This window comes from Pseudoalteromonas sp. NBT06-2, from assembly GCF_002276045.1.
GTDB lineage: Bacteria > Pseudomonadota > Gammaproteobacteria > Enterobacterales > Alteromonadaceae > Pseudoalteromonas.
Map to the genome: position 1 here is coordinate 1 of NZ_NQMR01000080.1, position 42266 is coordinate 42266.

At 34.3% G+C, this 42266-nt stretch carries 35 protein-coding genes; 10 read left to right on the top strand and 25 right to left on the bottom strand.

The genetic code is table 11. The features are described from left to right. The first annotated feature begins 172 nt into the window (after positions 1-172). Together CJF42_RS15525 and CJF42_RS15530 are read left to right on the top strand one after the other, a co-directional pair. Positions 173-721, top strand: a complete 549-nt coding sequence (locus tag CJF42_RS15525; RefSeq protein WP_095367592.1) for a GspH/FimT family pseudopilin — start codon at positions 173-175, stop codon at positions 719-721. 63 nt (positions 722-784) lie between these two features. Continuing rightward, positions 785-1315: a GspH/FimT family pseudopilin gene (locus CJF42_RS15530; RefSeq protein WP_095367593.1), complete on the top strand. Its 531-nt coding sequence runs from the start codon at positions 785-787 to the stop codon at positions 1313-1315. A 12-nt stretch (positions 1316-1327) separates the two neighbouring features. On the opposite strand, the gene CJF42_RS15535 is transcribed toward CJF42_RS15530, so the two are convergent. The 15 genes from CJF42_RS15535 to murJ form a co-directional block, all read right to left on the bottom strand. Next, the gene (locus CJF42_RS15535; RefSeq protein WP_170940631.1) at positions 1328-1735 is read right to left on the bottom strand and encodes a type IV pilin protein; all 408 of its coding nucleotides are present in this window, start codon (positions 1733-1735) and stop codon (positions 1328-1330) included. Position 1736: 1 nt separating this feature from the next. Further along, positions 1737-4811 (bottom strand): pilus assembly protein, encoded by a 3075-nt coding sequence (locus CJF42_RS15540; protein ID WP_252097630.1) that lies wholly within the window; start codon positions 4809-4811, stop codon positions 1737-1739. A gap of 45 nt (positions 4812-4856) precedes the next feature. Continuing rightward, positions 4857-5348, bottom strand: a complete 492-nt coding sequence (locus tag CJF42_RS15545) for a pilus assembly PilX family protein (protein WP_095367565.1) — start codon at positions 5346-5348, stop codon at positions 4857-4859. Further along, positions 5336-6328 carry a PilW family protein gene (locus CJF42_RS15550; protein ID WP_095367566.1) on the bottom strand — a complete coding sequence of 331 codons (993 nt, stop codon included), beginning with the start codon at positions 6326-6328 and terminating at the stop codon, positions 5336-5338. Before CJF42_RS15550 ends, CJF42_RS15545 begins: the two co-directional genes overlap by 13 nt. Further along, positions 6325-6870, bottom strand: coding sequence for a type IV pilus modification protein PilV (gene pilV, locus CJF42_RS15555; protein WP_095367567.1), 546 nt, complete (start codon positions 6868-6870; stop codon positions 6325-6327). Before pilV (CJF42_RS15555) ends, CJF42_RS15550 begins: the two co-directional genes overlap by 4 nt. Positions 6871-7164: 294 nt before the next feature. After that, positions 7165-10320, bottom strand: coding sequence for a PilC/PilY family type IV pilus protein (locus CJF42_RS15560; RefSeq protein WP_252097631.1), 3156 nt, complete (start codon positions 10318-10320; stop codon positions 7165-7167). Positions 10321-10418: 98 nt separating this feature from the next. Further along, positions 10419-10910, bottom strand: coding sequence for a pilus assembly PilX family protein (locus tag CJF42_RS15565; protein ID WP_095367568.1), 492 nt, complete (start codon positions 10908-10910; stop codon positions 10419-10421). Then, positions 10898-11875: a PilW family protein gene (locus tag CJF42_RS15570; protein ID WP_095367569.1), complete on the bottom strand. Its 978-nt coding sequence runs from the start codon at positions 11873-11875 to the stop codon at positions 10898-10900. Before CJF42_RS15570 ends, CJF42_RS15565 begins: the two co-directional genes overlap by 13 nt. Before the next feature lie 2 nt (positions 11876-11877). After that, entirely contained in the window at positions 11878-12423 is a 546-nt protein-coding gene (gene pilV, locus CJF42_RS15575; RefSeq protein ID WP_095367570.1) for a type IV pilus modification protein PilV, read from the bottom strand. 210 nt (positions 12424-12633) lie between these two features. Beyond that, positions 12634-13563: a 4-hydroxy-3-methylbut-2-enyl diphosphate reductase gene (ispH, locus tag CJF42_RS15580; RefSeq protein WP_095367571.1), complete on the bottom strand. Its 930-nt coding sequence runs from the start codon at positions 13561-13563 to the stop codon at positions 12634-12636. Further along, complete coding sequence (fkpB, locus tag CJF42_RS15585; protein WP_502694794.1) at positions 13560-14015, bottom strand: FKBP-type peptidyl-prolyl cis-trans isomerase; 456 nt, start codon at positions 14013-14015, stop codon at positions 13560-13562. The genes ispH and fkpB overlap by 4 nt, the downstream gene beginning before the upstream one ends. Further along, the gene (gene lspA, locus CJF42_RS15590; RefSeq protein ID WP_095367573.1) at positions 14015-14530 is read right to left on the bottom strand and encodes a signal peptidase II; all 516 of its coding nucleotides are present in this window, start codon (positions 14528-14530) and stop codon (positions 14015-14017) included. Before lspA ends, fkpB begins: the two co-directional genes overlap by 1 nt. A 78-nt stretch (positions 14531-14608) precedes the next feature. Further along, positions 14609-17434, bottom strand: a complete 2826-nt coding sequence (ileS, locus tag CJF42_RS15595; RefSeq protein WP_095367574.1) for an isoleucine--tRNA ligase — start codon at positions 17432-17434, stop codon at positions 14609-14611. Positions 17435-17453: 19 nt separating this feature from the next. Beyond that, on the bottom strand, positions 17454-18386 hold the full coding sequence (ribF, locus tag CJF42_RS15600) for a bifunctional riboflavin kinase/FAD synthetase (protein WP_095367575.1): 933 nt from the start codon (positions 18384-18386) through the stop codon (positions 17454-17456). A gap of 48 nt (positions 18387-18434) precedes the next feature. Next, positions 18435-19973: a murein biosynthesis integral membrane protein MurJ gene (murJ, locus tag CJF42_RS15605; RefSeq protein WP_252097632.1), complete on the bottom strand. Its 1539-nt coding sequence runs from the start codon at positions 19971-19973 to the stop codon at positions 18435-18437. Between the two features lie 319 nt (positions 19974-20292). Here murJ and rpsT point away from each other — a divergent pair, with 319 nt between their 5' ends. Beyond that, positions 20293-20553: a 30S ribosomal protein S20 gene (rpsT, locus tag CJF42_RS15610; protein WP_042148619.1), complete on the top strand. Its 261-nt coding sequence runs from the start codon at positions 20293-20295 to the stop codon at positions 20551-20553. 846 nt (positions 20554-21399) lie between these two features. Here the strand turns inward: rpsT and CJF42_RS15620 are convergent. Further along, entirely contained in the window at positions 21400-21783 is a 384-nt protein-coding gene (locus CJF42_RS15620) for a response regulator (RefSeq protein WP_095367578.1), read from the bottom strand. Between the two features lie 96 nt (positions 21784-21879). Here CJF42_RS15620 and CJF42_RS15625 point away from each other — a divergent pair, with 96 nt between their 5' ends. Both CJF42_RS15625 and CJF42_RS15630 read left to right on the top strand, forming a co-directional pair. Then, positions 21880-22353 carry a hypothetical protein gene (locus CJF42_RS15625; RefSeq protein ID WP_095367579.1) on the top strand — a complete coding sequence of 158 codons (474 nt, stop codon included), beginning with the start codon at positions 21880-21882 and terminating at the stop codon, positions 22351-22353. A 78-nt stretch (positions 22354-22431) separates the two neighbouring features. Further along, the gene (locus CJF42_RS15630) at positions 22432-22665 is read left to right on the top strand and encodes a hypothetical protein (RefSeq protein ID WP_095367580.1); all 234 of its coding nucleotides are present in this window, start codon (positions 22432-22434) and stop codon (positions 22663-22665) included. Between the two features lie 31 nt (positions 22666-22696). Here the strand turns inward: CJF42_RS15630 and CJF42_RS27565 are convergent, their stop codons facing one another. Beyond that, entirely contained in the window at positions 22697-22840 is a 144-nt protein-coding gene (locus tag CJF42_RS27565) for a hypothetical protein (protein WP_170940632.1), read from the bottom strand. A gap of 1014 nt (positions 22841-23854) precedes the next feature. Here CJF42_RS27565 and CJF42_RS29330 point away from each other — a divergent pair. From CJF42_RS29330 to CJF42_RS15645, 3 genes are all read left to right on the top strand, one after another. After that, the gene (locus CJF42_RS29330) at positions 23855-24100 is read left to right on the top strand and encodes a transposase (protein WP_353651684.1); all 246 of its coding nucleotides are present in this window, start codon (positions 23855-23857) and stop codon (positions 24098-24100) included. Positions 24101-24117: 17 nt separating this feature from the next. Next, the gene (locus CJF42_RS15640; RefSeq protein WP_095367582.1) at positions 24118-24303 is read left to right on the top strand and encodes a porin family protein; all 186 of its coding nucleotides are present in this window, start codon (positions 24118-24120) and stop codon (positions 24301-24303) included. A 158-nt stretch (positions 24304-24461) separates the two neighbouring features. Further along, positions 24462-24956 (top strand): hypothetical protein, encoded by a 495-nt coding sequence (locus tag CJF42_RS15645; protein ID WP_252097633.1) that lies wholly within the window; start codon positions 24462-24464, stop codon positions 24954-24956. Positions 24957-25024: 68 nt separating this feature from the next. On the opposite strand, the gene tyrR is transcribed toward CJF42_RS15645, so the two are convergent. After that, positions 25025-26581, bottom strand: a complete 1557-nt coding sequence (gene tyrR, locus CJF42_RS15650) for a transcriptional regulator TyrR (protein WP_095367583.1) — start codon at positions 26579-26581, stop codon at positions 25025-25027. A 139-nt stretch (positions 26582-26720) separates the two neighbouring features. Continuing rightward, complete coding sequence (locus CJF42_RS15655) at positions 26721-28508, bottom strand: ABCB family ABC transporter ATP-binding protein/permease (protein ID WP_095367584.1); 1788 nt, start codon at positions 28506-28508, stop codon at positions 26721-26723. Between the two features lie 305 nt (positions 28509-28813). On the opposite strand from CJF42_RS15655, the gene CJF42_RS15660 reads away from it, so the two are divergent. Continuing rightward, complete coding sequence (locus CJF42_RS15660) at positions 28814-30238, top strand: peptide MFS transporter (protein WP_095367585.1); 1425 nt, start codon at positions 28814-28816, stop codon at positions 30236-30238. Between the two features lie 186 nt (positions 30239-30424). Next, complete coding sequence (locus CJF42_RS15665; RefSeq protein WP_095367586.1) at positions 30425-32377, top strand: bifunctional diguanylate cyclase/phosphodiesterase; 1953 nt, start codon at positions 30425-30427, stop codon at positions 32375-32377. Here the strand turns inward: CJF42_RS15665 and CJF42_RS15670 are convergent. The 6 genes from CJF42_RS15670 to CJF42_RS29100 all read right to left on the bottom strand — a co-directional run. Beyond that, positions 32369-33037 carry a transglutaminase-like cysteine peptidase gene (locus tag CJF42_RS15670; RefSeq protein WP_095367587.1) on the bottom strand — a complete coding sequence of 223 codons (669 nt, stop codon included), beginning with the start codon at positions 33035-33037 and terminating at the stop codon, positions 32369-32371. The two genes, CJF42_RS15665 and CJF42_RS15670, sit on opposite strands and share 9 nt — an antisense overlap. Before the next feature lie 3 nt (positions 33038-33040). Beyond that, complete coding sequence (locus CJF42_RS15675; RefSeq protein WP_095367588.1) at positions 33041-33661, bottom strand: OmpA family protein; 621 nt, start codon at positions 33659-33661, stop codon at positions 33041-33043. Next, the gene (locus CJF42_RS15680; protein ID WP_095367589.1) at positions 33661-34980 is read right to left on the bottom strand and encodes a TolC family outer membrane protein; all 1320 of its coding nucleotides are present in this window, start codon (positions 34978-34980) and stop codon (positions 33661-33663) included. Before CJF42_RS15680 ends, CJF42_RS15675 begins: the two co-directional genes overlap by 1 nt. A gap of 64 nt (positions 34981-35044) precedes the next feature. Beyond that, the gene (locus tag CJF42_RS15685) at positions 35045-36433 is read right to left on the bottom strand and encodes an HlyD family type I secretion periplasmic adaptor subunit (protein ID WP_095367590.1); all 1389 of its coding nucleotides are present in this window, start codon (positions 36431-36433) and stop codon (positions 35045-35047) included. Further along, entirely contained in the window at positions 36433-38586 is a 2154-nt protein-coding gene (locus CJF42_RS15690) for a type I secretion system permease/ATPase (protein WP_095367591.1), read from the bottom strand. Before CJF42_RS15690 ends, CJF42_RS15685 begins: the two co-directional genes overlap by 1 nt. Before the next feature lie 97 nt (positions 38587-38683). After that, a partial coding sequence (locus tag CJF42_RS29100; RefSeq protein ID WP_141235572.1) for a type I secretion C-terminal target domain-containing protein occupies positions 38684-42266 on the bottom strand: 3583 nt, incomplete at its 5' end.

Here is a 42266-nt window from a genome sequence, read left to right on the forward strand (position 1 = left end):
TTATCATGCTATAGCCATAAAACTCATACAACATGATTTATAATTCCAGGTTGTTAATCACTCAATATAACAACGTCATATTCAAATTCATTTTTTAATAACAATCAAATATATAGAATCAAAGCATAAACCGTTATACTCACTTTATAGAAGTAAGATTTAAGGTTTTCCAATGCAGCACAAAAAGTCAGGCTTTACACTCTTAGAATTAATGGTAACGATAGCAATAGTAGGAATATTAGCCGCCATCGCTTTACCTAGCATGTCTAGTTTACTAGAAGATGATCGAGCTGAGGGCTTCACCTTTGAGCTAAAACGAAATTTCATGTACGCAAGAGCACAAGCGACTGTAAATGATGAGTCGGTTGTAGTTTGCCCCCTTGTTTCTGTAACATCCCAATCTACCTGTACCAATACATGGAATAGCTTAAACATTGCAGTATTTGTTGATATTAACTCTAACCTCATCTTTGATCCTGCTAATGATATAATGCTTAGGAGTATGGATATCATCACAGCGAACAATAAAAATGATTTATTTGTTCATAGTGAATCAAGTGCCGCTGTAAGTTTCGATGGTCAAGGTAGGATCCCCAACAGCCAATTAGGCAATTTAACCTTTTGTCCTAACGGTGATAATGATCAAAGTATCACTTTAAACTTAAGCGCATCTGGTAGAGTAAGAAATACTGGACATGATAGCAGTATTACTTGCTCCTAATTACTTTACAAAATCAAATACTCTTCTATATTATAATAAAAGGAACAAACTAAGGCTTCAAGGATGAATGTCGTTAATCAACTATATTCTAACCATTTAAAAAATGGATTTTCACTTCTCGAGCTAATGACTACGTGCAGTATTGTCGGAATTTTATTAACTATCAGTAGCCCATCATATATTAAATTACTTGCAGAAAATGAAAGAGATAATACCCTTTCTTCGCTAAAAAAAAGTCTCATGTTTACTCGTATTTTTGCCATCCAGAAAAATGAAAATATTACCTTATGTCCGTTAGAAGCCGGAAAATGTGTAAAACAATGGAATAAGGAGGTTTCAATTTTTGTTGATTCGAATTCAAATCAACAATTAGATAAAAAAGATTATTTATTAAAGGTGATTGATAAAATAAATGTGAATCATATTTTAACTTATCCAAGAAATGCTGTTACTTATAGAGCTGATGCTAGTCTTGATGGCTTTCAATCAGGCAGTTTTATTTACTGCCTTCCTGAAAGTTTAGATGTAAAAGGTAAACGCATCACAGTGAGTCAAGCTGGTCGTATTAGAATACGTAATACTAATAACTGTTAAATTACTTAGTCTTTAACGACCCCAGCATTTCTTAGAATCAGCTGAACCTGTAGATGTTTTAACTGACAGTTCATTGATAACCAGAGTTGTACAATCTGGATCACTAAGTGCGATACCACTTGCAGGTGTTGCTGTGATTGTAAACTCTCTAGAATCTGCCACAGCAACAATTGATAATGTATATAATCCTGTTTCTGTGGCTGAGTTTAGACCCAAATTTGCTAAAACAGCCGTATAATCGTAATTATCGACAAAAAACTGCTCCTGCCTATTCGCAGCATCAACTAAAGCGGTCATCGCTTCGGCTCTAGCTGATTTTTTAACATGCTCAGTATAATTTGGATATGAAATAGCTGCTAAAATTCCTATAATAGCAACTGTGATCATAACTTCAATTAATGTAAACCCATTTTTTTTCATTCTAATTTCCTGATGATTGTTCCTGACGATAAATATACGATCTTATTGTCTGTAACCCTAATGTATTTGCCTGTATTAAATCAATTGTGCCATCATTATCTACATCTGTGGGAACTAAATTTTCTAAAATTGATTTTGCTTTTACGACACCAGTACCATCTTCACCCTTGCCGACACCAATTAATAAAAACTGGCTTTCATCAGCGTCATTTTTATCAAAGAATAATTGGGGTGTATCGGGCACATTATCTCCCATGTCAAACTTTAAACTATTATAAATTTTTGTACCATAATGTAAATGAAAGGCATAAAGCGAACCACTACCACCACTTAATGAACATTGATTATCACTTGAATCATCGGCGGCTGTAAAGGTTGAATAATAAGCAACCCCACCTACTACACTTGCTTTGGATAATGATTTTTCACCTGTGTTTAAACTATATTTCCAGCCTTTAAACGCTGAATAACTAAGCTCTACATCTCTAAATGTATCTTCATCACTTAATGTATTTCCAAAAGGATCACTATTAATACTTAATAACTCCCCGATTTTTATTGAAGTTGGTACTTTTTCATCAATAAATGATTTTGTAATGGTGTTTTCATCCCTTATCATAAATAGATAATCGTTAATTACCTTATAACTTGGGTGAACACGATTGCCACTACCAATTAAAATAGCTTCATAAGGTGTTTCTTTTCGCACCAAATATTTTTCAGTTTCTCCGTTTTCTTCTATCGTTGTTTCACTTACTTTACTAAAATAGGTTCTTGCAACTTCCGGTTTGTAAAAAAACTTTCTATTTTCAGATACTGTAGTAGATCCTAACTCAGCTATTTTGAACACAGTCCAGGGTGTATCGGTGCTTAATGGATCAGTACCAGGCAAATCTACTCGCCATAAGTCCCCCCCAGTATCCCCAGCATACAATCTATCAATATAACCATCATAATCTGAATCTATTGCTGCAATATCACTTGGTATGCTATTTGTTCCAGGAAAATGTGTACTTCCGCCTGATATTAAACTCCAAACTAGTGCTTTTGATTCTGCGTCTATAATGTATATACCTGCGCCTACTGAATCTGCGCTTTTGCCATCGTTATCTTTATTAATATCATATCCTGCACCAAAAATAAGCAACGGTTTGTTTGTATAACCATCAACATTCACAAATCCTATATAAGGTTTTGACCATGTTTGACCCATTTTTTCAAAACCACTTTCTGTATTCTTTAATGTCCATAATAATTTGGGGCTATCAGGAGCTGTAATATCAAGTGCATAATAAGAATAACCTCCTCGCCTCATACCAAAGAATGCCCAAACTTTATCACCTGTTTCAACAATGCCATTATCATTTACATCATAAAAATAAACTGCGGCAGGAGCATCCATACCATAAACTTTAGTATTTACTTTATTTTGTCTTAAATCATCCAAATTTGGATATAATTCATAAGGAATAAAGGCCCAACTCTCAGTAATTGTATCGCCAGAATCTTTAAACATGTGAATAAAACCAGCATTTGTGCCAACTAAAACACGAACTGAACCATCACCATAATCTAAAGTAATTGGTTTAGAATGTAAGGGATCCCCCATAATATCAATTCGTTTATCAGTGGTTGAGCCATCGCTATCTTCATCGTCTACATCATTTCCGACAGTCCAACTAAATAAATTTGCAAGTTCAGTTTCATTTATCCCCATATATGAAGCAAGATCTGCTGCAGAACCTGCAAAACTTTGTGCATTATCTTTTGTGAATAAAGGTAAAGGGCTACCCGTCCCAACATCTGTATATACATTTCGTGAAGATATTCCTGATAATGCTAAATTAGCACCACCTTGCTGTACATCATTGCCATCATCCCCAGCTGTACTTGGTAGCCAATATGTTCTCGCAGTTTTTTTAATATCACCATTATCTGCAATTGCAGGTTGAGGCGTACTTCTTGAATCTACAATTTCTTTACCCTCCACTTTTAATTTTTTTAAATTACCTTTCCACCGAGCTCCTTTATCTGGATAAAACATAGCGTAATATACTGAATCTCGACTTTGTGTTCTATCAAAGTTATTACTCGCAACTGAAGGAGCTGAAAACGTACCATTCACTTCCCTTATTTTATTGATTGTTTTTTCTAAAGCATCAACGAGCTCTGAAGCAGTATTAGCATGCAAATTGACTCCCCCACCTAAGTCCGCAGTTTCTTCTAATAATGCTTTACCCGCACTACTCATTCCAGTACCAAAACCAATCGTAAATGTTCGTCCTATATCAATGTCATGAGAAGTAGCTGAATACAAGTCTGTGGTATACATATATTTAGCCATCGCATGTAAATAATTATCGTACCCTTGATAAGTTTTTATGCGATAGGGTACTTCTCCAGCTGAAAAAAGATTTTTAATATTTGTATTTCTCCCAATATCATTTGTTGGATCACCATCACTCATTAAAATAATATTAATTGAATTATCACAGCGCAATACCGTTTTACCATCAACAACCTCAGGCACAAAAGCTGATGTATAAGTAGTTCCATCATCGATATTTTTATCCCTATCACTCATAATACCTCCGTAAGTCATACTCTTACCTGATAAATATCGATACGACTCCCACAAAGTTTCTGAAAGAGGGGTTGAACCACTAGCTCTTAAATTTACAATATCAATTAATAGTTCAGCTTGAGAGGTACCCAGACCTGATAATACGTAACCTCCTTGACTGCTTCTAAAACGCATTAGTCCAAACTCTATATCTGGATTAGATGTTACTAACCCTGATATTGCAGATTTTGCCACACCTATTCGACTGTCAGAGCAAGGTATGTAATCTCCATAATATGGACCACTTGAGTATGTTCCGCAGGAGTTACCATCAGCAACAGACCATGCCATACTGCCTGAAGTATCAAAAATAATTAAAACTCTGTGTTTTTCAGTCCCCTCAATATCATTATTTACATATAATTCGATATCTTCAGCCTTGATATTAAAGCCAGAGAAAAAAAATAAATTAATTACTAAAATGACATTTTTTATTATTTTAAATGTACTCACGGTAAATTCCTCAATAATACGACTTAATAAATTAATAATTTTTATTTATTGGGACTGCCCAACAATTCCTAGTTCCTGAGCGATACCACTAATCAAAGTAACGGAGTGCTTATCGTCTTTGCCATATGCCAAACTTGACTCAACTCTTAATGTATTACATTTTATGCCATTGGTTACTGCTATTCTTGGTGGGCAATTTAATAACACAGGCCCGTTATTATTATTAAATAATGTGACTGTAGATTTAGAACCTGCAACTGTTACATCAATACCTGTCGTATTATCTGCCGGAAATTGACCCGTAAGGAATAAAAATCGACTATTGGCACTAGCTATCATTTCTTGATTTATTGCACGTTCAGAATCACCTCTAACCCAATACTCTGCAACTTCATTCTCTTGTGCAGCACTTGTCATTTTAATATCGATACTTGAAGAACTCATAAGAGTAACAGCGATACTCGTCACTGCAATTATCATTAAAAGTGATGTAATTAGCACCACCCCTTTTTGTTTTATGCTTTTTACAATCGCCATCCCTGATCTCCTCCATTTAATAAATGAATTGTTGATACAAATAAGGCCCTTCTATACTTATCATTGAAGCTGAGCTTCCTTTGATTTGCTTCAGTATCACCACCTAATACATATGTTTTAGTACTTGCTGTTGCGTTAGCACTTTCTTCAAATGCTCGAATTAATAAAAATATTTGCACCGTTAAAATATTGACAGTGGTTTGCTGCCAGTCAGTATCAGACATTTGCACAGCAGTTTTATAAGTATCAACTCTATTATCGCCATCAACATCTAAACCATATAAAAACCTTAGATTCTCTACACCTTCCATTATTGACTCGGTAGTAAATCCATTAGCAGTGAGCCTTTTTCTCATCAATACGGGAACAATAATTGATTTACTTCCTAAGGAGTATGTTTGTTCAGAGATGTAATAAGCATGATGAGAATAACCCCATAAACTCGCATTAGGTGAAAGGGGCGCTATATTTGCACTTGTACCAGCTGATAAACTTCCCTGATTGTATTTCGACATAAAATAATATTGATTTGATAAACTATTTGCTATTGAAATACGCTGTCCATCTAAGTGTTTTATTTGAATGACATCACTATTCGTTATAGCACTTGAAATACAATTAATAGCAGAACTTGTAGTAGTAGTAACGCCATATATATAGATGAAATTTGTGATTGGGTCATTTGGAAAACTGCCGTTATTAGTACCTTTAAAACAATCCCCACTTGGCGCAGCAGGAACAGTTACATTAGCGACATCTAAAGTAGAGCCATAATACGTCCCCCAAAATCCTGTTAGCTCTATATCTTTTCTTAGAATGTCCATCGCTAAGCGACCTGACTCTTGTAGCTCCCCTATTTCAAGCGTATCTCCTGTTGTCTCTTTCATACTTATATAGATAAACATTACACCGCTTAAAACAAACGCACCAACAACAAGTGCAATCATCATTTCTATTAATGTGAAACCAAATTGTTTCATGTTATTGTCCGAATAAAAATAAAACTATTCACAACAACTAACCTTCTATTTTCTATGGATGAACCACACTGTACTGCGGTGTTTTCGGTATTTTGCGTTATATTCTGACGCCCCCCCCAGCTGATCACGACTTGAACAGCAACCCCATTTGAGCTCAACACAGGATTAATACAAACAGTGGCATCAGTCATTACACCCGTTAAATCCTTGGCTTTAATGGCTTTTTTCCATTGAATAATGTCGTATGCAGCGATCTGTGCAGATGTACAAAATATATCAACACAAGATTGCACCGTTGAAATTTCATCATCGCTTGTGAAATCCACATCATATAATGTAATCAAAGCAGCTGTATCATTCACTCTGATGCGCTGAATAATATCTTGTGCTAAAGAAAGAGCGGCTGTTCTTTGCAGTGAATCATAACTTGCTTGCTTTGCTTTAGCTTGCAAAGCCACTGCGCCTAATAAGCCAATAGAAAGTACAAAGAATGCAATTAAGGTTTCTAATAATGTAAAGCCTTGATGTCTTTTTTTATTCATTAAAATGCCTTATTGAATATTTATAAAGCTTAATATCATAAAATTTTAAATCGTAAATAAACAAAAATGAGCGCGCACTAACCAACCTTCATGCTTATCCACAACTTTATTTATAAAGTATAAGCACAAATATTAACAAAAATACAATATAACATTCGGTTAAATAACAAACGATTTTAATGTAGGGATTTTAATTCTTATATGATATAAAAAACATAAATTATATATCTTTATGTTCTGAAAACAGGATTTTACTTTGACCACTACATTTTTATAATGATCAAAGCATATTATTTAATTTGAAGAGATTGCTTCTTCTCTGTAAATATAAGTCCGTATCGTTTTAAGTCCTAGTTTATTAGTCGTAAATAAATTAATATTACCGTCATTATCGGTATCAACTGGCACTATGTTCTCTAATACAGATTTCGCTTCAATCACACCAGAGCTTGAATCAGCTTTACCAACTCCAATTAATAAAAACTGGCTTTTATCGTCACTATCTTTATCAAAGAAAAGTTGAGGTGTATCAGGAATACCTTCACCATAATCTAGCTTTAAATTAGCATAAACTTTTGTTCCATAATTTAAATGAAACGCATAAACGCTACCACTGCCTTCACCTATCTCACATTGACCTACTGTTGTTTCAGCTTTTGGTGTAAAAGTAGAAAAATAAGCAACACCGCCCACAACATTTGCAGTGGCTAAAGATTTTTCAGTCACTGATAAATTATATTTCCAGCCTTTGAAACCAGAGTGAAGTGCTTCCTGATTTCTAAATGCATCAACATCATTCAGCACACTACCAAAAGGGTCTGAATCAATGGAATTCAAATCACTTGCTGTAATAGTTGTTGGTGCAGTGTCGAAGTATTGTGTTATCGTATTTTCGTCTCTTATCATATATAACTGATTTGTTGTTGAAACAGATGTGACAGGGCTAACACGATTGCCACTTCCGATAAGCACGGCTTCAAAAGGAGTAACCTTACGATTATAAATAATGCTTGTTCCTGACTCATCTATTACTGTTGTTTTTTTTACTTTACTAAAATATGTTCGTGCAACTACAGGTTTGTAAAAAAACTTACGATCATTCGCCCCCGTAGCTGCACCTAATTCTGCGAGTTTAAAGCCTTTCCAAGGTTCTGTACTACTATTTGGTTCTGTTCCTTTTAAGTCAAAACGCCAAACATCGCCCCCGGTATCTGCTGCATATAACCTATCAATATAACCATCATAATCGGAATCTAATACTGATATCTCTCCTGGAATACTATGATTCCCGGGGCTTGCACTCCATACTAAAGATTTATCCTCTGCTTTAATAATATATACACTTTTTCCATATGTATCATTCGATCTAATTTTATTATCTTTATTAGTATCAAATCCACCGCCAAAAATGAGAACTGGGTCTTCATCAAATCCAGTGGCATTTACAAAGCCGATATAAGGTTTTGACCATGTCTGCCCTAAGTGGCTGAAGTTTTCATCTCCGCTACTCAACTTCCACATTAACCTTGGTGAGTCAGGGTTTGTAATATCAATGGCATAATAAGACTTGCCGCCCCTTCGCATACTGAAAAATGCCCAAACAGTGTCTGTATCATCTACAATACCATTGCCATCTTTATCATCAAAATATACTGCTGCAGTGTTATCCATACCATATAATTTTTCATCCGCATCCGGTTCATTTATCCTTAAATTTTGTAGATTATCAAAAAGTTCATATGGAATAAAAGCCCAACTTTCAGATACCGTATCATTAAGATCTTTAAACATATGAATAAAACCCGCATTTGTACCAATTAAAATGCGCACATCCTCGTTACCATAATCCAAAACGATAGGTTTTGAATGTATAGGATCGCCCATGATATCTTTTCTTAATGTGGTTTCAGGATTGTTATCTTCATCATCTATATCTTTACCTTTAGACCATAGAATTAAATCTTTAATGCTTTGCTTAGTAACTGAATTAGATGACCCTATAGGTACTTTCATATAATTTGCTAAGGCAGACAAACTCCCTCCAGCTCCTCTTTTGGCATTTGCAAAATTAAATTTAGCCATTTGATGGCCTGTAGCAATATTACCTACATCGGTATAAATAAGACGGCTCGTTTCAGTAGACAGCATCAAATTAACACCACCTTGTTTTACTATATTACCATCCGCATTAGCTGTATCAGGTAACCAAAATGTTCTAGCTTGATTATCTATATTCCCTGTCACAGGATCTATTGCAGCTAGCGCTGTTGGCGTAGTTGAATCGACCAACGTTTCATTTATTAATTTAAGTTTTTTTAAATTTCCTTGCCACCTTGCTCCTGTAGCAGGATAAAACATCGCATAATAAATAGAGTTGTTACTTTGTGTTCTATCAGAACTGTTACTGGCAACAGATGGCGCTGTGAATGAAGTATTAGATTCATTAATTTTATCAATTGAAACTTTTAATGCCTCTGCTAACTCAAAGGAAGTTTCAGCTTCAAAGAATACACCGCCTCCTTTTTTCGCTGTTTCATTTAATATTAATTTTCCTGTAGGTGTGAGGCCTTTACCAAAGCCTATCGTATAGGTAGTTGCAGTATCTTGAACAGTGTTTGTTGTCTCATATAAATCTATATTTAGCGGATCATTTTGCGTTGTATTTGATTTCATATATTTAGCAAGAGCTGGTAGGTAGCTACCCTCATATATTTTTGCTTTATAGATCCCTTCATCATCACCCACTACAATAGGGTATAAATCAATAATATTTTGATTTCGCTCATCATCAGCTGTAGGATCGCCATCTGTTATAATAATAATATTTACCGAGTTATCACATCTGAGTACTGCTTGACCATCCACAATTTCAATTTTAAAGGGTGAGATGTAATTACTTCCAGACTCGGCACTTTTATCTCTGTCTGATGCTGATGAAGCTTGATCTACAGCGCCGCCAGCTAAGTATCTATAAGATTCATATAAAGTTTCTGCTAATGGTGTTGCTCCTCCAGCTATAATTGCTTGAACTTGTGTATTTATTGTCGCTGCAGAAGTTCCTATTTTTGATAAAATATAGCCACCTTCACCACCTCTAAAGCGTATTAAACCAAATTCGATATTATCTTGGTTTTCAGTTAATACTCTATCAACAGCTTCTTTTGCAACACTTAATCGACTTTTTTCACATGTCACTGCATGGATTGTTTCATTTCCATTATAAATATCTTTTGCAAAACATGTTGATTCACCTACAGGTGGAGAAGTGCTACATTCAATAAATGAATTTATATTATCTGATAATGATTTGTAACAAGCTCTGCCATCACTCAATCTAAAAAGCATACTACCAGATGTATCAAACATGAATAAAACTTTCGGTTTTTCACCTGTTTCTACATTATGATTTACATAAAGCTCGATATCTTCACTTTGTGTATAAAATGACATACATAAACTAACTATAAAGACAAAACAGCTAGCCAAATTAATTTGTTTAGATTGCACCTTAATCCCTATCGAAATGAATTGATTTATTATTATATTAATCACAGTGATTTTCCTACTAAACCTAATTGCTGAGCTATGCCACTTTGTAGCACTATGTTATGTTTATTACCTTTACCATATTGTAATTGTGTCTGTACTCTTAATGTATTACATTTCACTCCTATTGTAACTGCTATTCTTGGCGGGCAGCCAAGTAACATAGGCCCTTTATTCATATCATAAAGTTTAACTACTGAATGAAGGCTTGACTCTGAAATATTAATTTCACCTCCTGCTGCAATAAATTGTCCTTTCATAAATAAAAATCTGCTCAGTTCTTTTTTATCTATCTCCTGATTAATCGACCTTTCGGAATCACCTTTTAATAAATTTACTGCTATATCCGATTCCTGTGCTGCAGTTGCTACTTTCAAATCAATTGTACTATTTGACATCAGAGATACAGCAATTCCTGTCACAGCAATAATCATAATTAATGCTGTAATTAAAACGACTCCTTTTTGTTGTGTCTTACATTTTACAATGCCCATTCGTCACTTCCACCATTAGTAATTTTTATAGTTGAAACAAATAGTGTGCGTTTAAACTGATCTGTAAAGGTCAAAGACCTGTCTGGCCCACCCAATACAAATGTTTTTGTAACAGCAGGTTTACTAAAGTCTTGTTCTAACGAACGTACTAATAAAAATACTTGAACTGTTAAAATAGGTGCTATTGAGGTATCCCATGCATTTGCCTGCATTTGAGTTTCATTTCTATATGTATCAACTCTATTATCACCATTAATATCAACACCATATAGGAATCTTATATTTTCAATTCCTTCCATAATCGTTTCATCTGATATACCAGATGTCGATAATTTTTTTCTTTTTAATGTGGGAACATTTATCGACTTAGAGCCTTGGGAGTAGGTTTCAGAAGTAATGTAATATGTATGGTGGTTGTAACCCCATAAAGAAGCATTATCGGTTAGAAGATCTATATTAGCTGCAGTTCCTGGTGTAATAGTCCCAGTAACATAAGTTGATATAAAGTAATACTTATTCGCTTTACTTTCAGCAATAGTGATACTTCTACCTGAGAGTCGCTTAATTTGTAGTATATCGCTCCCAACTAAAGCATCTTTAATACAATTAAACATATTTTCTTGAGTTGCTTTAATACTTTGGAGAAAAATAAAGTTCACATCTTGATGGTTTGGAAAGCTTCCACTATTAGTTCCATTTTCGCAGTCCTCACTAGGAAAAGCCGGTATGGAAACATCAGAGCCAAGGGTATCACCGTAATAAGTGCCCCAAAAACCTGCAAGCTCTATATCATCCTTTAATATATCCATAGCTATTCGCCCTGATTCTTGTAATTCTCCTATCTCTAATGTGGTTTTTGTTGTTGCTTTCATACTTATATAAGTAAACATTACACCTGACAATATAAACAAACCAAGTACTAAAGAAATCATCACTTCGATTAATGTAAAACCACGTTGATTCATTTTTATCCTCTACGAAAAAGGTAAGTATCTAAAACAACCATTTTACGATTTTGATTTGCTTCACCACAGGTTATATTTGAATTGTCTGAGCCTTGTTTCATTTTTTGCCTACCATCCCATGTTATCACCACCTTAACTGCCCCCCCTTTAGTTGCACCATCGGTTGAAATACACACGGTTGCATCTGCAATGGCTCCTGTGAACTCCCTGGCTTTAATTGCTTTTTTCCATTGCTCAATATCAAAGGATGCCATGGCTGTATCATTACAGCTTACATTTAAGCATGCAGATGATTTTTGTGAAATTTCACTGTCTGAAGTAGAAAAATGAGTATTATATACTGCGAGAGAAGCAACGGTATCGTTTACTCTTATGCGTTGAATAATATCATTACCTAGACCTAAAGCAGCTGCTCGTTGCAGTGAATCATAGCTGGCTTGTTTAGCTTGGGCTTGTAATGCAACAGCCCCTAACAAACCAACCGTGAGCACAACAAAAGCAATGAGAGTTTCTAATAAAGTGAAACCTTTATTTAACGATCGAGACATCAATAAACCTTATTATATTTTATTATTATTCGTTTATTTAATATTAAATAGGACTGTAATATACCGAATAATAATGCAACAAACTGACTTATAGCATATTTAGTCTCTAGAGGCTAGTTGCTATCAAAGTTTAACATTTGTTAGCGAATGTAAAAACCTAGTTTCAAAACTGGTTCTATAAGAGCTCAGAGACAGCTCCTATAGAAAAAATCATCTTAATTCAATGGGTACAGCAAAAACAGTATTTTCAATAACACCTGGGTTTTGTATTACTTCTGAACCACCCCATTCTTTTAAACGCGTAATAACTTGTTGAACTAAAATATCAGGTGCAGATGCACCGGCTGTTACACCTATAATATCAACATTGTCAAGCCAGCTTTGTTCCATAGACTCAGCATCATCAATTAAATGTGCTGTTGTACCTAGTTTATCTGATACTTCTCTTAATCTATTAGAGTTTGAACTATTTTTTGCACCTACCACTAATAAAACGTCAACTTTTGCAGCTAAATCTCTTACTGCATCCTGACGATTTTGCGTAGCATAACAAATATCATCTTTTCGAGGACCATCTATATTTGGGAATTGTGATCTCAAAGCAGTGATTACATCTGCGGTATCATCCACTGACAATGTAGTTTGACTACAGTACATTAAATTATCAGGGTTTTTAACCTGTAAAGTTGTAATGTCATCAACCGTTTGTACTAAGTAAATACCACCATTAGCATTATCGTACTGACCCATAGTCCCTTCTACTTCAATATGTCCTTGATGGCCTATTAAAATACATTCTATGCCTTTACGGCTAGCACGTGTTACTTCCATGTGTACTTTAGTTACCAAAGGACAAGTCGCATCAAATATTTTAAGTTCACGTCGTTTAGCTTCTTTTCGTACTGCTTGAGATACACCATGCGCACTGAAAATAACAATGCTGTCATCTGGTATTTGCTCTAACTCTTCAACAAAAATCGCTCCGCGCTCTTTTAAACCATTGACAACAAACTTATTGTGTACAACTTCATGTCTTACATAAATAGGTGGTTTAAAAATATCTAAAGCGCGTTCAACAATGCTGATAGCACGATCTACACCAGCACAAAACCCACGCGGATTTGCTAGTACGATCTTCATGATATAGTCGCCTCTACAGTATTAACTTCTATAATTTCAACATCAAAAGTTAATTTATGACCGCTTAGAGGATGATTAAAATCAACTGTGACAGACTCTCCTGCAACTTCGCGAATGATGCCCGGAAGCTCTGTGCCATCAGGTTGCGTAAATGCAATGATAGCTCCGACTTCAGCAGGCGTGTCAGCACCAAACTTAGTACGATCTAAGTGATAAATATTATCAGGATTTGGCATACCAAAAGCGTCTTTAGGCTCAAGTTCAAATGACTTATTGTCGCCTGCTTTTAGCCCTAATAAACATTTTTCAAAATTTGTCGTTAAGCTACCATCACCCATTACTAGTTTGGCTGGTTTATTATGCACTTTACTTGAATCTGCAGCTGAACCATCTGGTAATTTAATTGAAAAATGAAAAACGACTTCGGAGCTATCATTAATTACAACTGTCATTATTGTATACCTTCTTTCTTTTGATCTTTAACTGATTCAATTTTTTCTTGCAAAAATGCATCTATTAATAATAGACCCGCACCAACACAAATTGCACTATCAGCAATATTAAATACAGGGAAATTCCATGTTTTATAAAAAACATGAAGGAAGTCGACAACATAGCCATAACTTAACCTATCGTACAAATTACCTAATGCACCCGCTAATACTAAAGCATATGCAGAACCTAATCGCTTGTTAGTTGATGGTAACTTTTTTAACCACCATATTAACAACGCACTAATCGTGATAGCAATAATACTGAAAAACCAACGCTGCCAACCACCTGCATCCGTTAAAAAACTAAATGCTGCACCATAGTTATGGACATAAGTAATTTTAAAAAAGGGTATAAGTTCAATAGATTCATAAAGTTTCATTTTTGTGCTAATAATAATTTTAGTTACCTGATCTGCTATCAACATAACTAAAGTTAGCCATAACCAAACTAATCCTGATTTTACTTTAAACAAAATATACTCCTGTATTCATAAAAGTAAGGACGAATAAATTCGCCCTTAAAATATTATATTATTAAATCAACATTTAGATTATGCGAAGTGGCGTACTTCGCCTTCACCATCAATGTTTGTAACACAACGGCCACAAATATCATTATGCTCTTCAATAGAACCAACATCATCAGTATAATGCCAACAACGCTCACATTTTGTTGCATCAGTTGATTTAACTTGAATATACAAGTTTTCAATTTCGGTTTCTACAGAACCTTCAGGCTGTGAAGCCACAATTTCTACATTTACTTTAGATACCAATAATACAAAACGAAGTTCTTCACCTAATGAAGTAAGTTTATTTATAAGTGTTTGGTCTGCTGAGATTGTAACCTTAGCTTGTAAAGTCGCACCGATAACATCTTCTTTACGTGCGGCTTCTAATACACGATTTACTTGATCGCGAACTGTTAAGATAGTTTGCCAGTGATCATTTAATTTTTCCGAATCAGATTTAACTAAACCATCATACCATTGACCAGTGAAAACAAATTGATCACGCTCACCTGGTAATGCTTGCCAAATTTCTTGAGCTGTAAAGCTCATAATAGGTGCCATCCAACGTGTCATCGCTTCAGCTATGTGGAATAAAACTGTTTGACATGAACGACGTGCAATTCCTTCAGTTTTTGCAGTGTATTGACGATCTTTAATAACATCTAAATAAAAAGCCCCTAACTCAAGCGTACAGAAATTCATTAACTTTTGTGTTACTAGTAACATTTGGTACTCATCATACGCAGTAATAATTTCTTCTTGTAATACAGCTGCTCTATCTAAAATCCACTTATCTAAATCAACTAAATCTTCATATGCAACCATATCAGTTTTAGGATCGAAACCCGCTAGGTTAGATAATAAATAACGGTTAGTATTACGAATTCTACGATATCTATCTGCAGCACGGCTAAATATTTCATCAGATACTGTCATTTCAGCAGTATAATCTGTTGATGCAACCCACAAACGTAAGATGTCAGCACCGAGTTTATTCATGATATCTTGCGGTGAAATCACGTTGCCTAATGACTTAGACATTTTGTGACCTTTTTCGTCAACAGTAAAACCATGGGTTAATACTTGACGATATGGTGCATGACCATTAATCGCAACAGATGTCATCATTGAAGACATAAACCAACCACGATGTTGATCTGAACCTTCAAGATATAAATCAGCAGGACCGGTTAATTCTTCACGAGCATCTACAACACATGCGTGAGAAACACCCGAATCAAACCATACATCTAAAGTATCTAATATTTTAACGTAACGTTCGCTATCAGCTTCATTTAATAATTCATTTACTTCTAAGTCATACCAAGCTTGAATACCTTTTTCTTCAACACGCTTTGCAACTTGCTCAATTAAAGTTTTAGAGTCTGGGTGAAGTGCGCCTGTATCTTTATCTACAAATAAAGCAATTGGCACACCCCAAGTACGTTGACGAGAAATACACCAGTCTGGACGGCCTGTTACCATATTAGCAATACGGTTTTCACCCCAAGCTGGTATCCATTGTGTTTTTTCAATTTCAGTTAAGGTATCGCCACGTAAATTAGCTTGATCCATACTTACAAACCATTGCGGTGTTGCACGGAATATAATTGGCGTTTTATGTCTCCAACAATGAGGATAACTATGCTCTAAAGCTTGGTGGTGCATTAAAGTATTTTTTTCTTTTAATACTTCTATCACATTCGCATTTGCTTTAAATACATGTTGACCAGCAAACAAAGGTGTATCAGGAAGATAAACACCATTTGCACCTACTGGGTTTGCAATTTCAAGATCATACTCTTTACCAACAATGAAATCTTCTTGACCATGTCCGGGTGCAGTGTGAACAGCTCCAGTACCAGAGTCAGTTGTTACATGTTCACCTAATACAACAGGTACTGAGAAGTCATAAAATGGATGTTGTAGTTGTAAATGCTCAAGTTCACTCCCTTTACAGTAACCTAATGCATGGTACTTATCGAAACCAAATCGATCCATTGCATCTTTAACAAGTGCAGACCCTAATACAAAACGACGTTTACCTTGTTCTGTCTCAACTTGAACTAAGCTATATTCAACATTTTCGTGTAATGCTACAGCACGGTTTGCAGGTAATGTCCAAGGTGTTGTTGTCCAAATAATAACATCAATTTGACCTTCGCCTTTATGGCCTTCAGGTAAATTGAACTTACTTTCAAGGGCTACTTCGTCTAAAAATTTAAAGCTTACATCAATCGCTGGTGATTGCTTGTCTTGATATTCAACTTCGGCTTCAGCTAATGCCGAGCCACAATCTGTACACCAATGAACTGGTTTTGAACCTTTATGTAAATGACCTTTATCAATAATACGTCCTAAGACACGAATAGCATTGGCTTCAAAATCAAAATTCATTGTTAAGTAAGGATTGCTCCAATCACCTAATACACCTAAACGAATAAAATCAGTTTTTTGCCCTTCAACTTGCTTTTTAGCGTATTCACGACATTTCTCACGAAATTGTGCTGCTGTTACTTTTTTGCCTGGTTTGCCAACTTTTTTCTCAACTTGAAGTTCAATTGGTAAGCCATGACAATCCCAGCCAGGAATATAAGGTGCATCAAAGTCAGATAAAGTTTTAGCTTTAATAATAATATCTTTAAGTATTTTATTTACTGAATGACCTAAGTGAATATTACCGTTTGCATAAGGAGGTCCATCATGCAAAATAAACGTTTTTTTACCTTTTTTAGCTGCACGTATCTTGCCGTAAAGATCTTGTTCATTCCAATATTTTAGCATTTTAGGCTCACGATTAGCCAAGTTACCACGCATTGGGAATGCAGTTTGTGGCAGATTAAGAGTATGCTTATAGTCGCTCATTTATTTAACTTTCCGTATCTTAGATATTGGTCAAACCAAAACACTGCTTGGCAACTTTAACATCGGCACCAATTTGTGCGATGAGTTGATCAAGCGTATCAAATTTTTGTTCATTGCGAAGTTTAGTAATAAGCTCCACACTTATAAATATTCCATATATATCTTGCTTAAAGTCAAAAATATGGACTTCAAGCAACATTTTTTGTCCATTTAGGGTTGGCTTAGAACCTACATTTGCTACCCCATAAAATTCTTTGTCTGATATTTTTATTTTTACTGCAAATACACCGTTTACTGGGCTTACTTGTCTTTTAAGTGCAACATTAGCTGTTGGAAAACCTAATTGTCTACCTTTCTTCCAACCATGAATAACACGACCAGAAATTTGATAAGTATGGCCTAGCATGTCATTAGCTTGCTCAATATCATTATCAGCAAGTGCATTTCTAATAGCTGTACTACTTACCCGACAATCTAGTTTACGAAAGCTTCGGGTGCTTTTAACAGTCATATTTAGTTCAGCACCGATTTCAACTAACATATTAAAATCGCCAATACGCCCTTTGCCAAATCTGAAATCATCACCAATAGTCAGCGCTTTAACACCTAATTTATTAATCAATATTTCACGAATAAAATGATCCGCTGACAAATTTGCAAAATTTGTGTTGAAATTGATGCATATAACGCGTTTTATCCCTAACTTTTTAAGAAGAATTAACTTATCTCTTAAACGAGTCAACCTAGGAGGCGCTTTGTCTTTTGCAAACAACTCTTGTGGTTGCGGCTCAAATAACATTACAGTACTTGGCAGGTTTAACATACTAGCGTCTTTTATTAAGCCATTTAAAACAGCCTCATGACCTAAATGTACACCATCAAAATTACCTATCGTTAATACGCAATCTCGATGCCGAGTCCTAATATTGTGGATGCCTCTAATTAGCTCCATAACCTAAATATGACCTAAAATTTTGTTATTCAAATATCAAAGCCGCGATTATAAACTTTTTTTCGCAAAGGATACATTTTTTATTGTATTTACTCTTATACCGAAAATATACAATAGAGAAAAATATGTAATAATCGCAATTAGCAGCAAAGAAAGTAAATATACTATCTGCTGACTAAGCTCTACCGATTGCCATATAAGCTGTTGCTCACACCAGTGAGTGACAAATGCCATAGTTAAACTGGATACAATACATTTCAATGTAAACTCAACACTAAAACGTGAAAATTTATAAACACCCTGTTTTGATAAAAAGTAATATAATAGAAACGCATTACAAGTTGCCGAAAGAGATGTCGCCAATGCGAGACCGATATAGCCTAAAAATGAAGCTAGAATTAAATTAAAAATCATATTTAAAATTAATGCGGCTATGCCTATCTTAACTGGTGTTTTTGTATCATGCCTTGCATAAAAGCCAGGTGCGAGCACTTTTATCAACATAAAACTCAGTAAACCAACAGCATATGCAGCTACACCAAAAGAGACTTGAGTGACATGATCTATTTCACTATTGATAAAAGCGCCATGGCCAAACAAAACAGTGATAATAAGCGGGCTTAATACAATTAATCCCATAAATGCAGGTAAGCCTAACCAAATGACAAACCTCACCCCCCAATCCAAGGTATTTTGAAAGTCATTACCGTCTTGTTTTACATGTAACTTAGATAACGCAGGTAGAATAACCGTAGCAATACCAATACCAAATAGTCCTAATGGAAATTCAATTAAACGATCTGAATAATATAACCAAGCAATAGAGCCTTTAATTAAAAATGTTGCAATAATTGAATCAAGCAATAAATTTATTTGACTTACAGATACACCAAACAAGGCAGGAAGCATCAACTTGCGTACTTTTTTTACATTTTCATCCTGCCAAGCCCATTTTGGGCGAGTCAACATTTTTGCACGATATAAAAAAGGAATTTGGAAAAGTATCTGTACGACCCCACCTATAAATACTCCTAAGGCTAGTGATAAAGCACCAAATTCAAACCTATCATGGAAGAACAAAGCACAACCTATAATTGATATATTGAGTAAAACAGGTGTGAATGCTGCAACTGCAAATCGATTATAAACATTCAGTACTGAACCGGATAGTGCAACCAGACTAATAAAAAACAAATAAGGGAAAGTAAATTTGAGCATTAAAGATAATAAAGCATACCTATCGGTAGAATTACTTGAATCAGAAGATACAAACCAGCCAGCACCAAATAATGCAGCTATGACTGGAGAGGCAATAACACCTAAAATGGTCACAGATAATAATATCGTTCCTAGGGTACCTGCTGCATTAGCAACAAATATTCTAACTTGATCATCACCATGTTTTTCTTTAACTTCGGTTAATACAGGTACGAATGCCTGAGCAAATGCACCTTCAGCAAATAAACGTCTTAGAAAATTTGGTACTTTATTCGCTAATAAAAATATATCTGCTGCCGCACCTGCGCCTAATAAATGAGCTGTAACGGCATCTCGCACTAATCCTAATATTCTTGAAAGAAATGTCATAAAGCTGACTATCATCCCTGAACGAAACAAACTTTTTGCCACACTAAACCTTTTGAATAAATTTAAGTGCCCACATTATGACATAATAAGTGTACTTAGGTACTAGGCGATTGTTATAAGCTTTGATATAATCTCCACATTAACTGCTGAAATGGCCGACTATATTAAAACGCAAAAGAAATGAAAGTTTCATCGTTTAAATATAAATGTTCGTTAAATGAGTGGTTTTTATATAAAGGCCATTGACATTTTCAATAAAAAGAGGCATATTCCTCGGCCATAAATTCAAAGCTTTATTTTAGATTGTTAGGAGCAAACCTTGGCTAACATCAAGTCTGCAAAAAAACGCGCTTTAACTAGCGAAAAACGCCGTAAACACAATGCAAGTCGCCGTTCAATGATGCGTACTTTTTTCAAAAAAGTAGTAGTAGCAATTGAAGCTGGTGATAAAGAAGCTGCAACTTTAGCATTTAATGCTGCAGTTCCAGTTTTAGACCGTTACGCAACTAAAGGTCTTATTCACAAAAACAAAGCTGCTCGTAACAAGAGCCGCTTATCTGCAAAAATCAAAGCTCTTTAAGCGCTTTTTTTAGCTTTAAAAGACCGGCTTATGCCGGTTTTTTTATATCTACCCCCCCTATTTACACCACTTATACCAACATTGTACCCATACTACTTGGAAATGCAGGTTTCAGAGCTTGGGTAGGATACGAGCTCAAGATTCTTGGTTATTCACTGGTTTTACCGCTGATTTTTATCTTCAATTATGCGTTTTATTATTGGAACCTGTGTGGTAGCTTAAATGGCTACCACTAAATTGCTACGTAACATACTATTTTTAACGTACTTCCCCACGCTACCCAGTTTGACCTTTCCACCCGATGAGTGTTGGATAGGCGTGAGATCAATACCGTGCCTAAAGCGCTTTGAACTCTCGCTGAATAACCACTTTATTAACGCAAATGGTATTTTTGATGAATCATAACGCCGTAATCGCTTTCTACCCAAACTCTCATAGGGTAATACGATAAGTGGCCAACTGCGTTGTTATAAAATATTTGTTGAGAATGCTGTTTAACGACACATCCTATGCCTCGTATTTGGCAAGCTTATCGACTTGCTGAAATAGCGTACTTCCATGTAGAATAGGTATATAAATTACAACTTTTTAAATTGAGTAACTACATATCATCGAGAACAAAAGAATATCCTTGCGATAATTTAAATTGTTTGATTGATACAAAAAAATCTAACTTTCCTGATACTTGTTAACTATAAAAAAAGTAAGGGGTTATAACTATCCTACTACAGGAAATAGCTGGTAATTAGGAATGAAGATACTCCAGGCTAACTAAGTATCTACATAGAAGCAATGCAGCTATTATTTAGCCCTTTGAGAATGAGCACATTAATTGAATAGTTTTATTTAAGGTAATTGAAGATCGGGGGCAAATTTTTTCAAAATAGCTGCTATTTTCTTAGGTGAAAAAGGCTTCACGACAAAGCCCTTTGCGCCTTTATCTATCGCATCTCTTACATTTTCTACAGTAGAGTGCGCTGATACCATAACAACGTTTGTTTGAGGACTAATTTCATTTAATTTAGCAATAATGTCTTTGCCATTACCATCAGGAAGTTCAATATCTAAAAATACAATTGAAAAATTACGTTCTTGGCATAATTGTAAACATTGAGAAGCAGTAGATGCTTCATCAATAATGTTAATTCCTAAATGCATAAGCGTTTGATGTAGAAAATTTCGGACTGTACCGACATCATCCACAATTAAAACCGAAAAATTATCATTCATTTATTCACTCCACTGATTCTTGTTATACTCACAGTCTACAACTATTACCATATTAATTGCGGTAACGCTTTTATAATTATCAAGTAAATATAAATTATGTCTATAAAAATAAAACAAAAAAAACTACTTAAACCTGTAGATCTCAAAAAAAAACAAAAAAAAAACCAAAAATCAGTAAAACAGGTCAACACTGCACAGGTTGAAAATACAAAACACCCTATAAATGTAACTGAAAAAAAAGCAAATATTAAGGGTATCAAAATTTTATCTTTAATTTGTTTTGTAACTCTTATTTATATTATTGCCCCAAAACCTCAGTTACTAACATATGAGAAAATGGGTATAACTAATCAAAGTATATATTGGCCTGGATTTTATAAGTTTGAGCCTTTTATTTTAGATTCTAACCTTAAAACAAGCGTAAACATTCAAGCCAATAATCTTTTTCTATGTCACAAAGATATCATAACTTTACCTTGTCAAAAATATAGGATCATTGATGTGCAAGGACCTTTTGCTCCTATACTTTTTCATATCAAGAAAAAATTAAAAATAAATGAGAAAAACTAATGCGAAATTCGAAAAAATCTCGTTTGAACTTAATTTAATAGTTCATATAATAGCCGTTTTTCTTAATGGGATAAGATTATGGAACACATTTTTTTAAACAGTATAAATATTTTAGGTTTAATTTTATGTTTAGGTGCTTTTTTCATAAAAGATAGCTTTTGGTTGAAAATTTCAACTATTGTTGGAATGAGTATATTATTTACTGCCAATACCTTTGGCGGCTTTCCGACAGGTATATTATCTAATATTAGCTTAGTATTAATAAATGCCTTCTGTCTGTTTAAACTATTTACTTATCACTTAGAACAATAAGTTTTTTGCTCTAAGTGAGTAATATAAAACTTTAAGACACAATAGAATATGATGAATTTGACTCAAGATTTATCTCATTTGCAGATGCTTGATTAAACCAAGCAGACACAGCTAACACAACAACGGCAAACGCTACTGAACTTAGTCGGATCCCACGACTGGTTGACCTACTCATAATCACTCCTATTTATTATTTTATTTTTATTTTTATTAGGGCGTTTTTTGTTCAACACCAGTGTACTGAAACTTATCGAAATTAACAATATTTTTACCGTGTGATTTTATAATTAACAAAAATCAGGTTGTATACTTAATAAAATTAAATAAAATAAAAGACTTAGAACAATTACAAACATTAAAAACCGACAACAAAGGTTAATTGCACTATTATAAAAATTATATTAATTAAGTGATCATATATTTATTTGAATTGATATTACTTAATCTAAATCAATTTTTGCAATAGGATAATTGAAAATATAGGTCAACTTGGTCTATATCAAATTAATATGATGATAATTGGGTATTATATTTTATTGTAGTAACCCCTTTTAACCATGATATCTTAGTTTAAGGAGGTATTGCCGGCGCAGATATTGGTTAACTAAGCAATTGCCACCGAAATATTACACAAAGATATAACCTTTGCCTACCCTGAAATTCATTCTTCTCGACTTAAAGCTATTTTTACTTTTGTTAAATCAGGGCTACGTGATCAACGTGTCTCCGTCACTTTGGGCCGAGGGTTAAAAGATGACTCTAACACCGACAAAAAGCACGATATTAAACGCGCTGATAGGTTGATAGGAAACCGTCACTTACACAATGAACGCCTCTGTTTTTATGAGTTTACGACAGAAGATCTCGTCGGAAATAACCGTCATCCATTTATCATCGTTGACTAGTCACCGATTAACTCCAATGAAATATTTCAAGTACTTAGGGCCAGCATACCAATGGGTGGTAGAGCTTTAACACTTTATGAAAAAGTATACCCTGAATCTGAATAAAATGTAGAGTATGCCATCAGGAACTGATGAATAACTTGGAGCGATGCTTACATGCAAACTGCCAACCTATCATATTATCCGATGCAATTTTTAAAACGCTATGGTTTAAAAAAGCGACAAATAGAGCCAGAAAATTAGATTATGTTTTTTTATAGTAAATCAACTCAGTTCAAGGGCGGATAAAAAAGAAAAAGTGTGGTGGTAAATCGCAATGTACAAGAAGTAAGTATCAACAGCAGAAAGCGAAAGAGCTATGGTTACTCATTTTAAAACTATCTAAAAGGCTTAAAGTCACCGCGAAAAAAATAGTCAAAATTTATCGGCTACGCATGCAAATAGAAGAAAGCTTTAGAGATACCAAAAACACGAAACTAGGTATCAGTCTAGAGCAAGCTCATTCAACCAACTCTCAGAGCTGGCTGTAAAGTATGAGGAATTTAGGATGAATTCGTGGGGTTCCTTCAGTTTTAACTATATACTAAATGAACAACCGAGAGTATATGAAATGGCTTCATATATGGATATAACGAGTGATGCTGAAGTTTTTGTTTATGCTAAAAAAGCACTGACTTCAACTGTAAATATTGATCCTGTGGTATTTATATTAGGTATGAAATATAAATCCTAAGTTATTAAAATAATTTTATTTTTAATAAGCAAATTATACTTAACAATTGGTTTTTTATATTAACTCATTCTCCCTGAAGTAAGTCACTCGCTAGCAACAATTTCAATATCGTTTATACTTATCAATTAGTTATTCAAATTATAAACTGAGGTATAACAATGTTAAATATTAAAAAAAATCTCTTTCTTATATCCATCTTCATTATTGCCTTACCCACACTCGCTAATTTTGATTTCAAGGGAAATGGCACACTTATTTACCCTACTGGCATATCTAAACCATTTAACTTTGGTTTTGCATGGAATAATACAGCACAAGTATTCACCATAGGCGAGAAAACTTATTCTATGGAACAAGTTCCTGACTCCTATTCAATCGTCTTAGCAATTAGTAAAAATGAAAAAACTGTTTGGGTACAAGAATTTGCAAAAGGCTATTTTGAACAATTTGAATGGAAAATTGGCAAGTATCACGTTCAATTAAAAAAAGAAAAATTCGAAAACAAGGTTCTCGGTAATTATGTTTTGATACTTGATGGTAATCAGTACTTTTTTACCAGCCGTGCTGCTAGTCTAACTATCAAATTTAATGAAGAGGGAATTAAAGGGATTGCTATTGATGGAGTAGTAAAAGATTTTGGTACTAAGCAATAAAAACTAACAAGTATCTTGCTTTATTAGTTTTTATTAATATCGTCTCTCAATTTAATTAATATGCAAAGCTATACTTTTATTGTTTTACGGTTGATACCGTATTCTCTTAATTTATTTGCAACCGCGGTATGGCTTAACCCCAAACGTTTAGCAAGTTGTCTAGAGCTTGGGTAAGCTGGATACAATTTACGTAGTAAAGTTGATTCAAACCGTTTTACAGCTTGATCTAGGCTCCCTTCAAAATCGGACTCTAAATAACCTAAGTCATTTGTAAAACTTGGTAACTGTAAGTGTTCGATACCAAGCTTTTCATCATCTAATAAAGAAACAGCTCTGTATAACGCGTTTTCTAACTGTCTTACATTACCAGGCCAAGGATATTGTTCTAAAAATGCTAAGCACTCTTGTGTTAACTCTGGAACTTTAACGCCCATTTGATGTGCATACTTTTGAATAAAATGATTGGAAAGCGGTGCAATATCAGCTTTTCGATCTCTTAACGGTGCAATATCTAAAGTAAGTACATTAATGCGATAATAGAGATCTTCACGGAAAGTGCCTTCTTGCACCATGCCAGGTAAATCTTTTTGTGTTGTGGCGATGATACGAACGTTTACTTTTACTTCATTTTCATCACCAACCCGACGAAATGTTCCATCTTGTAAAAATCGTAATAGTTTAGTTTGTAACTGAGTTGACATTTCTCCTACTTCATCTAAAAATACTGTTCCGCCATCTGCTTGCTCTAAAATGCCACGTTTAGTGATCGGCTCATTAGAATGTTGGCTATAACCAAATAATTCAGACTCTGCAACATTGTCAGGTAAAGATGCGCAAGATAAAGCCAAAAATGGTTTCATTGAGCGATTTGACGAGAAATGACATGCTCTGGCTAGTAGCTCTTTGCCAGTCCCCGTCTCTCCTAGTATCAAAATTGGCGCTTCAAGATGAGAAATTCTTTTGGCTTCTCTAACAACTCTACGCATCGCTGTACTTTGGCTTTGTATAGAAGAAAAGCTTTCTTGGCCATAACGTCTAAATACACTAACTTGCTGACCTAATCGACTCTGAGATTTAATATTAATCACAGCTCCAGCAAGAATATCTTCACTTGCAGCATCAGGTACTGATATAGGTAATATATCTGCAATAAAATCTTCACCTGAAACTTCAACTCTGACTGTTTGACCCAATACCTCATCGCTTTCTAACCAACGATTAAAATTAAATCCTTTTAGTAAATTATTAATATTCAGATCTATGACTTCAAATTTATCAATATTTAAATCTCGAGCAGCAGCATCATTACATAAACGCACACTGCCTTTGGCATTTATCGAAATAATGCCATCAGGCAATACACTTAATAAGGTTTTAAGTTCATTATGTTCTCGTTCTGATGGCATAAAAGCAGTTGTTTTAACATCTTCGACTCCATCAATAAGTCTAATTTCAGGCATCAACTTTTGAAAACTTTCAAATTCAATTGGTGGCATTGAAATAAACATTTTACTGTTTATGGCATCAACTTCGATACCTTTTAAGTCGACTTGATAATTAACTAAAATATTCAATACTTCTTGTGCGATCCCCATGCGATCAGCACAATGAATTTCTAGACGCATAAAACCTCAGAGCTTATAAATTACAGATATAGAATCATACTGCAATTTTCATATAAAAAACTAATTTTGTAAAGAATTTTGCACGTTTATATGATTTTTAATTTATTTAATCGAGTAATTTGGCTCTTAATACTGAGTTTCACTCACTGTGAGATTGAACTTGCCATAAAGCTGCATAAAATCCGTTTTTCTCTAAAAGCGCTTTATGTGTGCCTTGCTCTTTAATTTGCCCTTTTTCCAAATACAAAATTTCATCTGCATCAACTATTGTTGATAATCTATGCGCGATTACTAAACTTGTATGTCCAGTCGTAATACTTTTTAACGTTTCCATAATTGCAGCTTCATTATGACTATCTAGTGAAGATGTCGCTTCATCAAAAATTAAGATTGGTGTCTTTTTCAGTAAACTTCTCGCTATGGCAACTCTTTGTTTTTCACCTCCTGAAAGTTTTAGACCTCGCTCTCCTACTTGTGTGTTTAATTTGTCAGGTAAAGAACTGATAAAGTGACTCAACTGTGCATCATTTATAACTGCTTCAACTTCAACATCTGTCGCATCTAACCTACCGTAGCGGACATTTTCTAAGATACTCTGATTAAATAGCACTGTATCTTGCGGCACAATTGCAATCTGTTTCCTTGTTGATTCTAAAGAGTAATTTTTAATATTTTTCCCACTTAAAGTTATTCTCCCCTCGCTAGCATCATAAAATCGGTATAACAATTTTGTAATTGTGGATTTTCCTGCGCCACTTGGGCCTACAATCGCTATTTTTTTACCTGCTTCAATTTTAAAATTTAACGCCTTGATAGTTTGCGGCTTATTTTTATAAGCAAAACTCACATTCTCAAATTGAATATCAGCACTTTCAAGTGTTAAATCCGGTGCATTATCTCTTTCAATAATATTTGATTTTACAGAGAGTAACTCAAACATATTTTCTATATTTGTTAGGGAACCTTTTATCTCTCGATATACAAATCCTAAAAAATTTAATGGTATGAAGATTTGCATCATAAAAGCATTTACTAATACAAAATCTCCCAGAGTCATATGCTTTTGACTTACATCAATAGAGGCTAATGCTAAAGTAGCAGTCATAGCTAATGCGATAATCAAGGCTTGCCCACCATTAAGTACAAACAAAGAAAGTCTATTTTTACGTCTTGCTAACTGCCAATTTGCTAAATCTTTATCATATTCATCCTGTTCATGTTTCTCATTATTAAAGTATTTAACTGTTTCAAAGTTTAATAAACTATCAACAGCACGAGAATTAGATTGATTATCAGCCAAATTGGCTTGCTTAATATATTTAATGCGCCAATTTGTTGCTTTAACTGAAAATAAAACATATAAAATAACGGCTGTGATTATAATTAAGGCATATTCAATTCCATAATTGATGCTTAATATGCCAATTACAAAACTTAACTCAATTATCGTGGGGCCAATATTAAAAACAAAAAAGCGCATTACAAAACTGATGCCTGATACACCTCTTTCTATATCTCTGGCCAATCCGCCTGTTTTTCTATTAAGGTGAAAATCTAAATCAAGTTGATGAATATGCGTATAAACCTCAAGGCTAATTCGTCTCATTGCATGCTCTGTAACACGACCAAAAAGCACATCTCTTAACTCTGAAAAAAGTACATTAGTTAACCTTACAGTGCCATAGGCTGCAACTAACATTAAGGGCAATGACAATTCTGGTGATAATAAATTTTGCTGTTCATCAAGTAAATCTACTGTGTTTTTTAATATAAAAGGTAAGTACACGCTAGCCACTTTTGCTAATGCCAAGCATATAAATGCCAAAATAATGCGATTTTTATATTCTGTTAGATAAGGAATAACACGTTTGAAAATAGCTAAATTAAAAGTACTCGCAGGATCTGGTGTGGTAAAACCATGTTTCATATTTATTTCTGCCTATTTTTTATACTTCCTGTGAAAATGGTTAACTACTCAGAGCAGCTAAAGCTTTTACTAATACTGAGGTATATGTATACTGCCTTGAAGTAATTTAATTCACATAGCCTCTTTTTATACTTCTTTATCGCTTTTTGATTGTGATAGATGCGTGTACAAAATAGATTATCTGATAATTACCGATAAAAAAACACACATGGCCACCCGCTTAATGATAGGTGATTTTCCTTTAATTAAACGAAAGCAATTATAATATACAGGCCAAAACGATAAATTGATTTAGGAAATTAACAATGAGTTCGATTCCAAAGACTGGAGATTTTTTAGGGCACCCTAAAGGACTCTTTCTATTGTTCGGCACAGAAATGTGGGAACGATTCAGCTATTACGGTATGCGTGCAATATTAGTACTGTATTTAGTAGATTTAGTAGAAAGAGGTGGATTAGGGTTTACTCGTGTCGATGCATTAAGCCTATATGGTACTTTCACAATGTTGGTTTACTTAACACCTTTAGTAGGCGGATGGTTAGCCGATAACATTTTAGGACAACGTAAATCTATTATTATTGGTGGTATTTTAATGGCCTTAGGCCAATTTACACTGGGTACACCACACGAATTTGTTGCTGGTTTCGAACGTGAGATGTTTTATGCAGGTCTTGCACTATTGATCTGTGGTAATGGTTTATTTAAACCAAATATATCAACTATGGTTGGCGACTTATATGATGATGGTGATCACCGTCGTGATGGTGCTTTCACTATTTTCTATATGGGCATTAACTTAGGTGCAGCTATCGCACCTATTGTTGTTGGTACTATCGCTGAGAAAATAGCTTGGCAATATGGTTTTATTGCCGCTGGTGTTGGTATGATCATTTCTGTTATCATGATTCATATACTAGGTAATAAATACTTAGGTAATATTGGTGTTGTTCCTGCTGCTGTTGTATCACAAGAAAACAGTAAATCAGATAAAAAAGAACCTTTAACTTCTGAAGAAAGAGACCGCATTAAAGTAATCTTTATTATGAGTGCGTTTACTATTATTTTCTGGGCTGGTTTTGAACAAGCTGGTGGATTAATGAATATTTTCGCAAATGACTATACTGACAGAATGATAGGTGCTTTTGAAGTTCCTGCAAGTTGGTTTCAGTCTGTAAATGCAATTTTCATCGTTCTTTTTGCCCCTATCATTGCAACTATCTGGGTTAAAATGGGGCCTAATGAGCCGACTTCACCTGTTAAGTTTGCTTTTGGTATGTTTTTCCTAGCAATTGGTTTTTTATTCATGATTGGTGCAACAATGCAGCAAGGTGGTGACGTAACAGTTAAAACATCTATGTCATGGTTAATTTTTGCATACCTTTTCCATACTTTAGGTGAATTATGTTTATCTCCTATTGGTTTATCTATGGTTTCTAAACTTGCACCTATGCGTTTAGCTTCAATGCTTATGGGTATCTGGTTCTTATTTACTGCAATGGCTAATAAAGTGGCTGCATTTGTAGGTAGTTTCATCGGTGAAGGTGCTGACTCTGTTGATAATGCAATGGCTATCTTTGCTGGTATTGCAATTACAGCAACTGTATCTGGTATTATTTTATACCTTATCAGCGGTAAATTAGTTGATTGGATGCACGGTGCAGAAGGTAATACTGAGCACACTGAAGAAGAAAATTTAGAAGCAGAATTAGAAATAACTGCTGCGCGTTAAAACTAACCAATACAAATAATTATAAAAAACCTAAAGCTTGCCTTTGGGTTTTTTATAACTCCATAACTCTCTATATGATTCATTGCTATATCTGACATATTAATAACATCTCAGTATAATTACCTTTTGTTGCATGTTAAGTTGACATACAATTGCTACCTAATGAGAATGTAATAGGAAGTGATCATGCCAGATAAATCCAAGCGAGGTACCAGTTTAAAAACGCAAATTTACGGTTTAGTCATTTTTTTAGGTATCATCTCTTTTATTTGCAGTTTATTAATAAGTGTTGAACATACTAAAGATTATTTAAACGAACAAATGGGGAGCCATGCGCAAGACACTGCGACCAGTTTAGGTTTATCTATTTCTCCTTATTTAGATGAAGAAAATATAATAATCGCAGAAACTATGGTATCTGCGATTTTCGACTCTGGTTATTATGCAGCTATGGAATTCACAACTATTGAGGGTGATGCATTAATAAGCCGTCACAACCCTAATCAGGTTGAAACTGTTCCCACTTGGTTTATAGATATGTTTGCATTATTTCCTCCTGTACGTTCAAGTGAAATAAGTAATGGATGGCAAATAGTTGGAAATTTATCTGTTACAAGTCATGCCGGAGTCTCCTACTTTCAATTATGGCAATATGCTAGTAAAGCTTTTATCGCTTTTTCTTTTATTCTATTATTTAGCTTAGCTATCGCATACTTCATTCTAAGTGCTGTATTAAAACCATTAGCCATGGTTGAGCATCAAGCGATATGTGTGTCAAAAAAACAGTTTATTTTAAACCCAGAAAAACCATTCACCAGAGAACTTAAAGTTGTAATAGAAGCATTAAACTCTATGGTTTCTAATGTACAAAAAAACTTTGATTCAATGACTCGCCAAGCAGAAAGAATCACTAAAGAAGCTTATTTAGATAAATTAACTGGTCTTGGAAATCGTCGCGCTTTTGAAAGTCAATTTAATGCAAGCCTATCAGACATATCAGATGACGAATCAGCAACAATTGCATTGATCGAATTGCCGTCATTACAAAAAGTAAATAATGAAAGTGGTTATCAAGCCGGTGACAAATACGTACTATCTGTAGTAAATGAATTAAAAAATGCTTTTATAGAAATTGAAAATACTAAGATTTACAGAATTAATGGCGGCAGTTTTATAATAACTATCGCCCAATGCACTTCACTTTGCCAAAATGAAATAAAGACATTAAACAATCAATTTTTATCATTAGAAAGGAGTCATTCCTCTGATAATTTTGCAAAGCTAGTTGCAACACCATATCAAAATACTGATTCGATGAAAAAATTATTAATTGATTTAGATAACCTAATTACGCAAGATTCAACACAATTAAAAATCAAGAAAGCTATTTTCACTGAAAATTCAGGCTTATCTCTCGGGTTACAGGATTGGAAAAATTTAATTAAAAATATAATGAATACCGGCCATATTCAGTTTTTATATCAGCCAGTAAAAGATATCAATAATATAAATACTTTATATGATGAATTACTCGCAAAATTTTATTTTGAAGACAAAATCATTCCTAATAATCAGTTGTTTTCAATGGCTGAACGTTTAAAATTAACTCAAGAATTAGACATCAAGCTCATTACAAACGCAATTAATTTTGTATCTAATGATTTAGATAATAAACTTGCGATCAACTTAAGTCAGCAGTCCCTATTTAGTACATCATTTAACCTTTGGTTAAAAAATTTCTTAAATGAGAATGAACATTGTCGTGACAGACTGATTTTTGAAATAAACGAAACTGCTTTACTCAAAGATATAGAACTAGCAACAAAAAATATCAATTTATTTAAAACCTTAGGTATTAATATCTGCATTGAAAGATTTGGTACGAGTTTTACTTCTTTTAAATACTTAAGAGGCTTAGATCTCGACTTTATCAAACTAGACGGTAGCTATATTAAAGATCTTTTAAATCATACAGAAAATAATTACTACATTCAGGCTGTAAATCAAATTTGTCATAGCCTGGGAATAAAGGTAATCGCTTGCCATATTGAAAGTGATGAAGTTCTTAACCTAATTAAAGAGCTTGAGTGTGATGCCTGTCAGGGGCAATATATTCAAAAACCAACAGAGTTAATCTAAAGAATATAAAGGTGTTCGCAAGGATGCGGCACTAAACCGGTTTCTTAATTTATTCCAACTTTGTAACCGACTAGATTTTCCCGCGAGTTTACCTTGTCCTTTAGCTTTGCTTAACCAGAGGTTTTCACCATTGAAGCTATATATGGGGAGTAAATCTCGTCTTTGAGTAGAAGGTAATATCTTAGGGTTGATATTGTCTAATATAAGTGGAATTGATGAAGGGGTTTCGTAATAAGCTAGAACCATATGAAATTGTTTCAAGCTAAGTGCTTTAACATAAGTTATCCGTAATTTATTTTCTGGTATACCTAATTCTAATAAACTAAAGTATTTGGCAATGCTAAAGTCCTCACAATCGCCTCCATTGACACCTATAAACTCAAGAGGTGTGGCCCAGTAATCTTTTTTTCCCCATAAAAGAATATCATCAACAAAGTTTAACAAATTAAAAAAGCGGTTAACCCTTTTTAACTTATTTAAGTCTGTGGTTAAAGTAGGCTCAGTTAATATTTTCTCCCAAGCACGTAACCTTAGGCCCGATCTGGGGCCGTATTTATTTTTCAATTGAATTTCCAGTTTATCCCAATCAAAAGCTTTATTTCCATCAGCCCAAAGTGGTAAAACCACACTGAGTGAAATTACAATAAAGCGTTTTATCATGTGTTAATAACCTTTAACCCTTTCATTTTTTTTATTTTCTGTTGTGAAAATATGCCATCTTAAAAGATCTTTTTGATTTTTAATTTGTATATAAAGTACCACCCTTCTGTTTTTACTATGGTGTAATTCTGATGCTCCTTGAGTTGCTAATTGACTCTCTCCAAAAGGGACGGCAGCTAACTTACGTGCATCAACACCATGATTATTAACTAAAAGGCGCTTTACTTCTTTAGCGCGCTTAAGAGAGAGCTGTAAATTATATGCTTCACTACCAACTGAGCTGGCATGGCCTTCGAGTTCTAGCTTTATTTCATCGGTTCGATTTATCATATCTGCAAGTTTAACTAATTCTCTGTCATACTGTGGCTTTACAGTTATAGAGTCATTATCAAACAGTATATTCAAATCCATTGTTAACAAAGTATCAGTGACTGTTGGGCAGCCATCATTAGTCACTTGTGCACCTTCGAATGTATATGCACATAAATCACGGTCATTGATCACACCATCAGCATCATCATCAGCCAAAGAAACACTTGGTGCAGAACTATAAGTTAAATCAGGCTGAGAAGAGCATGCTGTTATTAAAATAATTAGACTACCAAATATTACTTTTTTATACATTATTGTTGGCTCCACTTTTTAGGTTTCTCTACACGTAATGATGCAAGCAATTTACCAGTTGAAGCTAAAACACGATATTGTGCTAAAAGTTGCGAATGCTCTACTGATGTATAAGTTTTTCTTGCTTCAAATAATTCATTACTTGTATCTAGTAAGTCTAATAAACTACGTTTACCAAGAAAAAACTGCTCTTCATAAATACTTTGAGCCTGTTTTGCAGAATCTACATGGTTTTGTAAAAATGGAATTTGTTTATTCAAGTAAACCTGTGCTCGCCAAGATAGTTTTGTGCTTTGTAAAACTTGCCTTAACGTTTGAGCATAAATATCTTTACTTTGAGCTTCTTGATAAGCCGCCTTTAGTTTTCCAGCGCTATCGGCACCACCGGCATATAAGTTATATTTCATTCTTAACATAGCTGTTAAGTCTTCATTATAGCCTCTAGTACCATCCATATCATTATTATGTGCAGCTCCTACTTCAAAGCTCAATTTTGGATAGAAATTACTATTGCCAATTTCTAATCTTGCCGAAGCAGCTTGAATATCATTAAAAGCAGAGAGTAGCACTGGATGTCCTTCTCTTGCTATTTCTAGTGCATGATTTAATGACTTAGGAAACATATCAGCATCAGAAACGGGCCATTTTAAATCCTCAGGTTTTTGATCTACAATGTCTACAAACTTACTCTTTGCGTCAAGTAAATTATGTTCTGACGAAATAACATTAACTTGAGCACGCGCTAATCTACCTTCAATTTGCGATAAATCAGCTTTTGACCCTAATCCTTGTGTCACACGGTCATTAATTTGATCATATACTTTTTCATGAGCTTTCAAATTCTTTTTTGAGAGACTTAGAATTTTATTCGCCTCTAAAACCCCCAAATATACAGAAGCTACTTTTAGTGCTTGATCTTCTGCTAAACCATACAAAGCATATTGCGATGCTGTCGCTTCAAATTTTGTTCTTTTAACATTATCCATCACAGCAAAACCATCAAATATCTTTTGTTTTAGTGATACTGATAGTTCTCCTCTAGTGAGTTCTCTTGGTGCATCATTGGCCAAACGTGTCGATGGGTTATCAGAGCTTTCATAACCATAGCCAGCTTGTAAATTTACTTGAGGTAAATAACCACTTTTAGCAATATCTATATCTTGCTGGTAAGCTTTGTATAAATGAAAAGCTTCCGCTATTTTAGGTTCACTAGATAATGTTTTTTCAACAGACTCTTCTAGAGATTGTGCTAATATGTTAGTACTCAGCAGACCGCTCATTAAAAATATCGCTGATGTTATTTTTGTTTTATGGAACATGATCAATCCTTTTTCAATATAAAGTATGGTACTAAGAAGTTTAAAAAACAAACATCTTTTATTTTTATCTTTCTGTTAATGCACTTTGTTGGGCACGTAAAATAGGCTTTAATATGTATTCTAGTACCGTTTTTTTCCCAGTCATAACATCAACTGAAGCTGTCATTCCCGGTATTATTGGTAATCTTTTCGACTTATCACCTAAAAAATTATCATCTGTTCTCACTGTGATCAAATAATAACTAACGCCTTTTTCATCTTCAAATGAATCGGCACTTATATTTTCTAACTTACCCTCAATTCCACCATATATGGCAAAATCATATGCTGTAAATCGCACTATAGCCTTAAGACCTGGTCTTAAAAAGGCAATATCTTTTGGGGATACTTTTGCTTCTATTAATAATTGATCTTCTATAGGAACAATTTCTATCAAATCCATTCCAGGCTGAATAACACCGCCTTCAGTGTTAACATTTAATGTTTTAATTGTGCCTGAAACAGGGGAACGAATCGATGTTCTATTCACTTTATCTTTTAAATTTACTTGTTTTTCTTTTAATTGTGCCAATTGCGCTTCGACTTTAGTTAATAACTCTTGAGTTTCTTTTTGAAATTCACTCACTAAAGTTTGTCGTTTACTGATACTTTCAGTTAAAGCGGTTCTACTTCTAGGTAAAGCTAGTTCTGCTTCTTCCTTTTGTTGTTTTAATTCATTGATCTGACGTTTTAATTTAAGAAACTCAACAGGGGAAATAACTCCTTTTTCAGCAAGAGGTTCTGTTAGATTAAGCTCTTCTATACCAAGTTGATAGCTAGTTTGAACATGTCTTATACGAGATTTTAATGATTCAACTTCTTGCTCTTTTTGTTGTATTTGGTTGGCCATTACATTTAATTGCTTTTTAAAATTACTTATATTTGCATTAAAGCTGGCTACTTCAGTTCGATAAATATCTGAAAATTTTGTTTGCTCTTCTAGTGAAATATTAAATGATTGTGGAATAATTTTAATTTGCTGTTTCCATAACCTGGCACTAATATTTTTTGACCATTTCACACTTGCAAGCTCTGCTTTCAAACGAACAGAGCGGCGTTGCAACTGCATAACCTCCTGTTCTTTTTCACGAAAGTCAGCTAAAAATCGTGTATCATCAATTCTTAGTAGTTCTTCACCTTTAATTACTTCTTGCCCTTCTTTGATAAATATTTTAGATAAAATTCCCCCTTCGAGATTTTGCACAACTTGAATTTGAGAAGAAGGTATGACTTTACCTGAACCAACAGTTACTTCATCAAGTGCGGCAAAATATGCCCAAATTAAAACACTGAAACAAAAACCAGCAATAACATATAACAAGTTACGGGACCTATTGGGTGATGTGAGTAAAATGGCAGCATTAATATCGTCAATAAAACTTGTATCTATTTCTTTTAGGTAATTGTCTTTCATTATAATGCCGCCTTAATTTTACCTGACTTTAAGGCTTCTAACACTTTATCTCTAGGACCATCGGCAACTAACCGGCCTCGTTCCATCACTAAAATACGATCAACTAGATCTAACATATTTGCTTTATGCGTGATCAAAATAAAAGTTTTATCCTGAATAATGCTATTTATATTCTTTTTTATCTCAGATTCTGAAAAGTTATCCATACTGCTTGTTGGCTCATCAAGCACCAACATAGGTGGATTAAATAAAAGTGCTCTAGCTAATGCAACAGCTTGGCGTTGACCACCTGATAAATAACTACCTCGCTCTCCTACTTGTCTATCTAAGCCTTCAGGATCGATATCTGTAAATCGAGTTACCCCTGTAAGCTCCGCAGCTCTCATAATTAGAGAATCATCAACATGCGGTACACCTAAAGTAATATTATCGCGAATAGAGCCAAAGAATAATGTGCTATCTTGTGCTAAACACCCTATTTTCTGTCGTAAATCTGCAGGGCTAATTTGCTTTATATCTATACCATCAATTCTAATCGCACCTTCTACAGGTTGATAAAAGTTAACTAATAGCTTTTCTATCGATGTTTTACCCGCACCGATCCGTCCGATAATCGCAACTCTTTCACCACTCTTAATATTAAAGCTCACATCATTTAGTGCCTTAATTTGTGCTCCCGGATAAGAAAAGCTGACTTTTTCAAATTTTATTTCACCATCAAAATGCCCACGGTGTAAATATCTATCCATATTTTCACCGGGAAGTTTCATTATTTCATCTAGTGTATTCAATGCTGAATGTGCCTGATTATATCTTGTGATCAGTAACGCAACTTGAGAAAAAGGTGACATAGAACGGCCCGTTAGCATTACTGAAGCTATCATTGCTCCCATACTAATATTGCCCTCTTTAATTTGATATACGCCAAAAATAACAACAAATACATTCGCTATCTGAGCCACTAAACTATTTACACTACCAACTGAAGTCGCATATTTTTTTACTTTTATATTCCAGTTAGCTATGTGCCCTACGAGTTGCTCCCACTTTGACTGAAATTGGCTTTCTGAACCTGTTAGTTTTATGGTTTCAATACCTTGTAAAGACTCAATTAAATGGGCATTTTTTTGCACTGAAAATCGACTGCCCTGATCAACTTCATACTTGATTTTCTTTTTTATCCATAAAGAAAAGACGAGCATGATGGTGATGCCTGTCAATGGGACCCAAACAATTGGCCCTGCAACAATTGCTATAATAATTAAGAAAATTAAAGAAAATGGTACATCTAAAAGTGCAGATACTGTCGCTGAAGTAATAAAATCTCTTATTGATTCAAACTCTTGAATTTGTTTAGCAAACGCACCTACTGATGGAGGTCTATTACTCATATCTAAACTAAGTGTTTTCTCAAATAACTTTGAAGATAAAAGTAGATCTGATTTCTTTGCCGCGGTCTCAAGTAAATGAGCTTTAATTTCTTTTAAAATAAAATCAAAAATTAAGATTATTAGCATACCGAAAGCGAGTACCCAGAGGGTATCAAGCGCTTGATTTGGCACAACGCGATCATAAACGTTCATTACAAATAGAGGGGAACTAACAGCAAATAAATTAACAAAAAATGCAGCTAATAATACATCTTTATAAATCGGCGTTGAAAGTTTTAGTGTACTCCAAAACCAATGTCCATGATTTGTTTTTAGCGTTTGCTTTGACCTTTCATCAAAACGATAGCGTTTACGAATATAAAAACAATAACCTGAATATTCACCCTCTATTTGCTCTCGCTCTATAAGATCATGACTAGATGGTAATTCGGGCCATACAATTTCTAACTTATTTTCTTTATAAGATAACAATACACAAGCTCTACCATCCTTTAGCATAAGTATGCAAGGAAGCATTAAAGACGGTAATTTTTTTAACTCTTTTTTCTTAAGCTTAGTTTCCATGCCCGCACGTAAAGCAGCTCTAGGCATTAATTTAGGTGATAATTTACCATCTTCTAATGGTAACCCTGAGCTCATAGCTTCCGCTGAAAATGGTTTACCATAAAACTTGCTTAAAAATACTAAACAACCTAATAAAGGATCTTGCTCTTGGTTATTTAGCTCTAATGATTGCTCTAAACTGTCTTTTTCATTGATCATATAATTTTTCTTCTAGGTAGCACTCTTTATCCTTAAAGAGCGATACATTACTACAAACTAATAAGATTTATAAACTTATCACTAATAAGATAATAATTTAATCATGTGACAATTTATTATCATCAACCAATTTCTGTATTAACTCAAAATCATTATACTCTGAGGTCTCTATTACTTCTGATTTTTTAGCTGAGCCAATATCTATTTTAGATTCTGATAATTCAGTTTCAGTATTTAAGTCATCAATAAATAGGTTTAAATAAGTATCTAATGATTGCGATTCTTCACTGAATTCATTTACTAAGTCATACATATTTAACTCATTTTCAAATGAAGATTCTTTTGGGTTTAAATCAAAATACTGTGTTTTTATTTCACTATTTGGGTTTATCATCAATTCATCATCAGATTGATATTGAATAGTATCACTTAAGTCTTCGTTTTGAACTCTCGCGATAGACTCATCGTTATCAAAACTGAATAATAAACTCTGTGATTCTTCATTAATCTGAACTGTATTTAACTCTGAACTTGAGAATCTAGAATCAGCATTATTATAGTATGAATTTTCAGAATTATTATGGTGTCTACTATCTCTTGCTTCATCTTCATAATCTCTTCTTCTTGAAGAACGAGAAGATGTATTATCAACAACAAGTTGGCCTTGATCTAACAATGCTTGAATAATATCTGTATCATTAGTACCCGTTGCTCCCATATCCACATCTTGAAGTCTTATTGTTAAGTCAACTGTACCATCTTTATTAGAATCAATAAAAATCCAAGTATCTCCATCTACTGTAGAGAAGTTTAAATAGTTGTTTAAGCTATTAGCATTTGCTCTCTCACCTTCCAATATATCACTTAAATCAATAATATCTTGAGAAGTAAAATCTAAAATCGTATCTGTACTTCTATCAGCTGAGTCCGCACCAAATTTGAATGTATCACTTCCTGAACCACCAACTAAAATATCATTACCTGCACCACCATCTAAAATATCATTACCAGCTTCGCCCATTATAGCATCATTACCCGCAAGACCATTTAAGGTGTCATTTGCTGTGCCGCCATATAATACATCAGTAGCACTTGTACCTTGCGTATGATCTGGAAATGCGACGTTAATTGTAAATTGAGCTGAAGAGGTATCACCATCACCATCTGTCATCGTAGCGGTAAATGTTTCTATGTAATCTTCACCATCATTTGATAATGCAGTAGCTTCATAAGAATATTCATTATTATTAAAATCAATGGTTAATTTACCACCCAATAGAGTGTTAACTATTAGAATACCATTTATTGCATTTGCAATCGTGTATGTTTGCCCATCAATAGTAACGGAAGTAAAACTGCCACCGTCAGCACCAATTATGCTGCCATTTGATAATAATCCATCAAATATATGGCCTATTGTTTCAACAACAATTGTACTTAATAAATGTTCTTTTAAATCATCAGCCGAATATACTAAAGTAACAGCAGTATCTACACCATTTGCATACGCTGCAATGCTCAAATATTCTGTAGGTACATTCCCCATGCCAATAGCATAAGATTCACTAATGTTATTTGCATTAATAAATGCTTCCCAGTCATCTTCAAAAGCAAGCGCTTCAGATTTATTAGTAGCGCTCCAAGGTGCACCGTCAGATATGAAATAAGAATATGTCTTACCGCCATTTTGAGGTGCAGAGAAGTTATTAATAACGCTATTTAGACCAAGTACATAATCAGTCCCGCCAATTGCAGTCGTATTTACTACGTTATCTAACCAGGCTTTTGCATCTGCTAAATTAATCCAACCATTTGAATGTGCGTTTGTGGCACCATTATGTGTACTACTAAAGCTAACTAATTGCACATTTACAGCACCTAAATCATCATATGCTGTTAGTAGTTGTTTAATTGCTTGAATCGCAACTTCCATACGGGTACGACTATCACTATTACTCATGTCATAAGCCATACTTCCTGAAGCATCTAATATTATGATGACATTGGTAATTTGCTCTTCAAATACAATGAATTGCGTATCTCCTACAGTACTAGGTGCATCATCAACAATTGTAATGTCAAAACTTGTAGAGCTTTTGAGTCCTTGAGTATTTTCGACAACTAAATCTATTGTTTCTTTGATATCAATATTATTAGTGTGATTTTGTGCTGACGAAAGTTTATAAGTGTAACTGAGCTCTCCAGTTACTGAGTTATAATCTGTTAAAGTAAATATTCCTTTATCAGTTGTTATAGTAATGTCGGTAGAAGATAAAGACTCTAATTGTGTTAAAGTAACACTCTGTCCTTCAATTTCTATTGAAGATATATCGCTACTAACTCCCTGAATAATAAAGCTTCCACTTGTAAACTCAGTTCCACTATTCTCAGCGCCATCAACTAAGCCATGTTCATAAACAATTTCATCTTCTACCGAGGAAATTGTTGGTGCTTGTGTTCCTGATACTAATGGGATAATAACAGCAACGGTTTGAGAGAAAATAGCAGTTGAATTATTACTGCTTTCAGTAGACTTAGCGGTCACAGTTACATCAAAGTTACTTTGCGCTTGTTGAGTTATTAAGGTTATTGAACCATTAAAATCTTTACCACTTACTGTAAGAGACCAGGTACCATCCGTATTTTTAGTTGCCCCTGCGACACTAACACCATCAGGGATCCCAGATAACGTGATGGAAAGCGTTTCGCTACCATCTCTATCTATTAAGCTAGAATCAATATTGAGTTCATATTTAAATGCACTATTGGTTTCCATATTTCCGTTTGATAGATCTACTGATAAACTTGTATCTGAGAAAATAAGCGTTTCAATATTATATAAATGGTCACCAGCATCTAAATGATTAGAATTGGTAGAGTCGGTATCAATTCCTCGCTTATCAATAATTAGCAAATAAGCTGCGTTTCCGTGGTCATCAGGATATCTATATTCAATGATGTAATCGCTAAATTTACCAGTAAATATAGCAACATCATTTCCGGCTCCACCATACATTGAATCATTACCAGCACCACCATCAAAGATATCATCGCCAGCATAACCATGCATTGCATCTGCGCCTCCAAGACCAATCAAATAATCATTGCTTGTATTGTTAACACCATTGAAAAGATGATCATTGATATCAGAACCAGTAACTGTGCCATCAATAGCAATCCCTAATGAAGTAGCCAGGTCATTGAAATCAATTGGCGTGCCGGTACTAGAAGAAGCAACTTGTACAGGATCACTAATTGAAATAGTTAAATCTGGCTTATCCGCTATTGCTTCTATATTGATAGTTGTCGTGTAAGTATCTGTACTCCAGTTTGTACCATCTGAAACACTAAAAGTGAAACTGCCATTTGTATCAGTATGCTGTGTTGGAACAAAAATTAATTTACCTGCCGTAATATCTGCAGCTGACACTTCAAAATTAGCTGCTGTAACTTCGACCCCATCTAAGAAAAACTTACCGTTAGTAGGTAAAGATTCGATTCTAATAGATGATAATGCCGTATTTTCAGGATCTAAATAATCACCGAAATCTGTTAATAGTAATGCATAACCTAGGTTAGTATTATTTAAGTCTTCTTTTAAGTTAATTGTGTCGTTTGTTGATAATGGTTCATCATTTATGGCTGTGATTGCTAAGCTTAACGTCGAGCTATCTGTGGTT

Bases quoted from the DNA above. Each gene is read 5' to 3' on its own strand.
- CJF42_RS15675 (WP_095367588.1), bottom strand. From the start codon at position 33,661: ATGTATAAAAAAGTAATATTTGGTAGTCTAATTATTTTAATAACAGCA.
- CJF42_RS15685 (WP_095367590.1), bottom strand. From the start codon at position 36,433: ATGAAAGACAATTACCTAAAAGAAATAGATACAAGTTTTATTGACGAT.
- tyrR (WP_095367583.1), bottom strand. From the start codon at position 26,581: ATGCGTCTAGAAATTCATTGTGCTGATCGCATGGGGATCGCACAAGAA.
- CJF42_RS15550 (WP_095367566.1), bottom strand. From the start codon at position 6,328: ATGAAACAATTTGGTTTCACATTAATAGAAATGATGATTGCACTTGTT.
- CJF42_RS15620 (WP_095367578.1), bottom strand. From the start codon at position 21,783: ATGAATGATAATTTTTCGGTTTTAATTGTGGATGATGTCGGTACAGTC.
- ribF (WP_095367575.1), bottom strand. From the start codon at position 18,386: ATGGAGCTAATTAGAGGCATCCACAATATTAGGACTCGGCATCGAGAT.
- ispH (WP_095367571.1), bottom strand. From the start codon at position 13,563: ATGAAGATCGTACTAGCAAATCCGCGTGGGTTTTGTGCTGGTGTAGAT.
- ileS (WP_095367574.1), bottom strand. From the start codon at position 17,434: ATGAGCGACTATAAGCATACTCTTAATCTGCCACAAACTGCATTCCCA.
- CJF42_RS15530 (WP_095367593.1), top strand. From the start codon at position 785: ATGAATGTCGTTAATCAACTATATTCTAACCATTTAAAAAATGGATTT.
- CJF42_RS15655 (WP_095367584.1), bottom strand. From the start codon at position 28,508: ATGAAACATGGTTTTACCACACCAGATCCTGCGAGTACTTTTAATTTA.
- CJF42_RS15525 (WP_095367592.1), top strand. From the start codon at position 173: ATGCAGCACAAAAAGTCAGGCTTTACACTCTTAGAATTAATGGTAACG.
- CJF42_RS15665 (WP_095367586.1), top strand. From the start codon at position 30,425: ATGCCAGATAAATCCAAGCGAGGTACCAGTTTAAAAACGCAAATTTAC.
- CJF42_RS15690 (WP_095367591.1), bottom strand. From the start codon at position 38,586: ATGATCAATGAAAAAGACAGTTTAGAGCAATCATTAGAGCTAAATAAC.
- CJF42_RS15670 (WP_095367587.1), bottom strand. From the start codon at position 33,037: ATGATAAAACGCTTTATTGTAATTTCACTCAGTGTGGTTTTACCACTT.
- CJF42_RS15680 (WP_095367589.1), bottom strand. From the start codon at position 34,980: ATGTTCCATAAAACAAAAATAACATCAGCGATATTTTTAATGAGCGGT.
- CJF42_RS15630 (WP_095367580.1), top strand. From the start codon at position 22,432: ATGGAACACATTTTTTTAAACAGTATAAATATTTTAGGTTTAATTTTA.
- CJF42_RS15535 (WP_170940631.1), bottom strand. From the start codon at position 1,735: ATGAAAAAAAATGGGTTTACATTAATTGAAGTTATGATCACAGTTGCT.
- CJF42_RS15625 (WP_095367579.1), top strand. From the start codon at position 21,880: ATGTCTATAAAAATAAAACAAAAAAAACTACTTAAACCTGTAGATCTC.
- CJF42_RS15545 (WP_095367565.1), bottom strand. From the start codon at position 5,348: ATGGCGATTGTAAAAAGCATAAAACAAAAAGGGGTGGTGCTAATTACA.
- CJF42_RS15645 (WP_252097633.1), top strand. From the start codon at position 24,462: ATGTTAAATATTAAAAAAAATCTCTTTCTTATATCCATCTTCATTATT.
- pilV (WP_095367570.1), bottom strand. From the start codon at position 12,423: ATGTCTCGATCGTTAAATAAAGGTTTCACTTTATTAGAAACTCTCATT.
- CJF42_RS27565 (WP_170940632.1), bottom strand. From the start codon at position 22,840: ATGAGTAGGTCAACCAGTCGTGGGATCCGACTAAGTTCAGTAGCGTTT.
- CJF42_RS15660 (WP_095367585.1), top strand. From the start codon at position 28,814: ATGAGTTCGATTCCAAAGACTGGAGATTTTTTAGGGCACCCTAAAGGA.
- fkpB (WP_502694794.1), bottom strand. From the start codon at position 14,015: ATGACAGTTGTAATTAATGATAGCTCCGAAGTCGTTTTTCATTTTTCA.
- pilV (WP_095367567.1), bottom strand. From the start codon at position 6,870: ATGAATAAAAAAAGACATCAAGGCTTTACATTATTAGAAACCTTAATT.
- CJF42_RS15570 (WP_095367569.1), bottom strand. From the start codon at position 11,875: ATGAATCAACGTGGTTTTACATTAATCGAAGTGATGATTTCTTTAGTA.
- CJF42_RS15565 (WP_095367568.1), bottom strand. From the start codon at position 10,910: ATGGGCATTGTAAAATGTAAGACACAACAAAAAGGAGTCGTTTTAATT.
- CJF42_RS15560 (WP_252097631.1), bottom strand. From the start codon at position 10,320: ATGTCATTTTATACACAAAGTGAAGATATCGAGCTTTATGTAAATCAT.
- murJ (WP_252097632.1), bottom strand. From the start codon at position 19,973: ATGACATTTCTTTCAAGAATATTAGGATTAGTGCGAGATGCCGTTACA.
- CJF42_RS15640 (WP_095367582.1), top strand. From the start codon at position 24,118: ATGAATTCGTGGGGTTCCTTCAGTTTTAACTATATACTAAATGAACAA.